This is a genomic window from Streptomyces sp. R41, from assembly GCF_041053055.1.
Taxonomy (GTDB): Bacteria; Actinomycetota; Actinomycetes; order Streptomycetales; family Streptomycetaceae; genus Streptomyces.
Window position 1 is genome coordinate 7,924,218 of the sequence record NZ_CP163443.1, and the last position, 57,671, is coordinate 7,981,888.

At 70.1% G+C, this 57,671-nt stretch carries 36 protein-coding genes (2 of these 36 cut by a window edge); 26 read left to right on the top strand and 10 right to left on the bottom strand.

Annotated features, from left to right (window positions below; all coding sequences use genetic code 11):
- Both AB5J53_RS36110 and AB5J53_RS36115 read right to left on the bottom strand, forming a co-directional pair.
- A protein-coding gene (locus AB5J53_RS36110) for a class I SAM-dependent methyltransferase (RefSeq protein WP_369249792.1) crosses the window boundary here: on the bottom strand, window positions 1-125 show its beginning. Its footprint begins 985 nt before the window's first position; only the first 125 of its 1,110 coding nucleotides appear in the window; it begins with the start codon at window positions 123-125; the stop codon falls past the left edge of the window.
- Window positions 126-130: 5 nt separating this feature from the next.
- The gene (locus AB5J53_RS36115; RefSeq protein ID WP_369249793.1) at window positions 131-1,120 is read right to left on the bottom strand and encodes a ferritin-like domain-containing protein; all 990 of its coding nucleotides are present in this window, start codon (window positions 1,118-1,120) and stop codon (window positions 131-133) included.
- Window positions 1,121-1,229: 109 nt separating this feature from the next.
- Between AB5J53_RS36115 and AB5J53_RS36120 the strand changes: the two genes are divergently transcribed.
- The 11 genes from AB5J53_RS36120 (at window position 1,230) to AB5J53_RS36170 (ending at window position 22,651) form a co-directional block, all read left to right on the top strand.
- Window positions 1,230-2,525, top strand: coding sequence for a condensation domain-containing protein (locus tag AB5J53_RS36120; protein WP_369249794.1), 1,296 nt, complete (start codon window positions 1,230-1,232; stop codon window positions 2,523-2,525).
- Window positions 2,526-2,563: 38 nt separating this feature from the next.
- A complete protein-coding gene (locus AB5J53_RS36125) occupies window positions 2,564-9,577 on the top strand; it encodes an amino acid adenylation domain-containing protein (protein WP_369249795.1) in 7,014 nt (2,337 codons plus the stop codon).
- Entirely contained in the window at window positions 9,574-15,078 is a 5,505-nt protein-coding gene (locus AB5J53_RS36130; protein WP_369249796.1) for an amino acid adenylation domain-containing protein, read from the top strand. Before AB5J53_RS36125 ends, AB5J53_RS36130 begins: the two co-directional genes overlap by 4 nt.
- Window positions 15,075-16,211, top strand: coding sequence for a saccharopine dehydrogenase NADP-binding domain-containing protein (locus AB5J53_RS36135; protein ID WP_369249797.1), 1,137 nt, complete (start codon window positions 15,075-15,077; stop codon window positions 16,209-16,211). The genes AB5J53_RS36130 and AB5J53_RS36135 overlap by 4 nt, the downstream gene beginning before the upstream one ends.
- The gene (locus tag AB5J53_RS36140; protein ID WP_369249798.1) at window positions 16,208-17,419 is read left to right on the top strand and encodes a Gfo/Idh/MocA family oxidoreductase; all 1,212 of its coding nucleotides are present in this window, start codon (window positions 16,208-16,210) and stop codon (window positions 17,417-17,419) included. The genes AB5J53_RS36135 and AB5J53_RS36140 overlap by 4 nt, the downstream gene beginning before the upstream one ends.
- A complete protein-coding gene (locus AB5J53_RS36145; RefSeq protein WP_369249799.1) occupies window positions 17,416-18,186 on the top strand; it encodes a thioesterase II family protein in 771 nt (256 codons plus the stop codon). The genes AB5J53_RS36140 and AB5J53_RS36145 overlap by 4 nt, the downstream gene beginning before the upstream one ends.
- The gene (locus AB5J53_RS36150; RefSeq protein WP_369249800.1) at window positions 18,183-18,818 is read left to right on the top strand and encodes an O-methyltransferase; all 636 of its coding nucleotides are present in this window, start codon (window positions 18,183-18,185) and stop codon (window positions 18,816-18,818) included. Before AB5J53_RS36145 ends, AB5J53_RS36150 begins: the two co-directional genes overlap by 4 nt.
- 126 nt (window positions 18,819-18,944) lie before the next feature.
- Window positions 18,945-19,694 (top strand): SDR family NAD(P)-dependent oxidoreductase, encoded by a 750-nt coding sequence (locus AB5J53_RS36155; RefSeq protein WP_369249801.1) that lies wholly within the window; start codon window positions 18,945-18,947, stop codon window positions 19,692-19,694.
- Window positions 19,695-19,722: 28 nt separating this feature from the next.
- The gene (locus AB5J53_RS36160) at window positions 19,723-20,643 is read left to right on the top strand and encodes a trans-aconitate 2-methyltransferase (RefSeq protein ID WP_369249802.1); all 921 of its coding nucleotides are present in this window, start codon (window positions 19,723-19,725) and stop codon (window positions 20,641-20,643) included.
- Window positions 20,643-21,893, top strand: coding sequence for a pyridoxal phosphate-dependent aminotransferase (locus AB5J53_RS36165; protein ID WP_369249803.1), 1,251 nt, complete (start codon window positions 20,643-20,645; stop codon window positions 21,891-21,893). The genes AB5J53_RS36160 and AB5J53_RS36165 overlap by 1 nt, the downstream gene beginning before the upstream one ends.
- Window positions 21,890-22,651 (top strand): tryptophan 2,3-dioxygenase family protein, encoded by a 762-nt coding sequence (locus AB5J53_RS36170; protein WP_369249804.1) that lies wholly within the window; start codon window positions 21,890-21,892, stop codon window positions 22,649-22,651. Before AB5J53_RS36165 ends, AB5J53_RS36170 begins: the two co-directional genes overlap by 4 nt.
- Window positions 22,652-22,711: 60 nt before the next feature.
- On the opposite strand, the gene AB5J53_RS36175 is transcribed toward AB5J53_RS36170, so the two are convergent.
- The 4 genes from AB5J53_RS36175 to AB5J53_RS36190 form a co-directional block, all read right to left on the bottom strand.
- A complete protein-coding gene (locus AB5J53_RS36175; RefSeq protein WP_369249805.1) occupies window positions 22,712-24,619 on the bottom strand; it encodes a serine/threonine-protein kinase in 1,908 nt (635 codons plus the stop codon).
- A gap of 266 nt (window positions 24,620-24,885) precedes the next feature.
- Complete coding sequence (locus tag AB5J53_RS36180; RefSeq protein ID WP_369249806.1) at window positions 24,886-26,415, bottom strand: helix-turn-helix domain-containing protein; 1,530 nt, start codon at window positions 26,413-26,415, stop codon at window positions 24,886-24,888.
- A 78-nt stretch (window positions 26,416-26,493) separates the two neighbouring features.
- Window positions 26,494-26,778 carry a hypothetical protein gene (locus tag AB5J53_RS36185; RefSeq protein ID WP_369249807.1) on the bottom strand — a complete coding sequence of 95 codons (285 nt, stop codon included), beginning with the start codon at window positions 26,776-26,778 and terminating at the stop codon, window positions 26,494-26,496.
- A gap of 300 nt (window positions 26,779-27,078) precedes the next feature.
- Entirely contained in the window at window positions 27,079-27,276 is a 198-nt protein-coding gene (locus AB5J53_RS36190; protein WP_369249808.1) for a DUF4236 domain-containing protein, read from the bottom strand.
- Between the two features lie 249 nt (window positions 27,277-27,525).
- Between AB5J53_RS36190 and acnA the strand changes: the two genes are divergently transcribed.
- The 3 genes from acnA (at window position 27,526) to AB5J53_RS36205 (ending at window position 32,929) form a co-directional block, all read left to right on the top strand.
- On the top strand, window positions 27,526-30,243 hold the full coding sequence (acnA, locus tag AB5J53_RS36195; protein ID WP_369249809.1) for an aconitate hydratase AcnA: 2,718 nt from the start codon (window positions 27,526-27,528) through the stop codon (window positions 30,241-30,243).
- Between the two features lie 167 nt (window positions 30,244-30,410).
- Window positions 30,411-31,136 carry a response regulator transcription factor gene (locus AB5J53_RS36200; RefSeq protein ID WP_369249810.1) on the top strand — a complete coding sequence of 242 codons (726 nt, stop codon included), beginning with the start codon at window positions 30,411-30,413 and terminating at the stop codon, window positions 31,134-31,136.
- Complete coding sequence (locus tag AB5J53_RS36205) at window positions 31,133-32,929, top strand: sensor histidine kinase (protein WP_369249811.1); 1,797 nt, start codon at window positions 31,133-31,135, stop codon at window positions 32,927-32,929. Before AB5J53_RS36200 ends, AB5J53_RS36205 begins: the two co-directional genes overlap by 4 nt.
- Window positions 32,930-32,975: 46 nt before the next feature.
- Here AB5J53_RS36205 and AB5J53_RS36210 read toward each other — a convergent pair whose 3' ends face one another.
- Window positions 32,976-33,275, bottom strand: coding sequence for a hypothetical protein (locus AB5J53_RS36210; protein ID WP_369249812.1), 300 nt, complete (start codon window positions 33,273-33,275; stop codon window positions 32,976-32,978).
- 981 nt (window positions 33,276-34,256) lie between these two features.
- Here AB5J53_RS36210 and AB5J53_RS36215 point away from each other — a divergent pair.
- A complete protein-coding gene (locus tag AB5J53_RS36215) occupies window positions 34,257-37,529 on the top strand; it encodes a GH92 family glycosyl hydrolase (RefSeq protein WP_369249813.1) in 3,273 nt (1,090 codons plus the stop codon).
- 71 nt (window positions 37,530-37,600) lie between these two features.
- On the opposite strand, the gene AB5J53_RS36220 is transcribed toward AB5J53_RS36215, so the two are convergent.
- On the bottom strand, window positions 37,601-41,362 hold the full coding sequence (locus tag AB5J53_RS36220; protein WP_369249814.1) for a GH92 family glycosyl hydrolase: 3,762 nt from the start codon (window positions 41,360-41,362) through the stop codon (window positions 37,601-37,603).
- A gap of 552 nt (window positions 41,363-41,914) precedes the next feature.
- Here AB5J53_RS36220 and ngcE point away from each other — a divergent pair.
- From ngcE to AB5J53_RS36275, 11 genes are all read left to right on the top strand, one after another.
- Window positions 41,915-43,366 (top strand): N-acetylglucosamine/diacetylchitobiose ABC transporter substrate-binding protein, encoded by a 1,452-nt coding sequence (ngcE, locus tag AB5J53_RS36225; RefSeq protein WP_369249815.1) that lies wholly within the window; start codon window positions 41,915-41,917, stop codon window positions 43,364-43,366.
- Between the two features lie 62 nt (window positions 43,367-43,428).
- The gene (locus tag AB5J53_RS36230) at window positions 43,429-44,352 is read left to right on the top strand and encodes a carbohydrate ABC transporter permease (protein WP_369249816.1); all 924 of its coding nucleotides are present in this window, start codon (window positions 43,429-43,431) and stop codon (window positions 44,350-44,352) included.
- The gene (locus AB5J53_RS36235; protein ID WP_369249817.1) at window positions 44,352-45,272 is read left to right on the top strand and encodes a carbohydrate ABC transporter permease; all 921 of its coding nucleotides are present in this window, start codon (window positions 44,352-44,354) and stop codon (window positions 45,270-45,272) included. Before AB5J53_RS36230 ends, AB5J53_RS36235 begins: the two co-directional genes overlap by 1 nt.
- A 112-nt stretch (window positions 45,273-45,384) precedes the next feature.
- Complete coding sequence (locus AB5J53_RS36240; protein WP_369249818.1) at window positions 45,385-46,542, top strand: RNA-guided endonuclease InsQ/TnpB family protein; 1,158 nt, start codon at window positions 45,385-45,387, stop codon at window positions 46,540-46,542.
- A 341-nt stretch (window positions 46,543-46,883) separates the two neighbouring features.
- Window positions 46,884-48,083 (top strand): ROK family transcriptional regulator, encoded by a 1,200-nt coding sequence (locus AB5J53_RS36245; RefSeq protein WP_369249819.1) that lies wholly within the window; start codon window positions 46,884-46,886, stop codon window positions 48,081-48,083.
- 133 nt (window positions 48,084-48,216) lie between these two features.
- Window positions 48,217-49,314: a substrate-binding domain-containing protein gene (locus AB5J53_RS36250; RefSeq protein ID WP_369252670.1), complete on the top strand. Its 1,098-nt coding sequence runs from the start codon at window positions 48,217-48,219 to the stop codon at window positions 49,312-49,314.
- Between the two features lie 182 nt (window positions 49,315-49,496).
- Window positions 49,497-50,288 carry an ATP-binding cassette domain-containing protein gene (locus AB5J53_RS36255; RefSeq protein WP_369249820.1) on the top strand — a complete coding sequence of 264 codons (792 nt, stop codon included), beginning with the start codon at window positions 49,497-49,499 and terminating at the stop codon, window positions 50,286-50,288.
- Window positions 50,285-51,577 carry a sugar ABC transporter permease gene (locus AB5J53_RS36260; protein ID WP_369249821.1) on the top strand — a complete coding sequence of 431 codons (1,293 nt, stop codon included), beginning with the start codon at window positions 50,285-50,287 and terminating at the stop codon, window positions 51,575-51,577. The genes AB5J53_RS36255 and AB5J53_RS36260 overlap by 4 nt, the downstream gene beginning before the upstream one ends.
- Window positions 51,578-51,831: 254 nt before the next feature.
- Window positions 51,832-53,763 carry a 1-deoxy-D-xylulose-5-phosphate synthase gene (gene dxs / locus AB5J53_RS36265; RefSeq protein ID WP_369249822.1) on the top strand — a complete coding sequence of 644 codons (1,932 nt, stop codon included), beginning with the start codon at window positions 51,832-51,834 and terminating at the stop codon, window positions 53,761-53,763.
- A 146-nt stretch (window positions 53,764-53,909) separates the two neighbouring features.
- Window positions 53,910-55,433 (top strand): amino acid permease, encoded by a 1,524-nt coding sequence (locus AB5J53_RS36270; RefSeq protein WP_369249823.1) that lies wholly within the window; start codon window positions 53,910-53,912, stop codon window positions 55,431-55,433.
- Window positions 55,434-55,506: 73 nt separating this feature from the next.
- Complete coding sequence (locus AB5J53_RS36275) at window positions 55,507-56,970, top strand: ArnT family glycosyltransferase (protein WP_369249824.1); 1,464 nt, start codon at window positions 55,507-55,509, stop codon at window positions 56,968-56,970.
- Window positions 56,971-56,989: 19 nt separating this feature from the next.
- Here AB5J53_RS36275 and AB5J53_RS36280 read toward each other — a convergent pair whose 3' ends face one another.
- Entirely contained in the window at window positions 56,990-57,412 is a 423-nt protein-coding gene (locus tag AB5J53_RS36280; RefSeq protein WP_369249825.1) for an NTP pyrophosphohydrolase, read from the bottom strand.
- A gap of 4 nt (window positions 57,413-57,416) precedes the next feature.
- A protein-coding gene (locus tag AB5J53_RS36285; RefSeq protein WP_369249826.1) for a hypothetical protein crosses the window boundary here: on the bottom strand, window positions 57,417-57,671 show its final stretch. The gene runs 642 nt beyond the window's last position; the window shows 255 of its 897 coding nt (coding positions 643-897); its start codon lies beyond the right edge, outside the window; it ends in the stop codon at window positions 57,417-57,419.

Genomic DNA, 57,671 nt, shown 5'->3' on the forward strand with positions numbered 1-57,671 from the left:
ATGCCCAGATACGCGGTCATCAGCTCCGCCGCGCCGAGGCCGGCCAGGAACAGCCGTACCGACAGTGCCTGCGCGGAACCCGCCGCGTCCGTCGCACGGTTTGCTTCCGTTGCTCCCGTGGTCATCGGCCTCACACTCTCCCCAGTCGGTCGTCGCGCCGGGCCAGCCGGCGGGGCACCGAGCCGTAGCTCAGCAGATCGAGGTCCCGCAGCCCCTGCCGTACCCGGTCCGTCATCAGGCCGATGTGCACCAGCGCGGACACCACACGGGCGAACACCGTCTGCCGGTACAGCACCATCGCCGGATCCGCGGCGGCGTAGGCCACTCCCGCGTCCCGGTCGACGTCCAGCCGCTCCCAGACGTCGGAGAGCAGGAAACGCCTGCGCATCAACGAGGCCGCGTCCAGGACGAGTTCCTCCCGGTCGGCCAGTTCCGCGCTCGACAGCTCCCGGTAGACCTCCTCCAGGGAGACCACCCCGAAGGAGACGTGCCGGGCCTCGTCGCGGGCCACCAGCGTGGTGATCCGGCGGATCAGAGCGTCGTGAAAGGTGCTGCCGGCCAGCCGGAAGGCGGCCATCGCCAGCGCCTCCACCATGATCTGCATGCCCAGGGCCGTCACATCCCAGCGGGAGTCGCCCAGTATGTCCTCCAGCAGCTCCCGCAGATCCGCGTTGACGGGATACGGATCGGGGACGTTCTCCCGCAGATAGCGCGCGAAGACCTCCACGTGCCGGGCCTCGTCGGTGGCCTGGCTCGCGGCGCACAGCTTGGCCTCGACGGTCGGCAGGGACTCCACCAGCCGGGCGGCCACCACCAGGGCGGCCTGTTCGCCGTGCAGGAACTGGCTGACCAGCCAGGCCTGCAGCTCCCAGCGGAAGGTGTCCCACATGGGGCGACCGCGCCCGGCCATCGGCGAGGCCTCGAACGAGGCGCGCGCGAAGTCGGTGCCGTCCGCGAGCGGCGCGCCGAACGGCACGGGAATCGACCAGTCGATGTCGGCGTCGGCGTCCCACTGTCCGTCGCGGGCCCGCCGGTTGAGGGACCCGAGCCGTGGCGCGCGGGGCGTGTAGTCCCACGACAGCCGGGTGTGCACCGTAGCCCGCAGATCGAGGTGCTGCATGCGGGCGAGGCTAGCAACGGGAAACGGTCCGGGCCGTAATTCTTTCAATGCCGCCAAGTATCTTTCAGCGTCGGCGGGATGGGCGCGGGCCGCCGGTAGCTTGAGCGCCGTGGGCAGCATAGAAGAGCGAGAGATCGAGCCTTCCGTGGGGCAGCGGCTGCTGTGGTTCCTCGACCGTTATCGAGGGCACGACGGCGCGCTGAACTGCCCGATGATGTGCCGTATTCGCGGGCCGTTGGACATTGCCGTTCTGCGAGGCGCACTGGATACCGTGATCGACCGCCATGAATCACTCCGCTCGGTATTCACGGGCGGCGGCCGGGGATTGCGGCAAGTCGTACGGGGATCGGAACCCGTTGACATTCAGGTGTACGACCTGTCCCGGGAACCGGACCCGGAAGGCGCGCTGAACACCGCCGTCGCGACCGAACTCGCCACCCGTATCGACGCCTCGGGGGGCACGATCCGCACCACGCTGTGGCGGGTCGCCCCGTCCGACCATGTCCTCTGCCTCAACATCCATCACCTGGTCACCGACTCCTGGTCCTGCGGCATCGTCTTCCAGGACCTGTGCGCCGTACTGGAGAGGTCGTCCGGCGCCACCACCGAACTTGCCGACCCGGGCTGGCAGTTCGGGGAGTTCGCCGACTGGCAGCGCCGGGCGCTGGACGGCGGCGAACTGCGCGGCCAGCAGGCGTACTGGCGCGACCGGCTCGCCGGCCTCACTCTGCCACCGCTGCCGACCCGCGAGGCACCCACCGAGCGGCGTACCGCGCTGGTGCGCACCGGACTCGACGCGGCGACCGTCAGCGGACTGCGCGAGGTCGCGCGCGGCGGCGGGAGCACCCTCTTCACGGCGCTGCTCACCCTGTACTACGCCGTGCTGCACCGCACCACGGGCCGCACCGACCTCGCGGTCGCCTCCCTGTACGCGAACCGGACGCGCCCGGAGGTCCGCAGGACCGTCGGGTTCCTCGCCAACATGGTGGTGCTGCGCACCCGGATCGATCCACGCGCGGGCTTCCTCGACGCGGTGCGCGCCACGCACGAGACCGTGGTCGGCGGATTCCTGAACCAGGGAGTCCCCTACCAGCTGCTGCCGCTGCGCGAGGCGCAGAGCGCCGGCGGGCGTGCCGACGACATCGTCTTCCAGATGCTGGCGGAACCGGTCTACAGCACCACCGCGGGCGGCCTGGACCTGGAGGTTCTGGTGCCCGACGGAGTGGGCAGCAGATTCGAGCTCGAACTCGTCATGGTGCCCCACGAAGAGGGATTCCACGTCCTGCTCTTCTACAACGAGGGGCGGCTCGACGAAAAGTTCGCCAGGGAATTCGCAGAACGCTATGTCGCGGCCGCCGAACTCGTCTCCAAGGATGCCGCCCTGTCCATCAGCCGTGTCTGTTGAGCACCGCGGGGAATTTCATGGGAATAACGCTTGAGGGAATGCGCAGGGCTGTCGCCGAACTGCTCGACGAGGCGCCCGAAAGCATCGGCGACCAGGACGACCTGACCTCCCTGGGCCTGGATTCGATGGGCATCATGCGGCTGGCCGGTGAATGGCGCAGGCAGGGCACGGAGATCAGGTTCGGCGACCTGGTCGAGCAGCCGCGGCTGGGTGACTGGTGGGCCCTCGTCGACGGCCGTACCGGCGGCAACGGGCATACGGGTGACGCCGCCGCGGCGACGGGCGACGGCGCTGAGCCGGCATCCCCCGGCGGCGCTGTACCGGCATTCGCCGACGAACTCACCGAAGACGCCTCCCCGTTCGACGAGTCCGCCCCCTTCGCCCTCGCCCCGATGCAGCACGCCTACTGGGTGGGCCGCGGCGAGGGACAGGTGCTCGGCGGCGTCGCAGGCCACTTCTACTTCGAGTTCGACGGACCCGCCCTCGACCCCGTACGGCTCGACGCGGCAGTGCGCGCGCTGACCACCCACCACGCCATGTTCCGCGCCCGCTTCCTGCCCGACGGCACCCAGCGGATCACCGACCGGCCGACCGGTCTCGGGACCGTGCACGACCTGCGCGGAGAGACCGAGGAGGCCGCACGGGCCGCACTGGACCGGCTGCGCGAGCGGCTCTCCCACCAGAAGCTGGACGTGGCGGGCGGCCAGGTGCTGGACGTCCGCCTCAGCCTCCTGCCGGACGGCACCGGCCGCGTGCACATCGACGTGGACATGCTGGTCTGCGACGCGCTCAGCTTCCGGATCGCCCTCGCCGACCTGGCGCGGTTCTACGCACACCCCGACCGCCGGCCGGCCCCGCTCGGCTACAGCTATCCGCGCTACCTGGCCGACCGCACCGCCCGGCCGCCCCGGAACCACGAGCGCGACCGCGCCTACTGGACCGAGCACCTCGACACCCTGCCCGTCGGCCCCCAACTCCCGCTCGCCGGAGCCCCGGAGCGCCTCGACCGTCCCCGCACCACCCGCCGCACCCACTGGCTGCCGCCCGAGCAACGCGAAGTGCTGACCGCCCGAGCCCGCGAGCACGGTCTGAGCCCGTCCATGGTGCTGGCGACCTGCTACGCCGAGACCCTTGCGGCCTGGAGCGCGGAGAAGCGGTTCCTGCTGAATCTGCCGCTGTTCGACCGCGAGCCCCTCCACCCCGAAGTCCCCGCGATGGTGGGCGATTTCACCAGCCTTCTGCTTCTCGACGTGGACGCCACCCGGGAGGAGTCCTTCGCCGACCGGGCCCGCCGGGTGCAGTCGGAGTTCCGCGAGGCGGCCGCGCACGGCGACTTCTCCGGCACCGATGTGCTGCGCGCCCTGTCCCGAGTCCGCCCCGGCGCCGCGCTCGCGCCCGTGGTCTTCACCTCGGCGCTGAGCATGGGCGAACTGTTCGAGAACGACGTGCGCCAGGTGCTGGGCGAGCCGGTGTGGCTCGGTTCCCAGACACCGCAGGTGTGGATGGATCTGCAGGTGGTGGAGCACGACGGCGGCATCCAGCTCAACTGGGAGGCCGTCGAGGCGCTGTTCCCCGACGGCGTGGTGGAGGGCATGTTCGCCGCCTGCCGCACCCTGCTCGACCGGCTGACCGACCCGGCCGCCCGCTGGACCGAGCCGATGCCCGACCTGCTGCCACCGGCCCAGCGCGACACCCGCGCCACCGTCAACGCCACCGACCGGACGTATCCCGCGCAGACCCTGCACGCCCCCTTCTTCGCCTCCGCCGCGGCCGACCCGGGGCGGCCCGCGCTGCTCTGGGCGGACGGTTCGCTCAGCCGGGGCGAACTCGCCGACCGCGCGCTGCGGCTCGCCGGACTGCTGCACTCCCAGGGGCTGACCCCGGGCGACGCCGTCATGGTCACGCTGCCGAAGGGTCCGGACCAGATCATCGCCGTACTCGGCGTGCTCGCGGCCGGCGGCACCTACGTCCCGGTCGGCGTCGACCAGCCCGAGCACCGCCGGGCCAGGATCGCCGCGTCCTGCGGCGCCCGCCTCACGGTGACCGGACAGACCCTCAGCCACGCTCATTCGGCGACACCGCTGCCGGAACCCGCCGCCGTGCCGCCGACCCGGATCGCGTACGTCATCTACACCTCCGGCTCCACCGGCGAACCCAAGGGCGTGGAGGTCTCCCACCGCAGCGCCGTGAACACCGTGCTGGCCCTCGACGAGCGGTTCGGCATCGGCCCCGACGACCGGACCCTCGCCGTCTCGGCGCTCGACTTCGACCTGTCCGTGTACGACATCTTCGGCCCCCTCTCGGCCGGGGGAGCCGTGGTCTGCGTACGGCAGGAGGAGCGGCGCGACGCACAGGCGTGGCTGGACCTCGTCCGCGGCCGAGGCGTCACGGTCGTCAACTGCGTGCCGACGCTGCTGGAGATGCTCGTGGAGGCGGCCGAGGGAGCCGGGGCGATGGCAGGGGTGCGGGTGGTACTGCTCGGCGGCGACCGGGTGGGCGCGGATCTGCCCGAGCGGGCCGGGCAGGTGTTCCCCTCCGTGCGGTTCGCCGGGCTCGGCGGCACCACGGAGACCGCGATCCACTCCACCGTCCAGGAGGCCACCCGGTCTCCCGATGAGTGGACTTCGGTGCCGTACGGCGTGCCGTTGCCCAACCAGCGCTGCCGGGTCGTCGACCCGCGCGGCCGGGACTGCCCGGACTGGGTGCCGGGCGAGCTGTGGATCGGCGGCGCCTCGGTGGCCGACGGCTACCGCGGGGATCCGGAGCGTACCGCCGACCGGTTCGTGGAGCGCGCCGGGCTGCGCTGGTACCGCACCGGCGACCTGGCCCGCTACTGGCCCGACGGACGCCTGGAGTTCCTCGGCCGAGCCGACTTCCAGCTGAAGATCCGGGGCCACCGGATCGAGCCCGGCGAGATCGAGGCCGCGCTCAAGGAGCATCCCGCGGTGGCCGCGGCCGCGGTGGTCGCGGTAGGCGGGTCCGCGCCGCGGCTGGCTGCGGCGGTCGTACTGCGGGCGGTAGAGCCGTCTGTGAAGCCCACGGAAGGGGCATCTGAGCCGCCGGCGGAAGCACGGTCGCGGGTGGGGGAGCCTTCTGTACTGCGGGCGGGAGCACCCTCGAGGGAGGGAGAGCCCTCCGGGCCGCAGGCGGAAGCACGGTCGCGGGTGGCGGAGCCTTCTGTACTGCGGGCGGGAGCACCCTCGAGGGAGGGAGAGCCCTCCGGGCCGCAGGCGGAAGCACGGTCGCGGGTGGGGGAGCCTTCTGTGCTGCCGGCGGAAGGATCGCCCGGGCCGCAGGCCCCAGAGTTCTCCGCGTCGCAAGCCGGAGTGCCCTCCGCAGCACAATCGGAGGCCGCCTCCGCGCCACCCGCGTCACAGCCATGGCCGGAGCTCCTGCGCGAACACCTCGAGCGGCGTCTCCCGCCCGCCATGGTCCCCGACCGGTTCAAAACGCTGGACGCCCTGCCGCTGAACGCCAACGGAAAGGTGGATCGCGCCGCCCTGCGGACACTGCTCGCCCGCGAGGCCCAGGACGGCGCCGAGCAGGCCGTCGAGCACCAGGCCCCGCAGGGCCCGGTGGAGCAGCAAGTGGCCGACCTGTGGGCCGAGTTGCTGGGCGTGCAGCGCGTGGGCCGCACGGACGGCTTCTTCGCGCTCGGCGGGGACAGCCTGCTCGCCACCAGGCTGCTCACCCGGCTGCGGGCGGCCGGGCTGCACGGGGCCGACCTGGGCCGCCTGTTCGCAGCCCCCGCCCTGCGCGACTTCGCCGCCGGACTCGTCCTCGGCCGGCCCACCCGGCTGCCGCTCGTCACCGCCGACCCCGACCGGCGTCACGAGCCGTTCCCCGCCACCGATGTGCAGCGCGCCTACTGGCTGGGCCGCGGCGCGGACTTCACGCTGGGCGGCGTCGGGTCGTACTGGTACTGGGAGTTCGACGGCCGCGACGTGGACCTGGAGCGACTGGAGAACAGCTGGAACCGGCTGGTCGAGCGGCACGAGATGATGCGGGCCGTCTTCGACGACGACGGCAACCAGCGCATCCTGCCCCAGGTCCCGCGCTTCGCCTTCGACATCACCGACGCGCCGCCCGCCCGTTCCGAAGAGGCCCTGCGAGCGCAGCGCGCGGCCCTCGATCACCAGGTGTTCGACGTGAGCAGCTGGCCGCTCTTCCATGTCGCGGCCACCCGCTACGACGGCGACCGGACCCGTATCTCGTTCGGCTTCGACTACATCGTGCTCGACGCGCTGAGCATCATGACGCTGTTCTGGGAACTGTCCCAGCTCTACGAGGACCTCGGGGCCCAACTCCCGCCCGTCGACGTCTCGTTCCGGGACTACGTCCTCCAGGCCGCCCCGGACCCCGAGGACCTCGCCGGGGACAAGGACTACTGGACCGGCCTGCTGCCCACCCTGCCCCCGGCCCCCGCGCTCCCGCTCGCCGTCGACCCGGAGCAGATCGGCCAACCCCGGTTCACTCGACGTGAGTTCACCGTCCCGCCCAGGACCTGGCGGGCGATCACGGAAGCGGCCCGCGCCGCGGGACTCACACCCTCGGCGGTGCTCGCGACCGCGTTCGCCGATGTGCTCTCCGCCTGGAGCGCACAGCCCGACGTCACCCTCAACCTCACCCTGTTCGACCGTCGCGAGGTCCACCCCGACATCAACAACATCGTCGGCGACTTCACCTCGCTCCTGCTGGTCGGCCACCGGCCGCACGCGGGAGACAGCTGGGCGGGCGCGGCACGCCGCTTCCAGCAGCAGATCTGGGAGGGGCTGCAGCACAGCTCCGTCTCGGCGCTGTGGGTACTGCGCGAACTCGCCCAGCGCGACGGGGCCATGGAAGTCGCGATGCCGGTGGTCTTCACCAGCACTCTCGGGGTGTCCGACCGGCTCGCCGACCTGACCATGCCGTTCGGTGAGCAGGTGCACGGGCTGTCCCAGACGCCGCAGGTGTGGCTCGACTGCCAGGTCGTGGAACGCGACGGTGGCATCTCGGTGAACTGGGACGCCGTGGAGGAGCTGTTCCCCGCCGGTCTCCTGCCCACCATGTTCGCCGCCTACGAGGGGCTCCTCGACAGCCTCGCCCGAACGGACTGGAACCGGCCCGTCCATCCCGAACTCCCCGCCGAACAGGCGGTGGTGCGCGCCGCCGTGAACGCGACGGACGCTCCCATGAGCGGGCGCCTGCTGCACGAACCCTTCTTCACCGGGGCCGCGGCGGACCCCGGCAGGCCCGCACTGCTGTGGCGGGACGGCCGGCTGGACCACGGCGAGCTCGCCCAGCGGGCGCTGCGGGTCGGCGGCGCGCTGCGGGCCGCGGGCGTACAACCCGGCGACCCGGTGGCGGTCACCCTGCCCAAGGGGCCCGACCAGATCACCGCCGTGCTGGGCACCCTCGCCGCGGGCGCCTTCTACGTCTCGGTGGGAGTGGACCAGCCGCCGGCCCGCCGCGACCGCATCCTGCGTCGCTCCGGAGCCGTGGCCGTGCTCACCGACGCCGACTTGCTCGCCCGTACACCGTGGCCGGACGGCCTGCGCACCCTGGACACCGAGGTCGCCCGTATGACAGGACCGGCCCTGCGCGCACCGGTCTCCGTCAAGGACACGGACCTCGCGTACACCATCTTCACCTCGGGCTCCACCGGCGAACCCAAGGGCGTGGAGACCACCCATCGCGCCGCCGCGAACACGGTCGAGGACATCGGCGAACGCTTCGGCATCGGTCCCGACGACCGCGTACTCGCCCTCTCCGCCCTCGACTTCGACCTCTCCGTGTATGACATCTTCGGCCTCCTCTCGGCCGGCGGCGCCCTCGTCCTCGTGGACGAACGCGACCGCCGCGAGCCGCACCGCTGGCTCGACCTGCTGCACACGCACCGGGTGACGGTGTGGAACACGGTCCCCGCGCTGCTGGACATGCTGCTGATCTCAGCCCGTCCGGCGTTCGAGGACGAGGCCGTCAAGGCCGACAGCGGGGGTCCGGGGGCGGCAGCCCCCAGGTACGGGGCGGGTAGGGGCGCAGGGGGCGAGAACCATCCAGAGGACCTCATCCCCCTGCGCCTCGCCCTCGTCTCCGGCGACTGGGTAGGCCTCGACCTGCCCGGACGGCTGGCCGCACAGGCACCCGGCTGCCGTCTGGTGGCCCTCGGCGGCGCCACCGAGGCCGCGATCTGGTCCAACGCGTACCCGGTGGCGGAGCCCCTGACCGGCTGGCCGTCCATCCCGTACGGGCACCCGCTGCGCAACCAGCGCTTCCGGGTGGTGAACGGTCTCGGCCGGGACTGCCCGGACTGGGTACCGGGTGAGTTGTGGATCGGCGGCTCCGGGGTGGCCCGCGGCTACCGCGGCGACCCGGAGCGCACCGCGGAGCACTTCGTGGAGCACGCGGGACGGCGCTGGTACCGCACGGGTGACCTGGGCCGCTACCGCCCGGGCGGCATCCTGGAGTTCCTCGGCCGGGCCGACCACCAGGTGAAGATCCGCGGACACCGCATCGAACTCGGCGAGATCGAGGCCGCGCTCCTGGACCATCCCGGGATCGCCCGGGCCGTCGCCCTCACCGTGGGGGAGCGCCCCCGCCACCGCATCGTGGCGTTCGCCGTCGGGGGTGCACCGGCCCCCGAACCCGCCGCCGTACGCGCCGCCCTCACCGAGCGGCTGCCCGGCTACATGATCCCGGACCGCGTCGAGATCGTGGACCGTCTCCCGCTCACCGCCAACGGCAAGGTCGACCGCACCGCCCTGGCCGCCGCCCTGGGCGAGGAGGCACCGGTCGCCGACGAGCCGCCCAGGGGAGAGCTGGAGACCGCCGTCGCCGCCCTCTTCGCCGAACTGCTCGGCGTCGAACGCGTCGGCCGAGGCGAGAGCTTCTTCGCCCTCGGCGGCGACAGTCTCACCGCGACCCGCGCCACCGAGCGACTGCACCGCATCACCGGGGTCCGCCTCACCCTGCGCCGGCTGTTCTCGGCGCCGACCGTCGAGGCGCTCGCCCGGCTCATCGAGGAACAACGCAGCGCAACTGCCCTGATCCCCATGGAAGAAGGAGTCCTATGAACCTCGCCGGGCTCTTGGCCGAACTGGAGGCCAGCGGTGTCGAGTTGTGGGAGGAATCGGGCAAGCTCCGCTTCCGTGCGCCGATGGGAGCGCTGACCGGCGAACAGCGCGCCACCCTCAGCGCCCACAAGAGCGCCGTGCTCGGCCACCTCAGGGCCGAACGCGAGCGCGCCACGGTGACCCCGGTCCCCGCCGATCGGCACACGCCGTTCCCGCTCACCGATGTGCAGACCGCCTATCTGCTGGGCCGCAGGGACGTCTTCGACTACGGCTCGGTGGCCTGCCACGCCTACGGCGAGCTGCGGTTCGCCGCTCTCGACCCGGCCCGCCTCGAAGCCGCCTGGCAGGCCCTGGTCGACCGGCACGACATGCTGCGGGCCGTGGTCGAGGACGAGGGGGCGCAACGAGTCCTGCCCTCCGTGCCGCCCTACCGCATCGCGGTCACCGATCTGCGCACCGCGTCACCCGCCGCCGGTGCGACGGCGCTCGCGGCGGTGCGCGAGGAGATGGAGAACCAGGTGCTGCCGACCGGCACCTGGCCGCTCTTCGACCTGCGGATCACCCGCTTCGCCGACCACGCGTTGCTGCACCTCTCGCTCGACTTCCTGATCGCCGACTACGTCTCCATCCACCTGCTCCTCGACGAACTGCGCACCCTGTACACCGACCCGGACGCGACCCTGCCCGAGCCGTCCATCACCTTCCGGGACTATCTGCTCGCCGAACGCCGGCTGCGCCAGGGCCCCCGCTACGAACGCGACCGCGCTTATTGGCTGGACCGCGTCGACGACCTGCCGCCCGCCCCCGCCCTGCCCCTGCGCGAGGGCCCGAAGGCACAGGGCCCCGCCCGCTTCCACCGCCACCAGCTGACCCTGTCGGCGGACCGCTGGCGGGCCCTGCGCGAGCGTGCCGTCCGGCGCGGCCTCACCCCGTCCGGCGCGGTCCTGGCCGCCTACGCGGAGGTGGTGGGCCGGTGGAGCGGGCGGCAGCGGTTCACCCTGGACCTCACGTTGCTGAACCGGCTGCCGCTGCACCCCGAAGTCGGTTCCCTCGTCGGCGACTTCACCTCGGTGGAGCTGCTCTCCGTCGACCGCCGCCGGGGCACCACCTTCGCCGAACGCGCCACCGGCGTCCTGGAGCAGCTCTTCGAGGACCTCGACCACCGGCTGTTCTCCGGAGTGGAGGTGCTGCGCGAACTCGCCCGCCGGCGGGGCCAGGAGGCGGCCCTGATGCCGGTCGTCTTCACCAGCGCGATCGGGCTGCGCGACGGCGACAGTGACGGGGCGACAACCGCGTACGGCGATGAACAGGCCGTGCTGGACGGGGAGTTGGTGCACGGCATCAGCCAGACCCCGCAGGTGTGGATCGACTGCCAGGCGATGGAGAACAGCGGGACACTCGGCGTCAACTGGGACGTGCGCGACGGAGTCCTCGCCGACTCGGTCGTGGAGGACATGTTCGCCTCGTTCCGCGATCTGCTGGAGCGCATGGCCGACGGCGACGAGGTCTGGGACCTCGCCGTCCCCGTACGGCTGCCCGCCGCGCAGGCCGAGAGCCGGGCCCGGGCGAACGCCACCGAGGCGCCGCTGCGCGACGCGCTGCTCCACGAGGGCGCGCTCTCCGCCGCGCTGCGTACGCCGGACGCCCCGGCCGTGATCGCCGGAACCCACCGTCTCACCTACGGCGAACTCGCGGCACGCGCGGCCGCCGTGGCCCGCGCGCTGCGCGAGAGCGGATGCGCGCCCGGCGACCCCGTCGCCGTCGTGGCGGACAAGGGCTGGGAACAGATCGCGGCCGTGCTCGGCACCCTGATCGCGGGCGCCGTGTACATCCCCGTCGACACCCACCAGCCGGCCGCCCGCCGTGAGCGCATGCTCAAGGACGCCGGGACCCGGCACGCCCTGGTGCGGTCCGGCACCACCGAACTGCCCGGGGACATCACCGCGATCGCCGTGGACACCCTCGCGCCGGAACCGGTGCCGGACCGGCTCCCGGAGCGGCTGCGCGACCCCGACGACCTCGCCTACGTCATCTACACCTCGGGCTCCACCGGCAGCCCCAAGGGCGTGATGATCACGCACCGGGGCGCGGTCAACACCATCGACGACATCAACCGCCGCTTCCGGGCCGGCGCGGAGGACCGCGTCCTGGCCCTCGCCAACCTGGGCTTCGACCTCTCCGTCTACGACGTCTTCGGCGTCCTCGCCGCCGGTGGCGCCCTCGTCCTGCCCGACCCGGCCCGGCGCGCCGACCCGTCCCACTGGGTCGACCTCCTGGCCGAGCACGGCGTCACGCTCTGGAACTCCGTACCGGCCCAACTGCACATGGTCAACGAGTACTTGGGAAGCAGCCCCACCCCGCTGCCCAGGCTGCGCCTGGCCCTGCTCTCCGGCGACTGGATACCCGTACGGCTGCCCGACGCGATCCGCGCGAAGCTGCCCGGGCTCCAGGTCGTGTCCCTGGGCGGGGCGACCGAGGCGTCCATCTGGTCGATCCTGCACCCGGTCGGCGAGGTCCCGGAGACCTGGCGGTCCATCCCGTACGGCAGGCCCCTCGCCAACCAGCGCTTCCATGTGCTCGACGCGGACTTCGAGCCCTGCCCCGACCTGGTCGCCGGCGATCTGTACATCGCAGGAGCCGGGCTCGCCGCGGGCTACCTCCACGACGAGGAGAAGACCGCCGAGCGCTTCGTACGGCATCCGCGCACCGGCGAACGCCTCTACCGCACCGGCGACCTGGGCCGCTATCTGCCCTCGGGCGAGATCGAGTTCCTCGGCCGCGACGACCGGCAGGTCAAGATCCGCGGCCACCGCATCGAGGCGGCCGAGGTCGAAGCGGCCCTCCAGGCCCACCCGGCGGTGGCCGCGAGCGCCGTCCTCGTCGAGGGCGAACGGCCCCTGGAACGGCGGCTGGTGGGGTTCGTGGAGACCGCGCGCACCGGAACCGGCGCGCTGCCCGGCAAGGACGGCACCGCGCTCGTGTCCGCCGTCGCGGAGGAGGGCGAGGAGGTCCGCTCCGGCGTCGACGCGGCGCAAGTCGTCGGCTTCGCCCGTCAGTTGGACGAGGCCGCGCTGCTCGCCATGGTGGACGTCCTGCAGGACAGCGGGCTCTTCGCCGCCTCCGGCGCCCACCACCCGCTCGCCGAGATCCTCGCCTCCGCCAAGGTGGCGGCCAAACACCACCGCCTGGTACGCCGCTGGCTCGGGGCGCTGGAGCGCGAGGGGTTCCTCGAACACCGGCCGGGCGAGGGCGGCTACCGCGCGCTGCGCCGGGCGGCGCCCGGCGACGTCGAGCGGGCCTGGAGTCGCGTCGACGAACTGCTGCCCTCCGCCCAGGACGGCTCGGAACTCCTCGCGTACTTCCGCAAGGCCACCGCCCACCTCCCGCAGCTCCTGCGCGACGAGCAGGATCCGGTCCAACTCCTGTTCCCCGAAGGCAGCCTGGACATCCAGGAGGCCGCCTACACGCAAGGGTTCCTCAACTCCTACCTCAACCGCATCGCCACCTCCGTGGTCCGCCGCATCGCCGACGAACGCGCCCACCGCGGCACGGTACGGCTGCTCGAAGTCGGCGCCGGCGTGGGCGGTGTCAGCGTGGAGGCGGTGCCCCGGCTGGCCGGCACCGACTGCTCCTACCTCTTCACCGACGTGTCGCAGTTCTTCCTCAACAAGGCCGCCGAGCGGTTCACCGACTTCCCGTGGGTCCACTACGCCCTGTTCGACATGAACGACGACTTCCGCGCCCAGGGCATCGAGCCCAACTCCCTCGACGTCATCCTGTGCGGCAACGTCATGCACTACTCGCGCAACGCCGCCACGGTCCTGGACCGGATGCGGCAGATGCTCGCTCCCGGCGGCTGGCTCGTGTTCATCGAGACCACTCGCGACAACTATCAGATCCTCACCTCGATGGAGTTCCTCTTCGATGCCACCGCGGGCGACTTCGAGGACGTGCGCCAGGGCAAGGACCAGACGTTCGTGGCCCGGGACCAGTGGCTCGACCTGATCGCCGGGGCCGGCGGGGAGACCGTCCTGTGCCTGCCCGGCGCGGACGACCCGCTCTCCGCCATCGGCATGCACGTCTTCGCCGCCCGGTTCAAGGCGGACCGCGCCGAGGTGCGCCCCACGGACGTGCTCGCGCACGCGGCCGAGCGGCTGCCCGAGGAGATGGTCCCCGCCCAGGTCCAGGTCGTCGACGCGCTGCCGCTGACCGACAACGGCAAGGTGGACCGCCGCACCCTGCGGTCCTGGCTGGCCTCTGGCCGGGCCGCGCAGCCGGTCCGCACCGCGGACCCGTCGCCGATGACCGACCTGGAGCAGCGGATCATGACGCTGTGGTGCCAGGTCCTTGGTGTCCAGAGCGTGGGCAGGAACGAGACGTTCTACGAGGCCGGCGGCGACTCCCTGCTCGCGGCGCAGCTCGTCGGCAGCCTGCGCGAGGAGCTCCCGGAGGCGGAACACGCCCTCTTCGACGAGCTGCTGCGCGAACTCCTCAACGGGGCCGGTATCGCCCGGCTCGCCGAGATGCTGAGCACGGCGCCCGCCGCTCGGGAGCCGACGCGGGACATGCCGCAGCCCGCCGTCCTCCCGCCGGGGCCGGTCGCGCCCGCCGACGGCGCGGACGACTGGCTGTGGGCACCGCAGCGCGAGGGCTTCCCCGCGACCGGCGGCTACGCCGAGCTGTGCGAGGCCCTGGAGGGCGCCGGGCCCCTGGTCGACGCGTCCGCCGCGCACCCGCTCACGGCCTACGGAGAAGTCGCGCCGTCCGCCCTGATCGCGCGCGTCGCCCACGACCGCGCCCGGCTGCTGCGCGGCACCGGATACACCCGGTTCCACCTCGTCGGCGCGCACAGCGGAGCCCTGCTCGCCGCCGAGACCGCCCGGCAGCTCACCGAGGGCGGCGCCGACGTCGAACTCACCGTGATCAGCAGCTATCCGCTGCCCGCCCTGGTCGAGGACCCGCTCTTCGCGGAGTACCTCTTCGCCCTCGGCAGCGGACTCGACCCGCGCACCCTGGGCTTCCCGGACCAGCAGCGCACGGGGGCGGCCCTGGCGGCGGTGCTGGCCCTGACCCCGGGCCGCGTTCCCGCGGACGCCCCGGCCCGGCTCGACGGCGAGCTGGCCGACGTGGCGGCCGCGTTCGCCCGCCGCGCCGCGCTGCCTACGACCGACCGGCTGGCCGAGATCGCCGCGGCCCTCGGCCTCACTCCGGAGGCGGTGCGGGAGCGGTACGCCGCCGGGCGCGGGCTCGCCGAGGCGGCCGCCCACCACGAGGCCGACCCCTACACGGGTGACATCACCCTGCTCGTGCACCGGGACGCCACCCCGCTGTGGCCCTCGCTGCGCGCGGACATGACCCGGTACTGGGGCGACCTCTGCCTGGGCCGCCTCCGCACGCGGGACATCCCCGGCGACCACTTCGACTGCCTGACCGCCGAGCACGCGTGGGACCTGACCGCCGTACTCACCGCACTCCCCGCACACGAGGAGGACCACACGTGACCACGACGATCGCCGTCCTCGGCGGCTACGGCGCGGTCGGCGCGGTCGCCGCGCGGGAGATCGCCGCCGCACATCCCGAGGCGAGGCTGCGGATCGGCGGCCGCCGCCTCGACGAGGCCACCCGGTACGCCGAGCGCCTGGGCGGCCGGGCCGAGCCCCGCGCAGTGGACCTGACCGACCCTGCCTCCCTGACCGCCTTCTGCGCGGACTGCCGGATCGTCGTCAACTGCGCGGGGCCCTCGTACCGGGTCCTCGACACGGTCGCCGCGGCGGCGCTCGCCGCCGGCGCCGACTACGTCGACGCGGGCGGCGACGAGCCGGTCCACCAGGCGCTGTCCGTACGGGACTTGGCCGGCCGGGGCCGCACCGCCGTGCTGACCGCGGGCATGATGCCCGGCCTCACCGGCCTGCTGCCGCGCTGGCTCGCCGCCCAGGGCGTCGACGAACCCGAGCGGCTGCTCGGCTACGTCGGCACCATGGACCGGCTCACCCCCGCCGGTGCGGGGGACTATCTGCTCAGCCTCGGCGGCGCCTACGGCGAGGCCCAGTCGGCGTGGCGGGACGGGGCACGGGTGCTGCGCGCCCTCGTTCCGCTCGCCGACACCGAACTGCCCTTCTTCCCCGGCACGGTGAGCGCGTACCCCTACCTCAGCTACGAGGTCGAGCGGCTCGCCCGCGCCCTCGGCCTGTCCACGGTCGACTGGTACAACGTCTTCGACGGCGGCTCGCGCATGCTGAAGGCCCTCGGGCGGCTCCAGGGGGCCATGTCCGGGCAGAGCTCGCTGGAACCCGCCGCGCGGGAGCTCATGGAGGCAGCCGCCCTCGACCTGTTCGGCCGGGACCCCTACCAGCTGTTCGTCCTGGAGCTGACCGGCCGGCACGCGGGCCGCCCCGCGGTACGCAGCCTGGTGCTGCGCGGCTCGGACACCTACGAGCTGACCGGTTCGGTCGCGGCCGTCGCCACCACCGCCGTGCTCACCGGGAGCGTGCCCGGCGGAGTGCACTACGCGGCCGAGGTCCTCGACCCCGGCCCGGTCGTCGAACGGCTCAGGGCCCTGCCGGCCGTGTCCGTCCTCGATGTCCACGACCGGCCTGTCGCCGAGGTGTGCGGCACGGAGGAGGGCGAGCTGTGAGCCCGCCGACGGGCGGGGGGCGGCCTCAAGTCGTGGTGTGCGGAACCAAGTTCGGCCGGATCTACCTGGCGGCCACCGCACGCCCCGACTCGCCGTACGAGCTGGCCGGAGTCCTCGCCCGGGGCGGCGAACGCTCCACGCGTATCGCCCGGCACTACGGCGTACCACTGTTCACCGACCCGGAACAGATTCCCAAGGACGTCGAGGCCTGCTGCGTGGTGATCGGCGCGGGCATCAACGGCGGCCCCGGCGCCCGGCTCGCCGAACAGCTGATGGGCCGCGGCCATCACGTACTCCAGGAACACCCGTTGCACGGGCGGGAGTTGACCGACTGCCTGCGCACCGCCCGGGAGCACCGGGTGGCGTACCGGCTGAACACTCACTACGTGCACGTCGAGCCCGTACGCCGCTTCATCGCGACGGGCCGTCGGCTGCTGGCCCGGCAGCGAGCCCTGCACATCGACGCGGACTGCGCGTTCCAGGTGCTCTACACCCTGCTGGACATCCTGGGCCGCACGCTCGGCGGAGTGCGCCCGTGGGCCTTCGGCAAGGTCGCCGAACTGCCTGAAGACGTAAGACAGTTGGCGTCGTCGGAACCCGTCCACCGCAGTCTGGACGGGGTCGTCGCCGGGGTGCCGTGCACGCTGCGGCTGCAGAACGACATGGACCCCGCCGACCCCGACAACCACACCCACCTCTTCCACCGCATCACCCTCTACACCGAGGGCGGCAACCTCACCCTCCTCAACACCCATGGCCCGCTCCTGTGGAGCCCCCGCCCCCATATGCCGGACGACATGCGGGACACCGTCCGCATGGAGGAGTCCGCGGCCGCGCACTTCGGCTTCCCCAGCGCGCAGCCGCTGGGACCCGAGACCTCCCCGGACTACCGCGAGATTCTGCGCGACCTGTGGCCCCAGGGGGCGGCCCGCGCGCTCCAGGCCCTGCGCCACGACATCGAGGAGGGCGCGGACCCCGGCAAGGACGGCCAGTACCACCTGACGCTGTGCCGGCTCACCCGCGACATCACGGACCGCTTCGGACCGGTCCGGCTGCACCGGGACCCGCCCGCGCCCCGGATCCTGGCGGCCGCCGACCTCACCGAGGGCGCGCCCCATGCGAGTACGGCGCCCGCTCCCACGACCAGTACAGCCGCGCCCGCTCCAAGGACCAGTACAGCCGTGCCCACACCGAGGACCCGTACATGAACACCGCGACGACCACCGGAAGTTCCTCCTACGACACCTGGTTCCGCCGCTACTGGCCACGACCGGGGGCGCGGCGGCGGATCGTCCTGTTCCCGCACGGCGGCGGCTCGGCCAGCTTCTACCGCACCCTGGCCAAGCGGGTCCTGGCCACGGCCGAACCGCTCATCGTGCAATACCCCGGGCGCGAGGACCGCCTGGCGGAACCGCACATCACCGACATGGCGGAGCTGGCGATGCGGATCAGTGACGCGATCCTGCCCGCGCTCGACCGGGACGTCGTCCTGTTCGGGCACAGCATGGGAGCCGCCGTCGCCCACGAGGTGGCACTGCGCCTGGAGACCGTGCACGGGGTGCGCCCGGCGATGCTGTGCGCGTCCGGGCGACCCGCGCCCCGCCACCACAAGCCCGGCTCCAAGCACCTGGACGACGAGACCCTGTGGGACGAGCTGTCCCGGCTGGGCGCGACGCCCTCGCTGCTGCTGGGCAACCCCCAGGTCCGCCGGGTCGTCCTGCCCACTCTCAGGGCCGACTACCGGCTCGTCGAGCGCTACCGGCCCCGCCTTGACGCGGTGCTGTCCTGCCCGGTCGCCGCCTGCGTCGGTGACCGCGACCCGGAGGTGACGCCCGAGGAGTCCGAGGCGTGGGCCGAGATGTCCCGCAGCGGATTCAGCTTCCGCCTCTTCGAGGGCGACCACTTCTACTTCCGCGGCCAGGAGGACGACCTCGCCACCTGGCTGCTCACCACGGCGGACCGGGAGGCAGCATGATCGTCAGGCCCACAGTCGAGGCGTACGCGGAAGCACACTCCACCGGCGAACCGCCGCTGCTGGCCGCGCTCGCCGAGGAGACCCGCAAGGTCTGCGCGCTGCCCCAGATGATGGTCGGCCCGCTGGAGGGCCGCCTCCTCGCGATGCTCGTCCATCTGCTCCGGCCGCGCACGATCCTGGAGATCGGCACCTTCACCGGGTACTCGGCGCTCAGCATGGCGGCCGAACTCCCGCCGGACGGACGCCTGGTGACCTGCGAGCTGGACCCCACGCACGCGGAGATCGCCCGCCGGCACTTCGACGCCTCCCCGTACGCCGACCGGATCGAGCTGCGGCTCGGACCCGCGCTGGAACAGCTCAAGACCCTTGAAGGGCCCTGGGACTTCGTCTTCATCGACGCCGACAAGACCGGGTACGGCGCCTACTACGACGCCGTGTTGCCGCAGCTCGCCGAACGCGGAGTCATCGCCGTCGACAACGTGCTGCAGTTCGGCGGGGTGGCCAATCCCCTGGACGACAAGCCCGACACGGTGGCGCTGCGTTCCTTCAACGAGAAGGTGCGCGACGACCCGCGGGTCGAGCAGGTGATCCTCACCGTGCGCGAGGGCGTCACCCTCATCCGGCGGGTGTAATTCCGCGGTCTTTACGGCCGTTGAAAGAAATCTCCAGGCCGGTGCCGAGTGCTCGTAGGCTTCCCGGTGAGCCGCTGGAAAGCCACGAGAAAAGGGCCGGCAGAAGAAAGCGAGCGCGACTTCTCCATGAGCCTCGACGGAAAGACCTTCCTCGTCACCGGAGCCGGCAGCGGCATCGGACGCGCGGTCGCCCGGCGCCTGCTCGACTCAGGAGCCCGGGTGACGCTCGTCGGCCGGCGCCAGGACCCGCTGAAGGAAACCGCCGGGCTGTACACCGATGCGTACGTCCTGGCGCAGCCCGCCGACATCAGCCGCCCCGCCGAGGCCGAGGACGCCGTGCGCACCGCCCTCGACCGCTTCGGCTCCCTGGACGGCTTGGTCAACAACGCGGGTCTGGCCCGGTTCGGCCCGCTCGCCGAGGCCGACCCGCACGACCTGGACGCCATGCTCGGCGTCAATCTGCTGGGCCCCGCGCACCTGATCCGAGCGGCGCTGCCGGCGCTGCGGGCCGGCTCGGGCTCGGTCGTGAACGTGACGTCCGTGGGCGGGGCACTGGCCATGCCGAACCGCGCGATGTACGGCGCGTCCAAGGCGGCGCTCAACAGTCTCACCCGCTCCCTGGCGCGCGAGCTCGCGCCGCTCGTCCGCGTCAACGCCGTACTGCCGGGCCCGGTCGACACCCCGATGTACGACGATCTCGGACTCGCCCCGGAAAAAGTCGAAAACCTGCGCAAGGACATGGTCGAGAGCACTCCGCTCGGCCGATTCGGAAAGCCGGAGGAAATTGCCGCCTGGGTGTGTCACCTGCTCGACCCGGAAGTCTCCGCGTGGGTGACCGGCGCGCTCATTCCCGTTGACGGTGGACGTACTTCGTAATGCCAGAAAAGGCCGAGGGAGAAGAAAAATGAGCACTGAAGAAACCGCCACGATCTACGGCCGCGAGGAATTCAAGCGGGTCGACGTCGGCGCCGCCATGCGCGACGGCCACCCGGACATCAGCGACGGCGACCAGCTCATCGTCGACCTGGTCGCGAAGAAGCGGGAGACGGCCGGACGCCCGCTGACCGTCATCGACGTCGGCTCCGGCTCCGGGGTGCTCTCCGAGCTGCTCGCGCAGCGGCTGCCCGACTGCCGGGTCATCGCCAACGAGATCGCCGCCAACCCGGCGCGGCAGGCCCGGGAACGGCTCGCCGGCCACCCGAACGCCGAGGTCTTCCCCGACTCGTTCGTGGACTGGCGGGAGCCGCTGGACATCATCATCTCCTGGGGCAGCCACCACCATCTGCCGCACAGCCACCTCCAGCACGCCCGCGAGCTGCTGGGCGAGTCGGGCAGCTTCATACTCGGCGACGAGTTCTGTCCCGAGTACTGCACCGACGAGGACGTACGGCGGCTGAAGGGCGCCGAGGTCATCGAACTCGGCGGCGGCTATCTGCTGGCCGGCCACGACGAGATCGAGGCCTACGCCAAGGACGCCGCCGTGCCCGAGTGGTCCCGCGTCCTGGAGGACCGCCGCCGCAGGACCCTGTGGAACTGGTACAAGTTCGTGATCGACTACGCGATCGAGCGGGACCACTGGCCGGTCGCCATCGCGGAGATGCAGATCACCAAGGACGACATGGTCACGGCGTTCGAGGAGGAGCACAAGCTCTCGCCGCTCATCGTGGAGCACGAGCTCGCCGTCAACGGCTTCGAGCAGATCTCCAAGCACGTCATCGGAGACCGGCCAGCCGAGCTGCAGAGCTTCTTCATCTACGAGTTCGTCCCCGGCAACGACAGGAGCAACGGCAGCAACGGCGACGGCCGCGGTAACGGCGGCCACTGATGGGTGAAATATCCCGGACATCCCGGGCCGGCACCATCCCACCGTCGTGCCTGCACGAGGTCTTCCGCGCCGCGGAGGACCGCGAGCGGGCCACGGGGCGGCCGGTCATCAAACTCCACGTCGGGGAGCCCTACTTCCCGCCGCCGCGCGAGGTCGCCCTGGCCGTGGAACACGCCGTGCACCACGGCCAGACCGCCTACACCTCCGCGGAGGGCATGTCCGCGCTGCGCGAGGCGCTCGCGGTCAAACTGGAGACGGAGAACGGTCACCGCACCAGCCCCGACCGGGTGTTCGTCACCCCGGGCTCCTGCCAGGGACTCGCCGCGCTCTTCCAGTCCCTGGCCAACCGGGGCGACGAACTGCTGCTGCCCGAACTCCACTGGCCCATCCACCTCCAGCAGGTCCTGCTGGCCGGCTTCCGGCCCGTGTTCTACGCGCTCGGGCCCGGCTACCGGCCCCGCCTGGACGCGATCCGCGCCGCCATCACCCCCCGCACCCGCGCCGTGCTCATCAACTCCCCGGCCAACCCGACCGGCGCGGTTCTCGGCACGGAGCTGATGGAGGGCATCCTGGAGCTGGCGCGGGAGCACGACCTGCAGATCATCAGCGACGAAGCCTACGAGCACTTCGTGTACGAGGGCGAGCACGTGTCCTTCGCCTCCCTGGAACACGGCCTGCCCGAGCGCGAACGCCGCGTCTTCAGCACCTTCACCTTCTCCAAGAGCCTCGCCATGACGGGCTACCGGCTGGGGTACGTGGTGACCCCGAACGCGGCGGCCGCCCACGCCCTGCGCGTGGTGCAGGAGGCGAGCATCATCGGCCCCTCGACCCCGGTCCAGTACGCCGGGCTCACCGCGCTCAAGGCACGCGACAGCGCCCGGGAGAACGCCCGGATGGTGCGGGCCAACCGGGACCGCGCGCTGCCCGCGCTGCGCGACGCCGGCCTGCTCGGGGAACTCCCGCAGGGCGGCTGGTACGCCGTACTCGACCTCGGCCCCGTCGGGGTGGACGCGGACACCTTCGCCGCGGGGCTGCTGGAGAAGTACGACGTCGGGGTGGCACCGGCCGCCGGATTCGCGCTGCGCCCCGTGGTGTCGGACGACGGCCGGATCCTCTCCGCCGACCCCGCGCCGGACAGCAGGACCCTGGTCCGGCTGGCGTTCTGCGGCGACCCCGCGGAACTCGACACCGGGGTCGAGCGGCTCCTCGCCCACGCCGCCGAACTCCGGTCCCGGGGCGGGGACCCGTGACCGGCCCCGACTACGCGGGCTATCTGCGCCTGGAGCGGCTGCTGTCGCTCCAGGTGCCGCTGCGCCCCGCCGACGACGACACCGCCACCGGCTCGGCCGAGCTGTTCTTCATCGTGGCCCACCAGACCAGCGAACTCTGGCTCGCCCAGGCCCTGCGCGACCTGGACGCCGCGACCGAGGCGCTCACCGACGGCGGCCGGCCGGGCGGGGCGGACGGCATCGAGTCCGCGCTGGAGTATCTCGCCCGAGTCGCCGAGGTGGTGCGCATCCTGGAGGACACCGTACGGCTTCTGGAGCGGCTGCCGGTCCGGCGGTTCGCCGCGTTCCGGCCCCACCTGGGCACCGCCAGCGGGGCCCAGTCGCAGGGCTTCCACGCACTGGAGGTCAGACTCGGGACGGCCGACGACGACGAGAGCCCGCTGTACCGGGCCTTCCTCAAGGCGCTCGCCGCCCGGGGCACCAGCGTGGAGGAGGTCTGCGCACTCGGCGCGGCCGGCGCGGGCCCGTCCCACCGGCTCGCCGAGACCCTGCTCGACATCGGCTACCGCTTCTGGCACTGGAAGCTGGCCCACCTCGCCCTGGTGGACCGCACGGTGGGCGGTCTGGCCGGCACGGGCGGCACCACGGGCGCGGCCCATCTGGCGAGCCGCGTCCGCATGCCCTTCCCCGAGCTGAGGGCCGTCCGCGAGGGGCTGCACAGACAGGAAGAGCCGCACGGGCGGACGAAGCCCGCCGCCTGCCCGCACGCCCCCTCGTGAGGCCCGTGCGACCGAACAGGCCCCGCACAGAGCTCCGCGAGGGGACGGCACCACCACTTCCTAGGCCGCGTTACGCCACACCTTCACGTCCAAGGTGGCGTACGTCGTCCCGGACGAGCCCCGATACGTCACGAGCCCCACGTGCCCCGTCCCGCTGATGACGCACATCTGCTGACCGACCGTGAGGTCCTTGACCCAGAGGTAACTCTTGTAGCCGGTCGCCGCCTTGCACACGTCCAGGCTGCCCTGCCGTCCCACCGGCAGCGGGGCAAGTGAGCTGCCGGACGTGGTGCCGGGGGCGAGAACCGCGCCCGAGGAGTAGACGGCGTACGTCAGATCCTCGTCGGAGCTCCCCGTGTCCGCCTTGGCCCGCACCGGGGTGTCCCCCAGATACAGGTCGTGGCTGGCGGTCATCCTGATCCCCGAATACGTCACCGGGGCAGGTGCCTTCGGGGCCGAGGGCTCGCTGGACGCGGCACTCGCGGGAGCCGAGGTCGCGGCCCGCGTGGGCGTCGGGGGCCCCGAAGGGCTGGGAGGCAGCGCGGACTTGGCGACTCTGGGCTTCTTCGAGGCCGTGGCGGACGGGGAGTCGGACGTCGACGGCGACGTCCCGGCGGTCCGGGCCGACCGCGACGCGGCCACTTCCTGCGCACGGTCGTCGCTCTTGTCGCCGTCCCCCGGGACGAGCAGCAGCGCGGCGGTCGCCCCGCAGGCGACGAGCACGACGGCGGCCGCAGCCACCATCCAGACCCGCGCCCTGCGGCCCTCGCGGGCCGTGGCCACCGAGGAGGTCTGCGCGGCGGCCGGCTCCTGGGGCTGCGGCCACGGGGGCGGAGTGTATGCACCCGGCGCGGCCGGAGACCCCATCACAAACGGCCCGGGCAGCGCAGCATGGGACGGCGAGGTGGGGGAGTAGGCCACCGCGGGCCCGAAACCGCCGGGCGTTTGCCCGGAACCGCCGGGCGCCGGTCCGAAACCGCCGGGCGTCGGCCCGGAACCGCCGGGACCGTGAGTGCCCGGAGCCGCTCCCGCCATGGCCTGATGGGCCTCTTCGGTCCGAGCCGCGATCCCCGCCGCCAGCTCCCCCGGCAGCCACGCCCCGGACGTGAACCGCGCAGCGTCACCACGACGCGCCTGGATCGTCGATACGGAGCGAATGACCTCCTCGACGGAAGGCCGCTCGGCGGCGGGCTTGCGCAGACACCAGGAAACCAACTCGCTTATCTCCCCCGGCACATGGCTGAGGTCGGGTTGCTCGTGCACCACCCGGTAGAGCACCGCATGCGGGTCCCCGTCCCCGAAGGCGGCACCGCCCGTCGCCGCGAACACGGCGGTCTGCCCCAGCGCGAACACGTCGGCCGAGGGCGCGGCCTCCGCGCCGAGCACCTGCTCCGGCGCCATATAGGCGACCGTGCCGAGGGCCGTACCGCTCTGCGTCACCGACGTGGCATCCGCGGCCCGCGCGACACCGAAGTCGATGACGCGTGGCCCGTCGGCGGCGAGCAGCACGTTCGACGGCTTGAGGTCCCGATGCACGATGCCCTCGCGATGCACCGCCTGCAGTGCCTCGGCGACACCGGCGATCAGCCGCAGTACGGTGTCGACGGGCAGTGGCCCGTGGTCGTGCACCGCATCGGCGAGGGACGGCCCCGGTACATAAGCGGTCGCACACCACGGCATGGACCCCTCGGTGTCGCTGTCCACGACCGGAGCCGTATAGAGCCCGTGCACCCGGCTCGCCGCCGCCACCTCTGCCTGGAACCGCTTGCGGAACTCGGCGTTCTCGGCCAGCTCCGGCCGGATCACCTTGACCGCGACGGCCCGCCCGCCCGGCGTGTGCGAGAGGTAGACCCGCCCCATACCGCCGGCCCCGAGCCTCGCCACCAGCCGGTAGCCGCCCGCGACTTGTGGATCGCCGTCCTCCAGCGGCTGGAAACTGCCCGCGTCGGCCTCACCGTTGCTCAACACGCCCCACTCCACCCCAAGATCTGCGCTCGGGCCCCATTGCATCACGGGTCCCTCGCGTGCCGCTCCGGAGGCCGTCGCCGGCTCTCAGGGAGTTGGAGTGAAGAGGCACCTCGCAGTGGGTTGACTGTCGGAGATACCGCGCGCCCGGTGCCATGCGGTGACCGCGAAGTCCCGGAGAAGTCGCACGAAAATGCCGCCGCACCTCCTCTGGCCTGCTCTCTTGCGGGTCAGAGGGTGCGGCGGCATTCCTTCGAAGCGTTGGTTGCTCAGATGTCCCGGAAGATCTCGATCTGCGCGCCGATCGTGTTGAGCCGCTCGGCGAGGTCCTCGTAGCCGCGGTTGATGACGTACACGTTCCGCAGGACGGACGTGCCGTCGGCCGCCATCATGGCCAGCAGGACGACCACGGCGGGCCGCAGCGCGGGCGGGCACATCATCTCGGCGGCCCGCCAGCGGGTCGGGCCCTCGACAAGGACGCGGTGCGGATCCAGCAACTGCAGCCGGCCGCCGAGGCGGTTGAGGTCCGTGAGGTAGATCGCCCGGTTGTCGTAGACCCAGTCGTGGATCAGCGTCTTGCCCTGCGCGGAGGCCGCGATGGCCGCGAAGAACGGGACGTTGTCGATGTTCAGGCCGGGGAACGGCATCGGGTGGATCTTGTCGATCGGCGCCTCCAGCTTGGAGGGCCGGACAGTCAGGTCGACAAGGCGGGTACGGCCGTTGTCGGCGAAGTACTCGGCCGTGCGGTCGTGGTCGAGGCCCATCTCCTCCAGGACCGCGAGCTCGATCTCCAGGAACTCGATCGGCACCCGGCACACCGTCAGCTCGGACTCGGTGACCACCGCGGCGGCGAGCAGGCTCATCGCCTCGACCGGGTCCTCGGAGGGCGAGTAGTCCACGTCGACGTCGATGTTCGGCACGCCGTGCACGGTGAGCGTGGTCGTGCCGATGCCCTCGACCCGTACGCCCAGGGCCTCCAGGAAGAAGCACAGGTCCTGGACCATGTAGTTGGAGGACGCGTTGCGGATGACGGTCACGCCGTCGTGGCGGGCGGCGGCGAGCAGCGCGTTCTCGGTCACCGTGTCGCCGCGCTCGGTCAGCACGATCGGGCGGCCGGGGGAGACCGAGCGGTCCACCTGCGCGTGGTAGAGCCCTTCGGTGGCGGTGATGTCGAGACCGAAGCGGCGCAGCGCGATCATGTGCGGCTCGATCGTGCGCGTGCCGAGGTCGCAACCGCCCGCGTACGGCAGCTTGAAGTGGTCCATACGGTGCAGCAGCGGACCGAGGAACATGATGATCGAGCGGGTGCGGCGGGCCGCCTCCGCGTCGATGGCCTCCATCTCCAGCTCGCTCGGGGGCACGATCTCCAGGTCGACACCGTCATTGATCCACCGGGTGCGGACGCCGATCGAACCGAGCACCTCCAGAAGGCGGTACACCTCTTCGATGCGGGCGACGCGGCGCAGCACCGTGCGCCCCTTGTTCAGGAGCGTCGCGCACAGCAGCGCCACGCACGCGTTCTTGCTGGTCTTGACGTCGATCGAGCCGGACAGACGACGTCCGCCGACGACGCGCAGATGCATCGGACCCGCATAGCCCAGAGAGACGATTTCACTGTCCAGGGCTTCACCGATTCGGGCGATCATCTCAAGGCTGATGTTTTGGTTGCCGCGCTCGATGCGATTGACGGCGCTCTGACTGGTGCCGAGCGCCTCGGCAAGTTGCGACTGTGTCCAGCCCCGGTGCTGCCGGGCGTCACGGATGAGCTTGCCGATGCGTACGAGGTAGTCGTCTGCCATGGCGCGACCGTATATCGGATGTGAGATAAAGAAAAATGGAGCGCGTCCTTCCGAGTGTGGGGCGCCATGAAGCGCTGGTCACAAGGGAGTTCGGGCGCCGTGTTCCAGGAGTGCGGCGACGATGGTGGGACACCTCGGCCGCAGCCAATTGAGGTCGCCGCCAATGAATGCCGTGAAGAGGCGCTTCCATGACGGTTCGTCGGTATTGAGAAGTTTTGTCACCAGTTCGGGCATTTCGCCGGTTGCCTGGCGCGCGGTGGTGCGGACGGCGGCGGGGAATTCACGGCGCACGGCGCCAACGGCCAGATGATGCAGCCCGCCCGCCGCGCCCGAGGCGTGATGTGCCCGTCCGGCGCCCGCCATGCCGTCGCCGAGAAAATGGCTCCCTTTCGTGCTCTTTGGTCAGTACGGCCTCATCGCGTACGTACGGCAGTTCGAGGACACGGTGCTCCTCTTTGTGCTCCCCGAAGTTGGCCGCGGGGTCGTCCAGGCCGAGGAGGCGCGGCGCGGCGGCCCACCCCTCCGGTCGCCGCGATGCCCAACTGGCGTGCCGACTCCATCACATGGGCCTGTGCCCTTCGGGAGGTACATGGCCTTGCGTCCCCGGATGCGCATGGGCCTGCCGGCGCCATCGGATGCACATGGGGCTGCACCCCCCGGAGGTCACCGCCCCCGCCGCCGCGTCGTCCGCCGCCATCCGAACGGACCAGGCAGATCCATCGACGTCGTCCGGCGCCCGGTGCTGCTGTGCGTGCGCCGTGGCCCGTGCCGCCCGCCCGTGGTGATGGACCACGATCGGCGGTTGATGTTGAGCCGCACGCCGGGAAGGATGCGGAAACTCTTGCGGAACGTGAGTGGCATGGCTGCCCCCCTTGCGACGGTTATGCCGGGTGCTTCCCGGCCGACACCGGGTACCCCCGAAGGAGGCCGGGCATGACCAGCCCGCGCCCATGTACTAGAGTTATCTCGACATCGAGATATCTGCCGAGGCGCCCCGCAGCCGCCACCCCGGTAAGGGTTACCTAACTTAGCCTTACCTTAGCGGATCGGTCCATCAGTCGTGGCGGCAGGATTGCGGTGGGTACGCGCACATCAATGAAGGAGACTGTCGTGTCGGCGAACAGCTTCGACGCCCGCAGCACGCTGCAGGTGGGCGACGAGTCGTACGAGATCTTCCGGCTGGACAAGGTGGAAGGCTCGGCTCGCCTTCCGTACAGCCTGAAGGTGCTGCTGGAGAACCTGCTCCGCACCGAGGACGGCGCGAACATCACCGCCGACCACATCCGCGCGCTCGGCTCCTGGGACTCCCAGGCGCAGCCGTCGCAGGAGATCCAGTTCACGCCCGCCCGTGTGATCATGCAGGACTTCACCGGCGTGCCCTGTGTCGTCGACCTCGCCACCATGCGTGAGGCCGTCAAGGCGCTCGGCGGCGACCCGGCGAAGATCAACCCGCTGGCCCCGGCCGAGCTGGTCATCGACCACTCCGTCATCGCCGACAAGTTCGGCACCAACGAGGCGTTCGCGCAGAACGTCGAGCTGGAGTACGGCCGCAACAAGGAGCGCTACCAGTTCCTGCGCTGGGGCCAGACCGCCTTCGACGAGTTCAAGGTCGTCCCGCCGGGCACCGGCATCGTCCACCAGGTGAACATCGAGCACCTGGCCCGTACGGTCATGGTGCGAGGCGGCCAGGCGTACCCCGACACCCTCGTCGGCACCGACTCGCACACCACCATGGTCAACGGCCTGGGTGTTCTGGGCTGGGGCGTCGGCGGTATCGAGGCCGAGGCCGCGATGCTCGGTCAGCCGGTCTCCATGCTCATCCCGCGCGTCGTCGGCTTCAAGCTCACCGGTGAGCTCACGCCCGGCACCACCGCCACGGACCTCGTGCTCACGATCACCGAGATGCTGCGCAAGCACGGCGTGGTCGGCAAGTTCGTCGAGTTCTACGGCGAGGGTGTGGCGGCGACGAGCCTCGCCAACCGCGCCACCATCGGCAACATGTCGCCGGAGTTCGGCTCCACGGCCGCGATCTTCCCGATCGACGACGAGACCATCAAGTACCTGAAGCTGACCGGCCGCAGCGAGCAGCAGCTCGCGCTCGTCGAGGCGTACGCCAAGGAGCAGGGCCTCTGGCTCGACCCGGCCGCCGAGCCCGACTTCTCCGAGAAGCTGGAGCTCGACCTCTCCACGGTCGTCCCGTCGATCGCCGGCCCGAAGCGTCCGCAGGACCGCATCGTCCTGGCCAACGCCGCCGAGCAGTTCAAGCAGGACGTCCGTAATTACGTGGACACCGTGGACGAGGCGGGCCAGGAGTCCTTCCCGGCCTCCGACGCCCCGGCCATCCACCCCAACGGCGCGCCGTCCAACCCGGTCCAGGTCACCGCCCCCGACGGCTCGACCTACACGATCGACCACGGCGCGGTGACGGTCGCGGCCATCACCTCCTGCACCAACACCTCGAACCCGTACGTCATGGTCGCCGCCGCGCTCGTCGCGAAGAAGGCCGTGGAGAAGGGCCTGACCCGCAAGCCGTGGGTCAAGACCACCCTCGCCCCGGGCTCCAAGGTCGTCACCGACTACTTCGACAAGGCGGGCCTGACCCCGTACCTCGACAAGGTCGGCTTCAACCTCGTCGGCTACGGCTGCACCACCTGCATCGGCAACTCCGGCCCGCTGCCGGAGGAGGTCTCCAAGGCCGTCAACGACCACGACCTCGCCGTCACCTCGGTGCTCTCCGGCAACCGCAACTTCGAGGGCCGGATCAACCCCGACGTCAAGATGAACTACCTGGCCTCCCCGCCGCTGGTGGTCGCGTACGCCCTCGCGGGCTCCATGAAGGTGGACATCACCAAGGACGCCCTCGGCACCGACCAGGACGGCAAGCCGGTCTACCTGTCCGACATCTGGCCCTCCGAGGCCGAGGTCAACGACGTCGTGGCGAACGCCATCGGCGAGGACATGTTCAACAAGTCCTACCAGGACGTCTTCGCGGGCGACGCCCAGTGGCAGGCGCTGCCGATCCCGACCGGCAACACCTTCGAGTGGGACCCGCAGTCCACCTACGTCCGCAAGCCCCCGTACTTCGAGGGCATGACGATGGAGACCACCCCGGTCTCGGACATCACGGGCGCCCGCGTCCTCGCCAAGCTGGGCGACTCGGTCACCACCGACCACATCTCCCCGGCCGGCGCGATCAAGGCCGACACCCCGGCGGGCAAGTACCTCACCGAGCACGGTGTCGAGCGTCGTGACTTCAACAGCTACGGCTCCCGCCGCGGCAACCACGAGGTCATGATCCGCGGTACGTTCGCCAACATCCGCCTGCGCAACCAGATCGCGCCGGGCACCGAGGGCGGCTACACCCGCGACTTCACCCAGGCCGACGGCCCGGTGTCGTTCATTTACGACGCCTCCCGCAACTACATCGAGCAGGGCACCCCGCTGGCCATCCTGGCCGGCAAGGAGTACGGCTCCGGCTCGTCCCGCGACTGGGCGGCCAAGGGCACCGCGCTCCTCGGCGTCAAGGCCGTCATCGCCGAGTCGTACGAGCGCATCCACCGCTCGAACCTCATCGGCATGGGCGTCCTGCCGCTGCAGTTCCCGGAGGGCGCCTCCGCCGAGTCCCTCGGCCTCACCGGCGAGGAGACCTTCTCCTTCACCGGCGTCGAGGAGCTGAACAACGGCACCACCCCGCGCACGGTGAAGGTCACCACCGACACCGGCGTCGAGTTCGACGCGGTCGTCCGTATCGACACCCCCGGCGAGGCGGACTACTACCGCAACGGCGGCATCATGCAGTACGTGCTGCGCAACCTGATCCGCAAGTAAGCGGTCCGGATCCGCAAGTAGGCGGTCCGGCAGGGCAGTTGAGGGCCGCATCCCCGGTGACGGGGGTGCGGCCCTTCGCCGTTCGCCCTGCGCCGTGCCGCTCAGGGCATCGGCAGGGCTCAGATGGAACACAGGGTTCCCTCAGCGGACCGGGACACGATTGCCACATGTCTGGCACTTCTGGGGTCCGTGGCGGCCGCGTTCGTGTGCCGATCGTCGACGACGAGCCGGGGCTCACGGAGCTGCTGTCCGTCGCCGTCACAGAGGCGGGGTGGCGGCCCTGGCCGGCGGGCGACGGGGAGAGCGCGCTGCGCGTCGCGCGCGGCCGCGCCCCGCACGCCGCCGTGCTCGACGGGATGCTGCCCGACCTGGACGGACTCCAGGTGCTACGGCGGCTGCGGTACGAGAATCCCAAGCTGCCCGTTCTCATGCTCACCGCCCGCGACGCGCTGGAACACCGCCTGGACGGGCTGGTCGCCGGCGCCGACGACTACGTGACGAAGCCCTCCCCCCTGGAGGAGGTCGTGCTGCGCCCGCGCGGGCTGCTGCGCCGGGCCGGTGCCGCCGAGGCGGGGCCCGACGGGTCCGCGCTCGTGCTCGGCCATCTCGTGCTGGACGCGGAGAGCCGCGAGGTGCACCGCGACGGTACGCCCGTCCGGCTCACGGCCCAGGAGTTCGACCTGCTGAGCCTGTTGCTCAGCCGTCCGCGCCAGGTGCTGAGCAAGGCCCAGATCCTGGACCACGTGTGGAGCAGCTCCTTCGACGGCGGCGGGAACCTGGTCGAGGTGTACATCTCCTGCCTGCGCCGGAAGACCGACAAGGGGCGGGCGCCCGTGATCCACACGGTGTGTGGGGTGGGTTACGCCATCAGGCCGCCTGAGGAGGGGAGATGAACGGCGTGCGGGCCGTACAGGGCGTACAGGATCGGTTGCGGGGGTGGTCGCTGTCGGCCCGGTGGCGCGGGGGCTCGGAGGAGGCCTGGTCGCCCAAACGCTGCCCGCGGGCCCGGCTGGGCGGGCGGTCCCTGCGGACGCGACTCCTCGTCCTCATCAGCGCGGCGCTGGTCGTCGTCTGCGCGGCCATGGCCCTCACCACCGTCTTCGCCCAGCGCGCCTATCTGCTCGGCAACCTCGACCGGCGGGTCACCGACGCCGCAGAGCGCAGCCGGGGCGGTGTCCAGGTCGGGCCGGACGCCGGCACGGACCTGGCGTTTCTCAAGGAGCAGGGGCAGGCGGCCGGTACCGTCGCCGCCCGGCTCGACGACGACGGGAACATCCTCTCCGCCCAGGTCGTGACCGGTGCAGGCGGACCGGAGGCCCTCACCAGCGCTCAGCGTGCCGCCCTCGACGGGATCAAGGCCGACGGCTCGCTGCACACCCGGACCCTCCCCGGCCTGGGCACCTACCGGGTCACCGCCCTCGACGGCGGCGGACGGCCCGTCCTCACCGCCCTCCCCATGAACGACGTACAGGACATGATCCGGGGCCTGGTCATGGTCGAGGCGTCGGTGGCGGCCGCCGGGCTCACCGCCGCCGCGTGCGTCTGCGCTGTCGTCATCCGGCGTCAACTGCGCCCGCTCGGGCGGGTCGCCGCCACCGCCGTCGAGGTCTCCCGCTCGCCGCTGGCACACGGCGAGGCCACCGGGCTCACTCGGGTTCCGGACGCGGACGCCGACCCCGGCAGCGAGGCGGGCCAGGTCGGCGCCGCCCTCAACCGCATGATCGACCATGTCGAGTCCTCGCTAGCGGAACGCCGGCGCGGCGAGGAGGAGATGCGCCGCAGCGAGGAACGCATGCGCCGTTTCCTCGCCGACGCCAGCCATGAACTCCGTACGCCCCTCGCGTCCATCGCGGGTTACGCGGAACTGATGAACCGCGGCACCGAGAGGACCGAGGCGACGCTGGCCTGGCGGCGCGTCTCCGCCGAGTCGGCCCGGATGAGGGGCCTGGTCGAGGATCTGTTGCTGCTCGCCCGGCTCGACGAGGGGCGGCCCCTGGAGTCCGCCGAGGTGGACGTCGCGGCGCTCGTCGCGGAGACGGTGTGGGACGCGCGGGCCGCGGGAGAGGGCCACGACTGGCAGTTGTCGCTGCTTCTCGACACCCCGGCGCTCGTCGTGGGCGACGAGGCCCGGCTGCACCAGGTGGTGGCCAACCTGTTGGCCAACGCCCGTGTGCACACACCCGTTGGCACCACGGTGATCGCCTCGGTGGAGGCCACGGACAGGAGCTGCGTCATCCGCGTACGCGACGACGGTCCCGGCATCCCGCCTTCGCTCCTGCCCAGGGTCTTCGAGCGCTTCTCCCGCGCCGACGCCTCCCGTTCCCGCATGTCCCCCAAGGACGGCGGCTCCGGTCTCGGTCTCGCCATCGCCGCGGCGATCACGGCGGCCCACGACGGCACCATCCAGGTGCAAAGCGCCCCGGGCCGCACGGAGTTCACCATCGAACTGCCACCGGCCGGCCACGCGCCGAGCGCGGGCACGGCGACCGCGGTGCGCACGACCACGAGCGTCGGCACGACGGCGGCGGACACGGCCACAAGCGCCGGCACGACGGCGGCGGACACGGCCACGAGCGTCGGCACGACGGCGGCGGACACGGCCACAAGCGCCGGCACGACGGCGGCAGGCTCGCCCTCGCCCTCGCCCTCGCCCTCGCCCTCGACCGCGGCCCCGGCGTCGGCCTGAACTCCCGCTCCACGGACGGAGGTCGGTCGCGCCCCCGGGACCGACCCTAGACCCAGCCCAGCGCCTGTCCGACCACGAACGGGGCAGGGATCAGCAGCGCCATTCCGAGCCACGGACCCACGGGGTGGCCTTCCTGGCGGGGCATCAGGATGTCCACCACCAGCACCATTCCGAGGACGAACCCGCAGCCCAGCACGGCGCCGGTGATCATGCCGAGCGCGTTGTCGGGCGTCTCCTTGTCGCAGCCGATGCCGCCCCCGCAGTCGACCGACGGGTACGTGGTCAGCAGCCACCGCAGGCACAGGCCTGGGACGATCGCGACCAGCCCGATCAGGAGATTCGCCACCACGGGCGCCCACAGGCCGCGAACGGCCCCTGGACCGTGGCCGGTCCCTGGGCCATGGCCGGCACTCGGGCCGTGATCGACACCCAGGCCATGCGCGGTACCCGGGCCCAGGCCGACCCCGCTCTCGTCGTCACCACCCGCTTCGGAGCCCCACACCAGCCCGCCCTTTCCCCTTGCCCGCATTCATGTCGTTTTCACAAGAGAAGAGGGGATGCGCGCGCGGGGGGTTCCGGAGCGCCCGGCCCGGCGGCATCGCACATGCCTCCTACGCCCCTCGCGCCGCCTTCGTGCGTCCGTATCGCTTGCTGCGCCGGGCGTTTACACGGGTTCCGGAGCGCGCTAACTTCCGCACTGAGTGGGGTGGGAGCGCTCCCATCCCGGTGGACCGGAACCCGCCCCGGAGTCGCTCCCACCCCACGTGCACGTTCCTCATGACCAACGGGTGAAGGGCGTGACCCGGACAACCGACCGAGCCGCCACCCGGCGCGTGCTCCGCGCCCCGGGACGTCGCCGACTGGAACGGGGTGCTGGATCCGGGCGGGGGCGCGTCATTCGGGTACGTCATCTCCGGATCAGGTGATGATCCGCCAACAGACCTGCCAGGACAGGCGGGTTGACCTGCACTGCTCTGGGCGGACCGGGTGGGTGGTTCGGGACTCACCCGGTCCGCGAGCCCGGGCGGGGTCGGGGGAGGCCCTGCCCGGGATGGTGCATAGCTTTTCGGGGTGGTGCGTGGCTTGTGCCGATCGCAGTGTGCGACAACGTTGTCGAATGGTCTGTACATGACTCTACCGCCTCAACAGACAACGATGTCAAGCGAGTTGATCGACTTCGATGGACGTACTGCTCCATCGGGGTGGATGCCGGGCGCGTCCCGGGCGCCGTACGCGGTCTTCCGTGGTACCCGTGGCGCACGTTACTGTCCCTGCGGCTTGTGCGACCTGTGGTGCGCGACCCGTCCGAAGGAGGAGGGGCCGCGTCATGCGTTTCCGTCCGTCATCCGTCCTGCTGGCCGTCGCTCTGACGGTCGGCGGCGCCACTCCGGCGCTCGCCGCGACCGCCGCACCACCGGACCTCGTCCGGGACCCCACCGCGTACGTCGATCCGCTCATCGGCACCAAGAACGGCGGCAATGTCTTCCCGGGCGCCGTCGTGCCCTTCGGCATGCTCTCCTGGAGCCCCGAGAACACCCGCGGGGACGCCACCCGCACGGCCGCGCCGGGCGGCTACCTGTACGACGCCACGCGCATCCGGGGCTTCAGCCTCACCCACATGTCCGGCACGGGATGCGCGGGCGGCAGCGGCGACATCCCGTTCTTCCCGTACGCCGGTGAGGTCACCTCCTCCCCGGCGAGCGACACCAAGGACGCCGTGTACGCGGCCGACTTCGCGCACACCGGCGAGACCGCCGAGCCCGGCCACTACAAGGTGGGCCTCGCCTCGGGCGTCACCGCCGACCTCACGGCCACCGCACGCACGGGCTCGGGCCGCTTCACCTTCCCCGCCGACAAGCCCGCCTCCCTGCTGATCCGTACCGCCAACTCCGAGGTCGGGTCGACGGATTCGTCCCTGAAGATCGACCCGGCGACCCGCACGGTCTCCGGGTCCGTCACCTCCGGGAACTTCTGCGGCTATCTCGACCCGGAGGGCCGACGCGCCTACTACACCCTCTACTTCACCGCACGCTTCGACCGTGATTTCAAGGCGACCGGCACCTGGCAGGACGACAAGCTGAGCCCGGGGACCACGGAGGCCAGTGGCGGCACCGGCGGATTCGGGCAGGGCGGCCGGCCCGTCGCGGGCAAGGGCGCCGGCGGCTATGTGGAGTTCGCGCCCGGGTCCGATCCCGTGAACGTCAAGGTCGGGATCTCGTACGTCAGTCGAGCGGGCGCCGAGGCCAACCTCGCCGCCGAGAACCCACCGTCCCGTTCCTTCGCCTCCGTCCAGGACGCCGCCCACCGGGCCTGGCGCGACGAGCTCGGTGCCATTCGGGTCGGCGGCGGCACGGACGACCAGCGCACCACCTTCTACACCGCGCTCTACCACGCCCTGCTGCACCCGAACGTCATCAGTGACGCCGACCGCAGATACAGAGGCCCCGACGACAAGGTCCATGTCGTCGGCCGCGGCCACCGGGCGCAGTACGGCACCTTCTCCGGCTGGGACGTCTACCGCTCCCAGGTCCAGCTGCTGACCCTCCTCGACCCGGACACCGGCTCCGACATCGCGCAGTCGCTGCTCGAACTCGCCCGGCAGAACGGGGGAGTCTGGGACCGCTGGCTGCACGGCGCCAGCGGCACGCACGTCATGAACGGCGACCCGTCGGCGCCCGCGCTCGCCGGCATCCGGGCCTTCGGCGGCACGGACTTCGACCTGAGGGGAGCCCTCGACTCCCTGGTCCGGGCGGCGACCGTGCCGACCGAGCAGGATCTGTCCTCCGCGGGCAAGCCGGTCCTCTCGGTGGGCCAACGGCCGTCCCTCGACAAGTACATGGACCACCACTACATGCCGTCCGTCTCCAACGCCTGGGGCGGCGCCGCCGAGACCCTGGAGATGTCGGGCGCGGACTTCGCGATCTCCCAACTGGCAACGGCAGCAGGGGAGAAGAAGACCGCCGCCGACTTCGCTCGCCGCTCCCAGTGGTGGCAGAACAACTTCAACATCGCGGCCGACCGGAGCGGCGGCTACATCGCCAATCGCAAGGCGGACGGCAGCTGGGTCACCGGCTTCACCCCGGCCACTGGCAACGGCTTCGTGGAGGGTACGGCGGCCCAGTACACCTGGATGGTGCAGCACGACCCGGCCGGCCTCTTCGCGGCCATGGGCGGCCGCGACAAGGCACTTGACCGGCTCGACGCCTTCTTCCACAACCCGGACGGCAGTTGGGCCTTCACGGGAAGCGGTGGCGACAAGTCCGAGCTGGACAACGAGCCCTCGATCAACGTGCCCTACCTGTACGACTACGTGGGCGCCCCTTACAAGGCGCAGCAGACCGTCCGCGCGGCGATGAACGCGCTGTGGTCGACGCAGCCCGGCGGCATCCCCGGCAACGACGACCTCGGCGAGATGTCGTCCTGGTACGTCTTCTCCTCGCTCGGCATGTACCCCCAGGTGCCCTCCCGCGCCGAACTCACCCTGTCCTCACCGCTGTTCCCCAGGATCGAGATCGAGCGCCCGGACGGCGACGACATCGAGATCCGCGCGACCGGCGCGGCCGCCGACTCGCCGTACATCCAGTCCCTGAAGGTCAACGGCCGTACCAGTGACCGGCCTTGGCTCCCCGCCTCCTTCGTCCGGGACGGCGGCACCCTCGACTACACGCTGGGCGGCACCCCCGACCAGCAGTGGGGCAGCTCCGAGACCGCCGCCCCGCCCTCCTTCCGCGAGGGCGAGCAGCCGTACCAGATCGGCGTGGGCCCGACCACCGCGACTCTTGCGCCCGGCGGCAGCACGAAGCTCGACATCCGCGCCCTCGCCCTGAGCGGCGGCGCCGGGCCCGAGGTGCGCTTCCACGTGGACGCGCCGGACGGTGTGACGGCGACTCCCGCCGAGGGCACGGTGACCGACGGTACCCAGCAGATCACCCTGGCGGCCGGTGAGGATGCCAAGCAGGGCTTCTACGACGTCAAGGTCACGGTGACGTCGAACGACACGTCGTACGAGCAGCCGGTCGCGCTCACCCTCGCGGCCCCCGGCTCCCTCCTCGCCGCGTACAACAACACCGGTGTCTCGGACGACGCCGGTGACCACGACGAGGCCGACTACGACGGCGGCGGCTGGAGCTACTCCCGTCAGGCCCTCGCCGACGCGGGCCTGACGCCTGGCAAGCAGGGCACCGTGGACGGCCTCACCTACACCTGGCCCAACTCCCCGTCCGGCCGCCCCGACAACGCCTCGGCGGCCGGCCAGAGCATCGAACTCGCGCATGAGGCAACCCGGTTGTCCTTCATCGGGAGCGCGGTGAACGGCAATCAGAAGACGAACGCGACCGTCACCTACACCGACGGCACCACCGACTCCATCGACCTCTCCTTCACCGACTGGACCGTCGGCGGCGGAGGCGGCACCGTCCAGTTCGGCAACGAGACCGTGGCCAAGGCCGCGTACCGCAACGTCGCGGGCGCCGACAAGGACCCGGTGACGACATACGTGTTCGCCACCGAGCCCTTCGAGGCCCCGTCCGGCAGGACCATCAAGAGCGTGAAGCTGCCGGACAACGCGGACCTGCACGTTTTCACCGTCGCCGTGAACTGAGCGAGCGCGCGCACAGGCAGGGCGGGCGCGGAGGATTCTCCGCGCCCGCCCCTCTCCCGTGGGGGTATGCGTCAGGCGAGCAGTTCCACCTCCGCGAGCGTCGCCTCGCCGTCGAGGACCAGGCGGTAGTGCGCATAGGAGCCCGGGTCCGCGACCGTGAACGCCCGGGTCTGCTTGTCCCAGGCGAAGGACTCGCCGGAGCGCTTGTCGAGGTCGGTCCACTCGCTGCCGTCGGACGAGCCCTGCAGGACCCAGCCGGTCGGAGCCTTCGTATGGTCCGCGGACGACGTCAGCGTGTACTGAACCGCCTTGGTGTCAGAGCTGACCGGCAGGTCGACGGAGGTGACCGTGGCGTCCGTCGCCGAGGTGTTGTCGAAGAGCGCGCCGTCTCCCTTGAGGGCGTCCGTGCGGGGTGAGGGCACCTTGTCGTCCTGCGTGATCGACACGGGCGCCGCGTCCTTGCCGGTGCCCCAGGAGGACGGCTTGGAGCCCATGTCGAACTCCAGGACTCCGCCACGCGAGACGACCGAGTGCGGGAGCGAAGTCGACGTCCATTTCTTGCCGTTGACCTTCAGGCCCTGCACGTACACGTTCTTCGCGCTGTTCTTGGGCGCCTTGACGACCAGGTCCTCGCCGTTCTCCAGATGGACCGTCGCCTTGGTGAACAGCGGGGAGCCGATGGCGTACTCACCGCTGCCCATCACCAGCGGGTAGAAGCCGAGCGAGGAGAAGAGGTACCAGGCCGACTGCTCGCCGTTGTCCTCGTCGCCGTGGTAGCCCTGCCCGATCTCGCTGCCGGTGTAGAGACGGGAGAGGACCTCGCGGACGTTCTTCTGAGTCTTCCAGGGTTGACCCGCCGCGTCGTACATGTAGTTCACGTGGTGAGCCACCTGGTTGGAGTGCCCGTACATGCCCATCCGTACATCGCGGGCCTCGGTCATCTCATGGATGACCCCGCCGTACGAGCCCACGAACTCGGGCGAGGCCGTCTCCGGCGTCGCGAAGTACGCGTCGAGCTTCTCCGCCAACCCGCTGCGGCCGCCGTACAGGTTGGCGAGCCCCCGCGAGTCCTGCGGCGCGGTGAACGCGTAGCCCCAGCCGTTGGTCTCCGTGTAGTCGTAGCCCCACACGCGCGGGTCGTACTTCGACGACTCGACCCGCCAGTCGCCCTTGTCGTCGCGGCCCTGGAAGAAACCGGCCTTCGAGTCGAAGAGATTCACATAGTCCTGGGCGCGGTTGAGGAAGTAGTCCGACTCCTCCTTGTAGTGCTTCTTTCCGGTCTTCTTGTAGAGCGCCCGTCCCATCTTCGCGATGCCGTAGTCGTTGAGGTAGCCCTCCAGCGCCCACGACAGGCCCTCGTGCGTGTCGGTGCTCGTGTAGCCGAGGAAGGGGGAGGTCGACATGCCCTTGCGGCCCACGCCCGACGTGGGCGGGACGACGGTGGCGTTCTTCAGGGCCGCGTCGTACGCCGACTCCGCGTCGAAGTCGACACCCTTGACGTAGGCGTCCGCGAACGCCACGTCCGAGGAGGTGCCGGTCATGAGGTCGGCGTAACCCGGCGAGGACCAGCGCGAGGTCCAGCCGCCGTCCTTGTACTGCTGCACGAACCCGTCGACCATCTCACCCGCTTGACCGGGCGTCAGGAGCGAGTACGCCGGCCATGTCGTCCGATAGGTGTCCCAGAAGCCGTTGTTGACGTACACCTTGCCGTCGACGATCTTCGCGCCGGTGTGCGTGGGGGTGTCGGGACTCGGCATCGGCGAGAACGGTGACGCGTACTGGTACTTTGAACCGACCTTCTCGAACCCGGAGTTGGGGTACAGGTACAGCCGGTACATGCTGGAGTACAGCGTCGTCAGCTGGTCCGGCGTCGCGCCCTCTACCTCCACCCTGCCGAGCAGCTTGTCCCACTGCTTCTGCGCGCGGTCCTTGACCGTGCCGAAGGACGTGCCGTCGGGGATCTCCTGGCGGAGGTTGTCCTTGGCCTGGTCGATGCTGATGAGCGAGGTGGCGAGGCGCAGGGTGACGGTGTGGTCCTGCGAAGGAGCGAAGCGCAGATAGCCCTTGACCCCGCTGGAGTCCCCTCCGGTCACCTTCGCGTCGAAGACCCCGTACACGAAGAGCCGCGTGGCCCCGGTCGACAAGCCGGACTTCACGTCCGAGTACCCGGTGACGATCCCGTTCTCCTTGTCGAGCGTCAGCCCCGCCTGCTCCGTGACGTTGTCGAAGACCACGCTCGCGTCATCACCGGGATAGGTGAACCTCAACGAGGCGGCGTGGTCCGTCGGCGCCATCTCCGCCTTGAGCCCGTTCTCGAAGGTCACCCCGTAGTAGTACGGGCGCGCGGTCTCGTTCTCATGACGGAAGGCGAGCTCGCGGGCCTCCCGGCCGGTGTCCGGGGTGCCCGACGCGGCCGACGGCATCACCTGGAAGGTCTGCCGGTCCCCCATCCAGGGGCTGGGCTCGTGGCTCGCGCTGAACGCCTGGATCGTGGGCAGATTGTCCGAGTTGTTGGCGCGGGCGTAGTCATAGAGCCAGCTCAGCGAGCCCGCGTTGGTCACCGGCGTCCAGAAGTTGAAGCCGTGCGGGACGGCCGTCGCCGGGAAGTTGTTGCCGCGAGAGAAGCCACCGCTGGAGTTGGTGCCGCGGATGGTCGACGCGTAGTCGGACAGATGGGCCTTCGGCTTCTCGGGCTGCTTCACACGAAGCGAGACGTCGTCCAGCCAGCCGCGGAACTTCGCGGGCCCCTTCGGCGAGTCGTACGCCAGCACGATCCGGTCCACGGTCTTGCCGGCCGCGACCGAACCGATCCGCGAGGCCACGTTGTTCCACTGGTTGACGTACAGCACCTTGGCCGCGCCCTGCCCCTGCGGCGTCAGCGCGAAGCCGTGCTGGTCCGTCGCGCCCAGGTCACTGAGGTAGCTGCCGTCGGTGAAGACCAGGTCCACGGCCACGTTCGTGGCGTCGTAGTCCCGGTCGCCGTCCGCCATGGACGGGAAGATCCGGTACGACAGCTCGGTGTCCCGGCCGACGGTCACGTTCACGTCGAAGACCTTGTTGTACGAGTAGGCCCGGCCGTCCGGCTTGTGCGTACCGGCGTAGCGCAGCGCCCGCTTGCCCGTGAAGCCCGCGCCCGCCTTCGCGGTGGGCGAGCCGCTCGGGCCGCGGTCCACCAGCGAGAGCATGTCCTTGGGCGTCGGGTCGTCGCTCTGGCCCGTCGAGAACTGGACGTCGGCGAGCTGGAGGATGTCGCCGCCGTTGTTCTTCGTGATGTCGAGCCGGAAGTGCTGGTACTCGACGGGGCTCGCGATGTCGTACGACTTGGTCTGGAACCGCTCGCCGAAGGACTCTCCGGAGCGCGTGTCGAGGGTCTTCCAGTCCTTGCCGTCCGTGGAGCCCTGCAGGGTCCAGTCCCGCGGGTCGCGCTCGTCGTGGTCGTTGGCCGAAGTAAGCGCGTACGTGACCACCTTGACCGGGGCGTCGAGGTCGAACTCCGCCCAGCCGGTGGGCTCGAAGGTCAGCCACTTGGTGCTCGACTCGCCGTCGACGAGGTTCTCCTTCACCTCGCCCGCGCCGGTGTTCTCGCCGCTGGCGCGGACGTCGGTGACGTGGTCGGTGACATTGCCGGGGATGCCGGTGCTGTAGCCGCCGTCGACACCGGAGGATCGCTTGGTCCCATCTGGTGTCGTATCGACAGTATTCAACCAGTCCGGCGCGGGATCGCCCGATTCGAACGAGGAGGCGAACTCCCGGTCGGCGGCCGCCGCTTGAGCGGGAAGGGCGACCGCCACGCCCTGCGAGGCGACCACCAGAGAAAGCGCTGCCACCCCCATGAGCGTTGAGGAACCCCAAATGGGACGAGTCGAAGAACTCCGTCTGTACCGAGCTCTGTGCTGCATGCGCGAGCACCCTCCCTGCGCTTGGACAACGTTGTCAACTTCGCTGCGCAAGGACCATTTGGGCGTCAAGTTGTCAGTGATGTCAAGGGTGTTGGGTGGGGTGTCCGGGGCGAATGCCGCGCGACGAGCTGCGCATTACTCCCAATGTGGGAGGTTGGCACCCTGTGGATCTTCGCCGGGGCAAGTCACGGGTGTCCCATATTTCCGTGAGGTCTCAACTCGGAAAAGACCCACCGGCAAACCTGCATTCGATCTTGCTCCGTTGGCGGGAAGTGGACTATACCTGTCGGCGTCTGCCCCGTCGTTCGACGGCCGTGGACAGGCAGGACCCAGGGGGGAAATCGGGAGGCCACGGACCGTGTCACATACACCTACCGTCGCGTCGTCCCACTGAATCCCCCACGCACGACCCCAGCTTGACCTAACCGCGGTGCCGGGGAGGATCCGGTTCACCGCCTGAGTCCTGGAGAAGGCGAGGACTTGAGCATGGGATCCACTTCCGCCGAGAACAGCAACCCCGAGGGTGTCGGCCGCCGTGATCTGATCAAGCGGTCGGCGGCACTCGGCCTGATCTCCGTACCGACGATGAGCTTCCTGTCCGCGTGTGCGAGCAGCGACAGTGGCTCGGAGGACAAGGCCAAAGCCGGCAAGAAGACGAAGAAGAACCCGCTGGGCGTCAATGAGACGGCCGCGCTCTCGGTCGTCATCTTCGACGGCGGTTTCGGTACGAAGTACGCGACCGACGCCAACGCCGAGTACAAGAAGGCGTACCCCAAGGTCAAGATCAATTTCCACAAGACCCAGAAGATCCAGTCCGAGCTGCAGCCCAAGTTCAACGGTGGCACTCCTCCGGACCTGATCGACAACTCGGGCGCCCAGCAGATGGACATGGGTGTGCTCGTCGGCAAGAAGCAGCTGACCGACCTGACCCCGCTCCTCGACGCGCCGTCTATCGACGACCCGACGAAGAAGGTCCGCGACACGCTGCGCCCCGGCATCGTCGAGATGGGCCAGTTCGACGGCGACCCTGTCTGGATCATGTACTACGCCTACACGGTCTACGGCGTCTGGTACTCCCAGACCGCCCTCGACAAGCTCGACTCGACGTACCCCGAGGACTGGGACGCCATGCTCGCGCTGTGCGCGAAGGCGAAGAAGCAGGGCATCGCCGGCTGGACGTACGCGGGCAAGTACCCGTACTACCTGCCGTTCTCGCTCTACCCCTTCATCGCCAAGATCGGTGGCCGCGAGGTCCTCGACAAGATCGACAATCTGGAGCCGAACGCCTGGAAGGACCCTGCCGTCAAGGCCGCGTTCGAGGCGTACTACGAGCTCTACAAGAAGGGCTACATCCTCAAGGGCACCCCGGGCATCGACCACATCCAGTCGCAGACCGCCTGGGCGAAGGGCAAGGCGCTCTTCATTCCGAACGGGTCCTGGGTGGAGAATGAGTCCGCGAACGTGATCCCAAAGGACTTCAACCTGGCCGTCAGCGGCCCGTCCAGCCTCGACAGCTCCGACAAGATGCCGTTCGGCACCATCTGGGCCTCCGGCGGAGAGCCCTTCATCGTCCCGGCCAAGGCGGCCAACGCCCCGGGCGGTATGGAACAACTGCGCATCATGCTCAGCGAGGCTTCGTCGAAGAACTTCACCAGCCAGGTGAAGTCGCTGACGGCCTTCAACGGCGGTACCGACGGCATCACGCTGACCCCCGGCCTCAAGTCCGGTGTCGCGGCGCTGGAGAAGGCCGGCGACAACGTGGTCAACCCGCGCCTCCAGGACTGGTACGTGAAGCTTCAGAAGGAGCAGATCGGTGTTGCCGGTCTCGGCGAGATGATGGCAGGGCGACTGACCCCGGCCGAGGCCATCAAGAAGATCCAGGGTTACGCGGACGCGGCGGCCAAGGATCAGTCCATCAAGCACTACAAGCACCAGTAGCAGCGGCACGTGCGCATACGTCACCAGCGGCGGCACCCGCGAAGAGATCGGGGTCGGTAACCATGCAACACGGCAAGTACCGGTTCATTGTGGGGTTCTTGGTAACCCCCTTGGCCTTGTACGCGATCTTCGTGATCTGGCCGTTCATCCAGGCGATCTACTACTCGTTCACGGACTGGACCGGCCTGAGCCCCGACTTCAAGATGGTTGGCTTCGCGAACTACACAAGAATGCTGCACGACGACATCTTCTGGAAATCGTTGCAGCACAGCCTGGTATTCGCATTGCTGCTGCCGCTGGTGACGCTGGGCCTTGCGCTCTTCTTCGCCTTCATGCTCAATGTCGGTGGGCGGCGCCGCAAAGGCGCCGCCATCACCGGAGTGCGCGGTTCAGGCTTTTACAAGATCGCCTATTTCTTCCCGCAGGTGCTGTCGATCGCGATCGTCTCCCTGCTCTTCCAGTTCGCGTACAACCCCAACGACGGTGTGATCAACGGGACTCTGAAGGCCATCGGCCTCGGCAGTGTCCAGCCGGACTGGCTGGGCGATCCGGGTCTCGCCCTGTGGTGTGTGATGACGGTGCTCCTGTGGAGCACCGTCGGGTTCTTCGTCGTGCTGTTCTCCGCTGGAATGGCCTCGATTCCGAAGGACTTCTACGAGGCCGCTCTCCTCGACGGCGCGAACCGGTTCACCACGTTCTTCAAAATCACTCTTCCGCTGCTCTGGGACACCGTGCAGTCCGGATGGGTCTACATGGGCATTCTGGCCCTCGGCGCGGAGGCCTTCGCCGCCGTGCAGATCATGACGGTGGGTCCCGGCGGTCCCGACTACTCGACCACGGTCCTGCCGCTGTACGTCTACCAATCGGCGTTCCGCGACGCGAACGCCGCCTACGCGACAACGATTGGCGTTGCCCTCCTCATCGTCACGCTGCTGTTCGCAGCGATCGTGATGCGGCTGGGCCGGCGAGAGCGGCTGGAGTTCTGATGAAGACCACTGACACCCCGCCGCCCGCGGACCCGGTCGAGGTTCACCCGCGGGTGATGAAGACGCCGGCCCCGCCCGAGAAGGTGAAGAACAGTGAGGGAGGCGTCCTGAGCGTCTTCTCGCACGGCATCCTCATCATCTGGGCGATCATGGTCGTCCTGCCGCTCGTCTGGGCGGTGATGACGTCCTTCAAGGACGACGACTCCATCTTCAGCTCACCCTGGTCACTACCGGACAAGCTGCACTTCGACAACTGGTCGCGCGCCTGGTCGCAGGCGCACATGAGCGACTACTTCGGCAACACGCTCATCGTGGTGGGCTTCTCGCTGGTGGGCACGCTCGTACTCGGCTCGATGGCGGCGTACGTGCTGGCCCGCTTCGAGTTCCCCGGCAACCGCTTCATCTACTTCCTCTTCGTCGGAGGAATGAGCTTCCCGATCATGCTCGCTCTGGTGCCGCTGTTCTATGTGCTGAACAACATGCAACTGCTGAATACGCTGCCGGGCCTGATCCTCGTCTACATCGCCTACTCACTGCCGTTCACCGTCTTCTTCCTGACATCGTTCTTCAGGACACTGCCGACCTCTATCGCCGAGGCGGCGTTCGTCGACGGCGCGTCGCACACCAGGACCTTCTTCCAGATCATGCTGCCGATGGCTAAGCCGGGTCTGGTCAGCGTCGGCATCTTCAACTTCCTGGGGCAGTGGAACCAGTACATGCTCCCGACGGTGCTGAACACCGACCCGGACAAGAAGGTGCTCTCCCAGGGCCTCGTCGAGCTGGCGACCAGCCAGGGGTACAAGGGCGACTGGTCGGGCCTGTTCGCGGGCCTGGTGATGGCGATGTTGCCGGTTCTCGCCGCGTACATCATCTTCCAGCGGCAGGTGGTGCAGGGGCTGACGGCGGGTGCCCTCAAGTAGCAGCCTGGCAACCTCGTCATAGATGCGAACGCATGGTCGGTTTGTCACTGAATTTGGTGCATGTGTGCGGAGTTGGTTCATCCGTGCGGCTGTGTGGCTAGCGTGATCGGTCATGAAGCTGGTTGTGCGGGTCAAGCTGCTGCCGACGCCTGAGCAGGCGTCGGCGCTGGGGGCGACGCTGCTTGCCTGCAACCGTGCTGCCATCCATGTCTCGCGAGTGGCATTCGAACAGGGCGTCACCTCGCGCAATGAGTTGCAGACGCTGGTTTACGCGGAAGTGAAGGCCGCATTCGGCCTGTCGGCTCAGCCTGCGGTGCGGGTAGTGAAGAAGGTCGTAGACGCGTATGCGACGCTGCGCGCCAATCTGGCGGCGGGCAACCTGGGGAAGTCGGGTTCGAAGCGATACCGAAAGGCGGCCGGGCAAGCGGTTGTCTTCCGGCCCGAGGCCGCACAGCCCTTTGATGACCGCTGCCTTTCCTGGCAGCTCGATGCGGGAACCGTGTCCATCTGGACTATCGGCGGACGGTTGAAAGGCCTGGGGTTCACCTGCTCGCCCGACCAATTGAAGACTCTGGTGCAATACCGCAAGGGGGAGAGCGACCTTGTCCAGGCGGGCGGGAAATGGTTCCTCGTCGCCACCTGCGAGGTGCCGGAGCAGCCGGTGTATGAGCCTGTGGACTGGATCGGCGTGGACCGTGGCATCGTCAACCTTGCCACCACCTCGGAGGGCGCCAACTACCAGGGCCGACGGCTGGGGCGTTATCGGCGCTGGCAGGCCCGCAAGCGCACCGAACTCCAAGCCAAGGGCACCCGCTCGGCCAAGCGGCGCCTCGCACAGCGTGCATGTCGTGAACAACGGCATGCCACTCATGTCAACCACCGCATTTCCAAGGAGATTGTGGCCGTCGCGCAACGCACCGGTCGCGGAATCGCCGTCGAGCAGCTGGACGGGATCCGCGAACGGGTACGGCTTCGCCGCGACCAGCGGACCACCTTCTCCCGCTGGCCCTTCCGCCAGCTCGGTCAGCACTTGGCCTACAAGGCCAAAAGGGCCGGGGTGCCGTTCCTGGAGGTGGACGCGGCCTACACCTCGCAGCGCTGCCCGCGCTGCGGCCATACCGAGAGGGCCAATCGGTCCACTCGGGATCGCTTCTGTTGTCGTCGGTGCGGCCTCGCTGGGCCCGCCGACGTCGTCGCCGGGGTCAACGTGCGCGATCGCGCACGCTCGGCGTGGGTGTTTGTCACCACACCCGCACCTGCTCCGTCATAACGAGAGAGTGGGTGGATGCGACCCGTGACCGTTCCGTCGTAGGGGGCAGTCGGGAGCGCGACGAGGTGTGAATGATCGAGAGTGCAAGCTTGATCGTTCACGGCCGAGAAGGTGACAACTTGTAAGTGGTCTTGATATGTGGCTGTGACGTGGGCCACGCACGCATCGCCCGTGTCATGTCACGGCTGGGTTTTCCTGGGATACGGCGCTCACGCGTGCTCATCCGCGCCGGATGCAGCTCAACCTCTTGACGGGAGGTGACCCAAACGGCTCAGCTTAGAGTTCACTAGTTGGACATAGGCGAGGCCTCATCGTGGCGGCCTCGTACGCGGGAGGTCGTCGTGGAGACTCCGGGGTCGCAGTCGTCGCTGCACCGAGCCAATCTGGAGCGCGTCGTACGTGCGGTGCGCCTTGCCGGTTCGCTCACGCAGGCGGAGATCGCGAGGACGACGGGCCTGTCCGCCGCGACCGTTTCCAATATCGTCCGGGAGCTCAAGGACGGCGGAACGGTCGAGGTCACACCCACTTCGGCGGGCGGACGCAGGGCCCGCAGCGTCAGTCTGAGCGGAGACGCCGGCATCGTCATCGGGGTCGACTTCGGGCATACACATTTGCGCGTCGCGGTCGGAAATCTCGCCCACCAGGTACTGGCCGAGGAGTCCGAGCCGCTGGATGTGGACGCCTCCGCCGCGCAGGGCTTCGACCGGGCGGAAGAGCTGGTCAACCGCCTGATCGCGGCAACCGGGGTCGACCGGTCCAAGATCGCGGGTGTGGGGCTCGGTGTGCCCGGCCCGATCGACGTGGAGTCGGGGACCCTCGGGTCCACCGCCATCCTGCCGGGCTGGACCGGCGCGAAGCCCGCCGAGGAGCTGCGGGGGCGGCTCGGCGTGCCCGTGCACGTGGACAACGACGCCAACCTGGGCGCGCTCGGCGAGATGGTCTGGGGGAGCGGGCGCGGGGTCAAGGACCTGGCGTACATCAAGGTCGCCAGCGGTGTCGGCGCGGGTCTGGTGATCGACGGCAAGATCTACCGCGGGCCTGGCGGCACTGCGGGAGAAATCGGCCATATCACTCTTGATGAATCAGGCCCCGTCTGCCGTTGCGGCAACCGGGGATGCCTGGAGACCTTTACGGCGGCGCGCTATGTGCTGCCGCTCCTGCAATCCAGTCACGGCACCGATCTGACCATGGAAGGCGTGGTCAGGCTGGCGCGCGACGGGGATCCGGGCTGTCGTCGGGTGATCGCCGACGTCGGCCGTCACATCGGCAGCGGAGTCGCGAATCTCTGCAATTTGCTCAACCCGAGCCGGGTGGTTCTCGGCGGCGATCTCGCCGAGGCCGGGGAGCTGGTTCTGGGGCCCATCAGGGAGTCGGTCGGCCGCTATGCGATCCCCAGCGCCGCACGTCAACTCTCGGTGTTGCCAGGGGCCTTGGGGGGCCGCGCGGAGGTCCTCGGCGCGCTCGCTCTCGCGCTCAGCGAGATGGGCGATTCGACCCTTTTGGACGGATCGCTGACCGCTGTTGCCCCTGCCTTCACTTAGAGAACGCATGGCACCGTTGCCATCTCGTTAAGTATTTACTTCTTGACGTCGCACGTGTGGCCGAGTTGACTTCCAGCCACCTCGGCCGCAACGACGCGGCCTCGTCAGGGAGGTTTCTGAAGTGAACACGCGTATGCGTCGTGCCGCCGTTGCCGTTGCCGCTGGTGCTATGGCCGTCTCGCTGGCCGCCTGTGGCAGTGCCAAGGAGTCCGGCGACAAGAGCGACAGCTCCAGCTCCGCCAAGAAGGGCGACGCGATCAAGGTCGGTCTGCTCCTTCCCGAGAACCAGACCGCGCGTTACGAGAAGTTCGACAAGCCCCTGATCGAGAGCAAGATCAAGGAGCTGACGAACAACAAGGGCGAGGTCGTCTACGCCAACGCCAAGCAGGACGCCAGCACGCAGAACCAGCAGGTCGACACGATGATCACCAACAAGGTGGACGTGCTGATCGTGGACGCTGTGGACGCTGCCGCCATCAAGAACTCGGTGCAGAAGGCCAAGGACGCCGGCATCCCGGTCGTCGCCTACGACCGTCTCGCGCAGGGCCCGATCGACGCCTACACCTCGTTCGACAACAAGACCGTCGGCAAGACGCAGGGCGAGGCCCTCCTCAAGGCTCTTGGCTCCAAGGCCAAGGACGGCAAGATCGTCATGATGAACGGGTCGGTCACCGACCCGAACGCCGCCCAGTTCAAGGCGGGCGCCCACGAGGTGCTCGACGGCAAGGTGAACATCGGCAAGGAGTACGACACCAAGGAGTGGAAGCCGGAGAACGCCAACTCCAACATGGAGGGCGCCATTTCGGCTCTCGGCAAGAAGAACATCATCGGCGTCTACTCCGCCAACGACGGCATGGCCGGCGGTATCATCACCGCCCTCAAGGCCGCGGGCATCTCCGTCCCGGTCACCGGCCAGGACGCCGAGCTCGCGGGTGTGCAGCGCATCGTCGCCGGTACGCAGTACATGAGCGTCTACAAGCCGTACGCCCCCGAGGCCGACGCCGCCGCCGAGATGGCCGTCGCGCTCGCCCAGGGCAAGTCGCTCGACTCGGTCGCCAAGGACAAGGTCGACAGCCCGACCACCAAGGCGATCCCGTCGGTGCTCGTCGCGGTCACCTCGCTGACCAAGGACAACATCAAGGACACCGTCATCAAGGACGGCGTCTACACGGTCAACGACATCTGCACCGCCGCGTACAAGGCCGACTGCGACAAGATCGGTCTGAAGTAAGCCACCGCAAGTCTCTATCCACGTACGGGAATTCGTTCTTGAATTCCCGTACGGGACTTGCGTACTGAGCCCCTCCGGCGCCCCGCATTCAACAGCCCCGCAAGCTAGGCGGGGCGCCGGACGGAACAACCCCCCTCCAAAACTTTCTGCACAACCTCCCGCCGGGTCAGGCGGCGAAGGAGATGGTTCACGTGTCCGCTACGCCTGTCCTGGCGTTGCGCGGGGTCTCCAAGCGATTCGGTGCCGTCCAGGCGCTCACCGATGTAGAGCTTGAGGTCCACGCCGGTGAAGTGGTCGCCCTGGTGGGCGACAACGGCGCCGGAAAGTCCACGCTGGTCAAGACGATCGCCGGCGTGCATCCCATCGATGAGGGCGTCATCGAGTGGGACGGCAAGGCCGTATCGATCAACAAGCCGCACGACGCCCAGAACCTGGGCGTGGCGACCGTCTACCAGGACCTCGCGCTGTGCGACAACATCGATGTGGTCGGCAACCTCTACCTGGGCCGGGAGCTGAAGAAGCGCGGCGTCCTGGACGAGGTCGAGATGGAACGCCGCTCCCGCGAGCTGCTGGACACGCTGTCCATCCGCATCCCCAGCGTCCGCATCCCGATCGCCTCGCTCTCCGGCGGTCAGCGCCAGACCGTGGCGATCGCCCGCTCGATGCTCGGTGAGCCCAAGCTCGTCATCCTCGACGAGCCCACCGCGGCCCTCGGCGTCGAGCAGACCGCCCAGGTTCTCGACCTGGTCGAGCGGCTGCGCGAGCGCGGCCACGCGGTCCTCCTCATCAGCCACAACATGGCCGATGTGAAGGCCGTGGCCGACAAGGTCGCCGTCCTGCGCCTGGGGCGCAACAACGGCGTCTTCGAGGTCAAGTCGACCTCCCAGGAAGAGATCATTTCCGCCATCACGGGCGCCACGGACAACGCCGTGACCCGTCGTGCGGCGCGCAGCAATGGGGAGGCTCAGAAGTGAGCATCGACAAGACCTCCGCCACCCCCGACGAGCACGTCGTGGAGAACCCCGAGGCGGCGCACGACGCGGTCACCGCGGTCGACCCCCGGCTGCTGGTCCGCGAGGAGGGCCTCAAGGGCTATGTCACCGAGTTCAAGCGGAAGATGAAGTCCGGCGACCTGGGATCCATCCCGGTCGTCATCGGCCTGATCATCATCTGGGCGATCTTCGCCAGCCTGAACTCGAACTTCCTCACCGCGGGCAACCTGTCCGACATCTCCGTCGCCATGGTCGGCACGGGCATGATCGCCGTCGGCATCGTCTTTGTGCTGCTGCTCGGCGAGATCGACCTGTCGGTCGGTTCGGTCTCCGGTGTCGCGGGCGCCGCCTTCGCGGTGCTGAATGTCACGCACGGCATGAACGAGTGGCTGGCCTTCGTACTGGCCATCCTCACCGGCACGGCCGCCGGTGCGATCCACGGATTCGTCTTCGCGCGCATCGGTGTGCCGGCCTTCGCCGTCACCCTGGCGGGTCTGCTGTTCTGGAACGGCTTCATGCTCCAGATCCTCGGCAGCAACGGCACCATCAACCTGGACAGCGAAGGCGTCGTCGCCAAGCTGACCAGCTACTACTTCACCGATGTGGCCGCCGCCTACGCGCTCGCGATCGTCGTGACCGCCGCGTACTTCCTCACCTCCTACTTCGGTAACCGCCGCCGCGAGGCCGCGGGTGTGCCGTCCCGGCCGGTGAGCGAGATCATCGTGCGCACCGCGCTCCTGGCGATCCTCGCCTTCGCCGTGGCGATCCTCTACAACCAGTACAAGGGCCTGCCGTTGGCCGTTGTGATCTTCGTCGCGGTGCTGCTGCTCACGGACTTCGTGCTGCGCCGTACCTCGTACGGGCGGAAGATCTTCGCGCTCGGCGGCAGCGTCGAGGCCTCTCGGCGTGCGGGTATCAACGTGGAGATGGTCCGGATCTCGGTCTTCGCGATCTCCGGTACCTTCGCCGCGATCGGCGGTCTGTTCATCGCTTCGAAGATCGCCTCCGCCAACCAGGGCGCCGGCGCCGGTGACCTCCTGATGAACGCCATCGCGGCGGCCGTCATCGGTGGCACCAGCCTCTTCGGTGGCCGTGGCCGCACCTGGAACGCGCTGCTCGGTGTGCTCGTGATCGTCTCGATCCAGTACGGCCTCGCCCTGGAGGGCATCGCCTCTCCGGTGCAGTACATGATCACCGGTGGTGTGCTTCTCGCCACGGTCGTCATCGACGCCGTGACCCGCAAGACCCAGAAGACGGCCGGCCGCGCGTAGCGGTCCTGCCTCTTCCGGCCCTGGACGAAGTGCCCGGTACCAATGGCGGTACCGGGCACTTCCATGTCCGGACCCGGGTACTTCCCCGTCCGTGAGCGGGGCGTGCGCAGGGACCTGAAGGGAACGTGCGTATGGATGATTTACGGCCGAACGCGCGACCTACAAGGCGGAGCCCGGCCGCTGCCATGAAAGGCGGAACATTAGACTCGACAGACCCGGCAAAGCTCGATCAGCTCTACTGCAAGGAGGCACGGGTGCCGCTGCTGACCCGCATCAGGGGACCGCGCGATCTGGACCGGCTCAGCCTGGAGCAGCTGGACCAGCTGGCCGGCGAGATCAGGACCTTTCTCGTCGAAGCGGTCTCCAAGACAGGCGGCCACCTCGGCCCCAATCTCGGTGTCGTGGAGCTCACCATCGCGCTGCACCGCGTCTTCGAGTCGCCCAAGGACAAGGTGCTGTGGGACACGGGCCACCAGTCCTACGTCCACAAGCTGCTCACCGGCCGTCAGGACTTCTCGAAGCTGAAGATGAAGGGCGGCCTGTCCGGCTACCCCTCGCAGGCCGAGTCCGAGCACGACGTCATCGAGAACTCGCACGCCTCCACGGTCCTCGGCTGGGCCGACGGTCTCGCGAAGGCCAACGAGGTGCGCGGCAAGAGCGACCACGTCGTCGCCGTCATCGGCGACGGCGCCCTCACCGGCGGCATGGCATGGGAAGCGCTCAACAACATCGCCGATGCCAAGGACCGCCCCCTGGTGATCGTCGTCAACGACAACGAGCGTTCGTACGCCCCCACGATCGGCGGCCTCGCCAACCACCTGGCGACCCTGCGCACCACGGACGGCTACGAGCGCTTCCTGGCCCGCGGCAAGGACCTCCTGGAGCGCACCCCGGTCGTCGGCAAGCCCCTCTACGAGACCCTGCACGGCGCCAAGAAGGGCCTCAAGGACTTCATCGCCCCGCAGGGCATGTTCGAGGACCTCGGCCTGAAGTACGTCGGCCCGATCGACGGCCACGACATCGAGGCCCTGGAGTCGGCACTCGCCCGCGCCAAGCGCTTCGGCGGCCCGGTCATCGTGCACTGCCTCACCGAGAAGGGCCGCGGCTACCAGCCCGCTCTCCAGGACGAGGCGGACCGCTTCCACGGCATCGGCCCCATTCACCCCGACACGGGCCTGCCCATCAAGGCCTCGGGTGCCGACTGGACCTCCGTCTTCGGCGACGAGATGGTCGAGCTGGGCAAGGAGCGCAAGGACATCGTCGCGATCACGGCGGCGATGCTGCAGCCGGTCGGCCTGAAGAAGTTCGCGGACGCCTTCCCGAACCGCATCTACGACGTCGGCATCGCCGAGCAGCACGGCGCCGTCTCCGCGGCGGGCCTCGCCACCGGCGGACTGCACCCCGTCTTCGCGGTCTACGCGACCTTCCTCAACCGCGCCTTCGACCAGGTCCTGATGGACGTGGCCCTGCACAAGTGCGGCGTCACCTTCGTCCTGGACCGGGCGGGCGTCACCGGCACCGACGGCGCCTCGCACAACGGCATGTGGGACATGTCGATCCTCCAGGTCGTTCCGGGCCTTCGGCTCGCCGCGCCGCGCGACGCCGACCAGGTCCGTGCCCAGCTGCGCGAAGCCGTCGAGGTGAAGGACGCGCCGACCGTGGTCCGCTTCTCCAAGGGCGCGGTCGGCCCGGCCGTGCCCGCCGTGGGCCGGATCGGCGGCATGGACGTGCTGCGCGCTCCGGGCACCGACGCGCCCGACGTGCTGCTCGTCTCCGTCGGCGCGCTCGCGCCGATGTGCCTGGAGATCGCCGACCTCCTCGACAAGCAGGGCATTTCCACGACCGTCGTCGACCCGCGCTGGGTCAAGCCGGTCGACGAGGCCATGGCCCCGCTCGCCGAGCAGCACCGCGTGGTCGTCACCGTCGAGGACAACTCCCGCGTCGGCGGCGTCGGTTCGACGATCGCGCAGGCCCTGCGCGACGCGGGCGTCGACGTCCCGCTGCGCGACTTCGGCATCCCGCCGCGCTTCCTCGACCACGCCTCCCGCAAGGAGGTCATGGCGGAGATCGGCCTGACCGCGCCGGACATCGCCCGCCAGGTCACCGGCCTCGTCGCCAAGCTCGACGGCCGTTTCGACCGCACTGCGGCGCAGGCCGTGGACTCGGTGGAACCCGCGCGCGACTGACGTACCCTTCGGGTCCGATGGGCCGGTTTCGGCACCCTGTACGGGTGGTGAAACCGGCCCTTTCGCGTGAATCGACTTATGTCGGGGCATACGCAGCACGAGCCCCCTCGATCATGTCGAGGACGACAAGCGTGGGAGGTACGCCCGTGAGCAGCACCCTCTTCAGAACGAAAAGGGTCGAACAGTCGATCTTGGACACTGAGGAGCCGGAGCACGCACTCAAGAAGTCGCTGTCGGCTCTGGATCTCACCGTCTTCGGCGTCGGTGTCATCATCGGCACCGGCATCTTCGTCCTCACCGGCAAGGTCGCCAAGGAGAACGCGGGCCCGGCGGTCGCCCTGGCCTTCGTCGCGGCCGGCGTCGTCTGCGCGCTCGCCGCGCTCTGCTACGCGGAGTTCGCCTCCACGGTCCCCGTGGCCGGATCCGCGTACACCTTCTCGTACGCCTCACTCGGCGAGCTCCCCGCCTGGACCATCGGCTGGGACCTGGTCCTGGAGTTCGCGCTCGGCACGGCGGTGGTCGCCGTCGGCTGGTCCGGCTACATCCGCTCGCTCATGGACAACGCGGGCTGGCACATGCCGGAGTCGCTCAGTGGCCGGGAGAACGCCACGGGGTTCGGCTTCGACATCCTGGCCGCTGCCCTGGTGCTGGTGCTCACCGTCATCCTCGTGATCGGCATGAAACTGTCCGCGCGCGTCACCGAGGTCGTCGTCGCCATCAAGGTGACCGTCGTCCTCATCGTGATCATCGCGGGCGCCTTCTTCGTCAAGTCCGCCAACTACAAGCCGTTCATCCCCAAGGCCCACGCGGTGGAGGCGGGCGCCAGTCTCAAGGCGCCGCTCATCCAGCTGATGTTCGGCTGGGCGCCGTCCAACTTCGGTGTGATGGGCATCTTCACCGCCGCCTCCGTGGTCTTCTTCGCCTTCATCGGCTTCGACGTCGTGGCCACCGCCGCCGAGGAGACCAAGAACCCGCAGCGGGACATGCCGCGCGGCATCCTCGGCTCGCTGTTCATCTGCACCGTGCTGTACGTCGCCGTGGCGATCGTGGTCACCGGCATGCAGCACTACACCCAGCTGTCCGTGGACGCCCCGCTCGCCGATGCCTTCAAGGCCATCGGACACCCCTGGTACGCGGGCGTGATCAGCTTCGGCGCCGCTGTCGGCCTGACCACCGTCTGCATGATCCTGCTCCTCGGCCAGACCCGGGTGTTCTTCGCGATGAGCCGTGACGGGCTGCTGCCGCGCTTCTTCTCCCGCGTCCACCCCCGCTTCAGAACCCCCCACCGGCCGACGATCCTGCTCGGCGTGATCATCGCGATCCTGGCAGGCTTCACCAGCCTCAGCGAACTGGCCGAACTGGTGAACATCGGCACGCTCTTCGCCTTCGTCGTCGTCGCCATCGGCGTGATCATCCTCCGCCGTACCCGCCCCGACCTGCACCGCGCCTTCCGTACGCCGTGGGTGCCGTTCCTCCCGGTCGTGTCCGTCCTCGCCACGCTGTGGCTGATGCTGAACCTGCCCGCCGAGACCTGGCTCCGGTTCGCCATCTGGATGGTGATCGGCTTCGTCGTCTACTTCCTGTACGGGCGTTCGCACAGCCGCCTGGGCCGTCACGAGGAGACGACGGTGGGCCAGGTACTGAGGCCGCCGGGCCGGGACGCCGAGTAATCGGCCCGGTTGATGCCCTGGCCCCGTATGTCCCGCTTCGGTGCAGACTGCGGGGCCGGATAGCGTGCACCGTATGCTCGCCGAGCTCCTGGAATCACCACGCTCCGTCATCAAGTCGCGAGTATCGGACCGCGGCTACTGGAGACGGCTGCTGCCCGTCCTCGCGGTGCTGGTCTGTCTCACCCGTGCCCCCTCCTTCGTACGGCCGCTGTGGAACCCGGACGAGGGCTATCTCGCCGTACAGGCGCGGATGCTGGCGCACGGGGGAGAGCTGTACGACACGGTCGTGGACCGCAAACCGCCGCTCGTGCCGTGGCTGTACGAGGCGGCGTTCGCGGTGTGCGGCTCCGGCTCGCTCACCTCGGTACGGGTGCTCGCGGTGGTGGCCCAGCTGGCGACCGCCGTGCTGCTCGCGTCCCTGGCCCGGCGCCGCTGGGGCGCGCGGGCCGGGTGTACGGCGGGCGTGCTGTATCTGCTGGCCTCCATCGGCCTCAACCCCGAGGACGCGCAGGCCGCGACCTTCGAGGTCTTCATGCTGCCGAGCACCGCCGCGGCGATGTGGTGCGCGGACCGGCGCCGCTGGGGTGCGGCCGGGCTCGCCGTCGCGTGCGCGCTGCTGGCGAAACAGACGGGTGGGGCGGTGCTGGTGCCGGTGGTGTGGCTGCTGTGGCGGTCCGCGGCGACGCCCCGAAGCGGCCCGGTACGCCTGGGAGTTGGGCTGGCCCTTCCCGTCCTGTGCGCGGCGCTGCTCACCGACCCCTCGGGGTTCCTGTTCTGGACGGTCACCGGTTCGGGCGCGTACGCGTCCTTCACCGGTTCCGAACTCCACGTCCTGGTACGGGGGCTGGTCAACACCGGGATCCTGGCGGTGGCCTGCGCGGGCCTGATCCCCCCGGTGGTACGGGTCCTGCGCGTCGCTCGCACCGGCGCGACGGAGCTCTGGCTGTGGCTGGCCTCGTCGGCGGGGGCGGTCCTGCTGGGCTTCCACTTCTTCGGCCACTACTACCTGCAACTCATCCCGCCACTGGCCCTGTTGGCGACGGCCGCGCTGCAGATCCTGCCCCGTGACCGGCTGGTGACCGCGCTGCTCACCTCGGCCTGCTGCTGCACGCTGTTCCTGGCCTGGGGGCTGCTCGCGCCTCGCCCCGAACTCACCCACGCGCAGCGGCTCGCGGACACGGTGGCCCACCGTACGGGCCCCGGTGACCGGGTCCTGGTATGGGGCATACACCCCGAGACGTACTGGCTCGCCGACCGCACCCCCGCCAGCAGGTATCTGACCGCCGGGCTCCTCACCAACTACAGCGGCGGGCGCGACGGCCCGCAGGTCGGCGAGAAGTACGCCGTCGCGGGCGCCTGGCCGATGTTCCGGCAGGAGATGAGCGCGCACACGCCCGCCCTGGTCGTGGACGACTCCCGCGGCAAGCCGTACGCACCCGACCGCGTCGAGAGCCTGCGCCGCCTGCTGGCGGCGCGCTACGAGGAGGTGGGGAGGGTCGACGGGGCGGTGCTGTACGCCCGGGTGCCGGGGGAGTGAGGAGCGCGGGCCGCGCCGGTCAGCCCAGTACGGTGCGCGGCCCGGTGACCTGGGCGCCCAGTTCCGCCACCCGGCGCCGCAGCTCGCGGTCGGCCGTCACGACCAGGCACGGGCGGTCGCCGGCCGCCGCCGTGAGTTCCGCGATGAGGTCGTCGCCGCTGCCGGGCGCCTCCTCCACGCGCACCCCGGGCACGGAGGCCACGCCCCGGGCCGCGCCCTCGACCACCAGGATCAGCTCCAGCGGCCCGGCAAGGCCGCCCGCTCCGGACCGCGCGAACGGCACCAGCCGCTCCCTCAGACGTTCGGCGGCGGCGCGGCGGTCGCGCCACCAGCCGTCGGGCACGGACCCGACGACGTTCGCGCCGTCCACAACGAGCAGCGGCAGGGGAGTGGCCGGGGCCGTGCCACCCGGGGTGTCTCGGTCGTCCGCGTCGTCCGCCATGCCCTCAGGTTGTCACAGGGGCGGTCGCCCACCGGCGTGTGATCTCGCTGACGGCGGTGGCCGCGCGCTCGGCGGGCGGCCCGTCGACGCGCACCTCGGGGGCGAACTCGACGTGCAGGAACGGCACGTGTGCGGCGTCGGCGGCCCGGCCCTCCACGTTCTCCTCGCCCTCCAGCGGGCAGTGCCGCGCCCAGGCCCGGCACACGTGGAAGCCGTGCGTGCGCAGGGCGTCGGCCAGACCGCGGCCGTCCGCGCGGCC

Coding starts and splice junctions, on each gene's coding strand:
- AB5J53_RS36215 (WP_369249813.1), top strand. CDS start 34,257: ATGCGTTTCCGTCCGTCATCCGTCCTGCTGGCCGTCGCTCTGACGGTC.
- AB5J53_RS36235 (WP_369249817.1), top strand. CDS start 44,352: ATGAAGACCACTGACACCCCGCCGCCCGCGGACCCGGTCGAGGTTCAC.
- AB5J53_RS36280 (WP_369249825.1), bottom strand. CDS start 57,412: ATGGCGGACGACGCGGACGACCGAGACACCCCGGGTGGCACGGCCCCG.
- AB5J53_RS36180 (WP_369249806.1), bottom strand. CDS start 26,415: ATGGCAGACGACTACCTCGTACGCATCGGCAAGCTCATCCGTGACGCC.
- AB5J53_RS36255 (WP_369249820.1), top strand. CDS start 49,497: ATGGTTCACGTGTCCGCTACGCCTGTCCTGGCGTTGCGCGGGGTCTCC.
- AB5J53_RS36145 (WP_369249799.1), top strand. CDS start 17,416: ATGAACACCGCGACGACCACCGGAAGTTCCTCCTACGACACCTGGTTC.
- AB5J53_RS36130 (WP_369249796.1), top strand. CDS start 9,574: ATGAACCTCGCCGGGCTCTTGGCCGAACTGGAGGCCAGCGGTGTCGAG.
- AB5J53_RS36185 (WP_369249807.1), bottom strand. CDS start 26,778: ATGGCGGGCGCCGGACGGGCACATCACGCCTCGGGCGCGGCGGGCGGG.
- AB5J53_RS36125 (WP_369249795.1), top strand. CDS start 2,564: ATGCGCAGGGCTGTCGCCGAACTGCTCGACGAGGCGCCCGAAAGCATC.
- AB5J53_RS36250 (WP_369252670.1), top strand. CDS start 48,217: ATGCGTCGTGCCGCCGTTGCCGTTGCCGCTGGTGCTATGGCCGTCTCG.
- AB5J53_RS36190 (WP_369249808.1), bottom strand. CDS start 27,276: ATGCCACTCACGTTCCGCAAGAGTTTCCGCATCCTTCCCGGCGTGCGG.
- AB5J53_RS36200 (WP_369249810.1), top strand. CDS start 30,411: ATGTCTGGCACTTCTGGGGTCCGTGGCGGCCGCGTTCGTGTGCCGATC.
- AB5J53_RS36275 (WP_369249824.1), top strand. CDS start 55,507: ATGCTCGCCGAGCTCCTGGAATCACCACGCTCCGTCATCAAGTCGCGA.
- AB5J53_RS36150 (WP_369249800.1), top strand. CDS start 18,183: ATGATCGTCAGGCCCACAGTCGAGGCGTACGCGGAAGCACACTCCACC.
- AB5J53_RS36240 (WP_369249818.1), top strand. CDS start 45,385: ATGAAGCTGGTTGTGCGGGTCAAGCTGCTGCCGACGCCTGAGCAGGCG.
- AB5J53_RS36220 (WP_369249814.1), bottom strand. CDS start 41,362: ATGGGGGTGGCAGCGCTTTCTCTGGTGGTCGCCTCGCAGGGCGTGGCG.
- AB5J53_RS36205 (WP_369249811.1), top strand. CDS start 31,133: ATGAACGGCGTGCGGGCCGTACAGGGCGTACAGGATCGGTTGCGGGGG.
- AB5J53_RS36155 (WP_369249801.1), top strand. CDS start 18,945: ATGAGCCTCGACGGAAAGACCTTCCTCGTCACCGGAGCCGGCAGCGGC.
- AB5J53_RS36115 (WP_369249793.1), bottom strand. CDS start 1,120: ATGCAGCACCTCGATCTGCGGGCTACGGTGCACACCCGGCTGTCGTGG.
- AB5J53_RS36165 (WP_369249803.1), top strand. CDS start 20,643: ATGGGTGAAATATCCCGGACATCCCGGGCCGGCACCATCCCACCGTCG.
- AB5J53_RS36230 (WP_369249816.1), top strand. CDS start 43,429: ATGCAACACGGCAAGTACCGGTTCATTGTGGGGTTCTTGGTAACCCCC.
- ngcE (WP_369249815.1), top strand. CDS start 41,915: ATGGGATCCACTTCCGCCGAGAACAGCAACCCCGAGGGTGTCGGCCGC.
- AB5J53_RS36160 (WP_369249802.1), top strand. CDS start 19,723: ATGAGCACTGAAGAAACCGCCACGATCTACGGCCGCGAGGAATTCAAG.